This is a genomic window from Chromatiales bacterium 21-64-14, from assembly GCA_002255365.1.
GTDB lineage: Bacteria > Pseudomonadota > Gammaproteobacteria > 21-64-14 > 21-64-14 > 21-64-14.
The window spans coordinates 1-57,671 of the sequence record NCBI01000018.1 but is presented as its reverse complement, the minus strand read 5'-3'; the positions used below and the strand labels follow the sequence as shown (position 1 = coordinate 57,671).

The window sequence follows — 57,671 nt, the reverse complement described above, 5'->3', positions numbered from 1 at the left end:
CATCGAAGACCGCGCCGCCGACATTCTCGAAATACACGTCGATGCCATCGGGGCAGGCGGCCGCCAGCTCGGCGGCGAAGTTCGCGCTGCGATGATCGATGCAGGCATCAAAGCCCAGTTGCTCGACCACATAGCGACATTTTTCCGGACCGCCGGCGATGCCCACACTGCGGCAGCCCTTGAGCTTGGCGATCTGGCCCACCACCGAACCCACCGCGCCGCTGGCTGCCGCGACGACTACGGTTTCACCGGCCTTCGGCTGGCCGATGTCGAGCAGGCCCATGTAGGCGGTGAAACCGGGCATGCCCTGCACGCCAAGCGCCAGCGACGAGGTTTCCATTTGCGGGTCCAGCTTGCTCAGGCCGATGCCGTCGGACAGTGCGTAGTCCTGCCAGCCGCTGAAGCCGAGCACGAGATCGCCTTCCTTGAAGTCCGGATGTTTCGAGGCCTGCACCCGCGACACGGTACCGCCGACCATCACGTCGCCAATGGCGACGGGTGCGGCATAGGACTTGGCGTCGCTCATGCGCCCGCGCATGTACGGATCGAGGGAGAGATACAGCGTGCGCAGCAGCAGCTCGCCGTGGGCGGGCGTGGGCAGTGGTGTTTCTCGAAGACGGAAGTTGTCAGGCGTGGGCGCACCGACCGGGCGGGAGTTCAGCACGATGGCACGTTGCATGGTTGCGTTGGAAGTCATGAGAGTGACCTCTTGTGACTGTGAAAGACCGGCCCGAAGGCCGGCGTCATCGTTCAGAGTGCGGCTTCCAGAATGTGCCGGCTGGTGGCCGGGGTGACATCGCGGTGTTCACCGAGCTGAGTCATGCCGTGTGCTTCGAGCTGGGCAATGACGGTGTCGATCGCCTCAGCGCCCAGCTCGTAATCCGGCAGGCGGGTGGCGATGCCCATGCGCTCGAAGAATGCGCGGGTCTTTTCAATCGCCTGGTCGATGCGCTCGTCTTCGCTGCCTTCGTGGATCTGCCAGACCCGCTCGGCGTACTGCAGCAGCTTGGCGTGCTTGGTTTCGCGGCGTACGTGCAAGCTGGCCGGCAACACGATGGCCAGCGTCTGGGCGTGATCGATGCCGTGCAGCGCGGTCAGTTCATGGCCGATCATGTGGGTGCTCCAGTCCTGCGGTACGCCGGCACCGATCAGGCCATTCAGGGCCAGCGTGGCGATCCACATCAAGTTGGCGCGGGTGGCGTAATCCTGCGGGTTGGCCAGTGCCTCCGGGCCGGTTTCGATCAGGCTCTGCAACAAACCTTCGGCGAAGCGATCCTGCACCTTGGCCTGCACCGGGTAGGTCAGGTACTGCTCAACGATATGCACGAAGGCATCCACTACGCCGTTGGCAATCTGTCGCGGCGGCAGGGTGTAGGTCTTGGTCGGGTCGAGGATCGAGAACTGCGGGAACGTATGCGTGCTGGAGAACGCCAGCTTGGCGTGGATCGCCCTCTTCGTCACCACGCCGCCGTTGTTCATTTCCGAACCGGTGGCCGGCAGGGTGAGCACGCTGCCAAACGGCAGCGCCGTGGTGATATTGCGGCCGTGCTTTTCCAGGATGCTCCACGGGTCACCATCGAACGGCACCGCGGCGGCGACGAACTTGGTGCCGTCGATCACCGAACCGCCGCCGACAGCCAGCAGGTAGTCCAGCTTTTCCTGGCGAACCAGTTCAACTGCGCGCATCAGCGTCTCGAACGTGGGGTTCGGTTCGATGCCGGAAAACTCCTGAACGTGGCGATCACCGAGCGCGGCCTTCACCTCGTCCAGCGTGCCATTTGCCTTCGCGCTGGCGCCGCCGTAGAGGATCAATACCCTGGCCGAGGCGGGCAGCAAGGTATTCAGCTTGCCGATCGTTTCCGTGCCGAACACGATGCGGGTGGGGTTATGGAATTCGAAATTCTGCATGGAAATGTCCTTGGATTAGACTGGTCGTGTAGAGTGGGTGGGCAATAAGGTGGGATTGCGTGCCCGATGGGGTAGAAATCTATGCGGGAAGAGTGGTGTCGGGGGGGGGGAGTTGGAGCCATTGCCGGGTAGCCGCCATGGCACCATCCAGACTGCTGCGGTCGTGCCTGAACTTGCTCAGCAAGGTGGCACCCAGCCAGGTTTCATACAACGTCTGGGCGGTTTGTTGCGCATCGAGGGTCGAGCGCAGCGAGCCGTCAGCGATGCCTTCACGGATGCAGCGGGCCAGCCGATCGATGACCCGGTTGGTGCCGCGGTGCAGGGCGATCCGCATCGCTTCGGAAAGATCGGAGACCTCACCGCCCAGCTTCACCGCCAGGCATCTGCCATCGACACATTCGCCGACCTGGCTTTCCTGCCATTGCTGCCAGTACGCCATCAAACACTCGGCCGCAGAGTGGCCGGGGCGCGTGAGCAGTGCATCCAGCTGGTTCAGGTAGTCGTCGAAATAACTGTCCAGCAGGGCTTCGCCGAACATCTCCTTCGATTTGAAGTAGTGGTAGAACGAGCCCTTGGGCACAGCGGCCGCGCTCAATACCTCGTTCAAGCCCACCGCCGAGAAGCCCTTGCCAAGAATGATCGGCTTGGCGGTGTCGATGATGTATTGGCGTACGCTGCTGCGTTCGGTGTCCATAAGCGGGAATGATAGACGAAATTAGACCGGTCGTCTAGTGGTTGTGTTTATCGATGTTGCAAAGAGCAATTTCGGGCCATTCGTGTGCTGTGGAGCTACCTGATCAGGTGGTCAGGCACTTCGAATTGCTTGTAGTACTTGTCGCCCGCGTCGCTGGCAGGTATGGGCTTTGGTCGAGCATGTTCATCGTGGCATAGCGTTCGTAAACCTTGTCCGCACGCTGTGCGTGGAAGCAGCACGTAACCTTCGTCGTGGTTCACGATCACCAACGTACCGGTGACCAACTGGACGTGTAATGGTTTGGCCACTTGTTCGTCAACCGATTGTGCGTTGGCCCCGGTAACCCTGCGGCGGAGGCCGCTGGCGAGCCTGCGCGCGCGGCGGTCAGACGAATCCCGCCAAGGTGCAAACTGGCCAGCCCAAAAGCCGCCGTTCGTCACCGGCAGTAAAGGGCCGGAAGTACGCGTTCGCCGCCTTGGAAAGCAGCCGTTCGGCATGAATTTCTGCCCAGTGAGTGCTCAAGACCGCATTGCGGACCAAATAAGTTCAGAACCCGCTGGCCGCAATGGCCGAGGAAACGACGGTTGGGCCTACAATGCTGGTCGGCGGGACGTACCGGGACGCGTACAATCGGCCATGATCGGTCTTTCGCGGCGCCCAACTCCGGACATTGACGAAGCACGAATACCTTTATGCCAATCGCGGTTGGCGTCCCAAAGGTGTCTTCTTGCCGTGGCGGTTCAAGGTCGGTAGCTCCTTGATCGCCCTGCCGGATTTTTGTTCTGCTAGGCGTAGCTCATAGATGGCTTGCAAGTTCAGCCAGAATGCCGGACTGGTATGGAAAAAATGGCCGAGTCGTAGTGCTGTATCCCCGGTAATGGCACGCTGGCCATTGAGTATTCCTGTGATGCGGTTCGCAGGCACTTTAAGCCTGCGGCCAAGCTCTGCTGCGCTTAAGTCGAGCGCCTCGAGTTGCTCGGCAAGGTGTTCGCCGGGATGAATAGCGCTACGGCCCATGATGTACCTCCTTAATGATAATCTACGATTTCGACATTGCACGGGCCGCATTCGCCCTTCGGCCATTCAAAACATATTCGCCACTGATCGTTCATGCGGACGCTGTATTGACCCTTACGATCGCCTTTCAGTGGCTCGAGTCGGTTCCCTGGTAAATCAAGATCGAGAAGTGATGTTGCCGCATCGAGTTGATCGAGACGCTGTTCCGCTTTCCGTGCAAAACCGCTGAAAGCCTTGACTCGCTTCCCTTCCGCAAACGCCCGAGTCGGCTTGTCCCGATAACTCTGGATCATTCCGATACACTTTATAGAATGATACGCGATACGTCAAGCGTATCTATGATGGGAACTACGTGCAGCGGGGGGGGCTGGGCCTATCAACCGCGACAGTTTGACACCATTTTTTACCAGCCTTACCGTTCATCCAGCCGAGAGTGTCTGGTTTTGGGAAAATTGACCCTCGATAGAGAATGACCGTTCAGGGTCGGAAGTACGCGTTCGCCGCCTTGGAAAGCAGCGGTTCTGCATGAATTTCTGCAAACGACGGTGTGGCAGGTTCACTTTGTCAACCGTTCTTGCGCAGACATTTCTCCCATGGCCGTTTCATTAGGCCGGGTCAACTCGTTGTTGCATATAACACTTTCAGATAGGTGGTGGTGCTCGGGTTGAAGCGTGGCAACGTCATGAACCCACTCGGGGGTAGGCGCGTTATAGGAATTTAAGTCGGCAAAAATAACGAAATATAAGCTATTAGTTGTTTAATACGTCATAAAAGACGAATTGACATAAATAGAGATATAGTATATAACTCGCTATATATGTCGAGTTAAAATACATAAATCTATTTATTCGTCAAATATGACGCTATATGAAAATCTCCAAACTTCTCACCGACGATGCCATTCTTGCCGAAATCGGTGCGCGGGTGGCGCGCCGCCGGCTCGATCTTCAACTTACCCAGGGCGGGGTAGCGGAGCAGGCGGGGATCGCCAAGCGGACCGTCGAGCGGATCGAGGCCGGAGCCTCCGCGCAGGTCGCGAGCATCATCCGGATCCTGCGGGTGCTGGATCTCCTGCCGGGGCTGGATCGCGTCGTCCCCGAGGCCGGGCCGACACCGATGGACTTGCTCAAACGCAAGGGCAAGGTGCGCCAGCGTGCTTCCACTCACCGCCATGCGGATGCGTCCGATCCGCCGTGGCACTGGGATGATGACGCGTGAACAGCGTTGCCGAGGTCCGGCTGTGGGGGCGTACCATCGGCGCCGTTTCCCTGGGCGATGACGAGGAGGTCGCCGCGTTCGAGTACGACCCGGCGTTTGCGCGCAGCGGCATCGAGATTGCGCCGCTCACGATGCCGCTGTCCAACCGGGTTTATACCTTCCCCGAGTTGGCCCGCAAGACCTTCTACGGGTTGCCCGGATTGTTGGCGGATTCGCTCCCCGACAAGTTTGGCCATGTGTTGATCGATGCCTGGCTCGCCACTCAGGGCCGGCGGCCGGAATCCTTCGATGTGATCGAGCGCCTTTGTTATACCGGCGAGCGCGGGATGGGGGCCTTGGAATTTGCACCCGCGACCGGACCGAAGGCCCGGCAGGCCGGGCAGATCCACATCGACAAACTGGTCGAACTCGCATCGCAGGTGCTCACCCATCGCAATGACCTGCGGGCTTCTTTTGCCGATGAAGGCCGGGAACAGGCCTTGACCGATATCCTGCGGGTGGGCACATCGGCCGGTGGCGCGCGCGCGAAGGCGGTGATCGCCTGGAATCCGGTCACCAACGAGGTCCGTTCCGGCCAGATTCCGGCGCGTGAGGGCTTCGAATACTGGTTGCTGAAATTCGACGGTGTCGCGGCGAACCGCGACAAGGAACTCGAACACCCGCAAGGGTACGGTGTCATCGAATACGCCTATGCCCAGATGGCCCGGGACTGCGGTATCGATATCGAAGAGTGCCGGCTGTTCGAGGAAAACGGCCGGCGCCATTTCATGACGCGGCGTTTTGACCGGCTTGCCAGCGGTGAGAAACTCCACATGCAGTCGCTATGCGCCCTGGCGCATTATGATTTCAACATGGCGGGCGTCTATGCCTATGAACAGGCGTTGCTGGTGATCCGCCAGTTGGGCCTGCCTATGGGCGCGCTTGAGGAACAGTTCCGCCGCATGGCGTTCAACATCGTCGCTCGCAATCAGGACGACCACGTCAAAAACATCGCTTTTCTGATGGACAAATCCGGGAAATGGTCGCTGTCACCCGCCTTCGACATGACTTACAGCTTTAATCCGTCCGGCGCATGGACGGCGAGTCACCAGATGACCATGAACGGCAAACGTGACGATTTCACGATGGATGATTTCAAGTCCTGCGCGAAGGCCGCTTCGATGAAGCGCGGGCGCGCCCAAGCCATCGTCAACGAGGTTCTGGAAACGGTTTCGCATTGGAAGGACTACGCCGAAGCAGCGGAGGTTCCGGTTGCTACGCGCGAGCAGATTCACCAGACCCTGCAGTTACAGGGGCTCAGTTGAGCCTCAGAGTACCCTTGGGGTCTTGAAGCGCGCTTACCGTGCGTTGTCGTGTGCTTGCGGTGCGAGCCGGATCACCCGATGGTAGAGGCTGTAGCCGAGAGGTTCCGCGGAGTGGTAGCCGACGCGCCGAGCATATTCGGGGGGTGCGAGATGATAACGCACCTGGATCTCCAGCTCCGCCGGGCGCGGGGTGCGGTCCATGGAGAACCCGAATCGATAGGTGCGCGGTTTCCGATATGCCAGGCGCGTATCCCACAGATCGACGATGAATGGGCGCCACAACACGTGGCGTTCGAGGAGCTTGCGCTGGGTCCGCAGCACAACGCCGTGAGCGTCGAGCAGGCGCCAATCGACGCTCAGGTAGCGGTTTGGGACACCGGTCGGCACATCGTGGAGGGCGCCCACGTTCGTCAGCGTGATCGCGTACTCGTGGCGCCTGGCACCGCCGGTGACGGCCCGCACCTGAATTTCCAGCGCTTTGCGCACCTCCTGCGGATCGTGGCCGCCGCGCCAGAGGTGACGGCGCGCGGCGCGCGGCGGTCCCCACGGCACCAGGGGACGCGTTACCGCCGGCATGTGACACTCCACGCAGCCCAGCTCGGACACGTTGCGCACGATGTACTCGCCGCTGCGTCCGTGCCAGCGGCCTTCGGCGGAAGCGATCTCGGCGGCGGTGCCACACGGCGGGAAGCGGTAGAAGTTGTCCCAGCGCCCGCCCGGGACTACGTGGCAGCGCACACACAGCGCGTTGGCGTTGGCAAACTTTGCCACCGGGTGCGGGGCGCGGACCTGTTCCGGAGCGTAGGGACCGAGGATTTTCCCGTCGCGCAGGTGGCAGGCCGCACAGGTGACACCCTGTCCCTCCAATACCAGATCGAAGTGCGGATTAGGTGCCAGGATAGGATCCCACTTGTCACCGCCGTGAAAGCCCAGCACCCGTTGGGGCTGCTGGCGATCGAGCGGCGTGTGACAATTGCGGCAGATCTGCTCGCGGCCCTCGTAGCGCCAGTCGGCCCGAAAATAGGGGTCGGTCCAGGCTTGTGCGTGCATGGTGGTCTGCCATTCCCGGTAGTTGGCCGGATGGCAGGCGCCGCACTCCCGGGCGCTGAGCGCTCCGAGTACGGGCGGGGCCGCGTTGGTGGGGATCGGACGTTCGAAGCGTTTGCCGATGTCAAAGGTGTGCAGCGGCCGAAGCAAGCGCCAAGCGAGAAACGCGGCCAACGCCGCGAGCAGGACGCCGATAACCAAGGTGCGTGGGCGCAGGCGGGTCATATCGCGTTACCCGGTCAGCGCCGATTGCGGCCCTACCGGGACCCGGAAACCGGGGTCGCGTGTAGGGGAAAAACGACCGGAGAAAAAGACCCTTAACGATCTGATATTATGAGTGCCAGCCGGGCTGGTCTCGAATGTATGGTGGACCGTATCCGTGGGTGACGGAACATGAATCAGAGGGTTGGCGTTCTCTTCGTCTGCATGGGCAACATTTGCCGTTCGCCCACTGCCGAAGGGGTGTTCACTGCGCGGGTGGAAGCGGCAGGTCTCGCGGATGTCTTCATGATCGATTCCGCGGGCACGCATGCCTATCACGTGGGTCATGCGCCGGACCGCCGCGCCCAAGAGGTCGCGCTGCGGCGTGGCATCGACATTCGGTCCCAGCGCGCGCGGCGCATCACCGGCGAGGATTTCAGCCGGTTCGACTACGTCGTGGCCATGGATCGGGACAATCTCCTGGAGTTGGAGGCGATCTGCCCCGCCGAGTACCGGGAGCGCTTGCACCTGTTCCTCTCCTTTGCTCCGGAACTGGGGATCGACGAGGTTCCGGATCCCTATTACGGAGGCGCCGACGGCTTCGAACGCGTGTTCAGCATGGTGGAAGAGGCCGCCGCGGGATTCTTGCGGGACTTACGCCGCCGCCACGGGTTGAAGGCGGAGCGCTCCTCGGTTCCTTGACCCTCGGTCGTAAAGCAAACCCGTCAAGAGCTGTACCCGCATGATTCCTGGAGGCGGCTGACCGCCCCGGTGATCGGGTGGGACCCGCCTAGCGAAATCCGTCCGGCGCGCCTCACGCCCGTGGTGCCGAATGCAGTCCGCCGGTTCCGTGCGTTCCGCTGATCGACTCAACGGTCCGGTCCGGCGTCGACGGTCGCCACTTCAGTAAACACGGTTCAGGTTAAGCGATGCCGGGGCGGGCAGGGATGCGTTGCATCATTTTTTAGACCGATAACGGGGTCTGCAAAATGGCGCAAGATGCACGCGTTCATGCTGCCGGGTAGCGGCCAGGCAAAGGTCGGGGACGGCCCGGCCGGGCCGTCTTGGCCGGGAGCCGGCCAAGACGGGTGGGGATCCCGCCCAGGTGGGCGGGGAGTACCGGTCATTCCTTGGTTTCGGGTTCCACTACCCGGGTGGGCGGCGGGCCTTCCCCGCCCCGTTCCGGCGCGGGGGCCGGGGGGCTTTCACGTTGCGGGGCGACCTGAGCCGGCGGGCCACCTGAGCCTGAGGACTGGTCCCCGGAGCTACCGGAGGCTGGGGCGTGCGCGTCCGAGGTGGGGGCAGGAGGCCGCGCCGGGGCGTAGTCACTGCGTTCCGGCGCGGTGGTCATCGGGCCGTCCCGCTGCGGGGATACCGGGGCCGGCAGCACACTGGTGTCCGGGGACCGTTCCCCCGTGCCGCCGCGGCTTCCGGAGGCTGGGCCTGGGCCGTGCCCGTTCGAAGCGGGAGCGGCGGACCGTGCCAAGGTCTCGGGTGGCGTGCTCGGAACTGGCTGGCCCTCGGCAGCGGGCGTCGGTACCGCCGCCGGATCCGCCGCTGCGTCGCCTCGGGACTCCGGGTTTGGTCCGGATCCCTGGGGGTGGTTGGGCCCTGTGTTCTCCCGGCGGCGACGGCGTCCACCGCGGCGGCCGCGACGGCTGGGACGCGTCACAGACCCGTCCGCGCCTGCCGTAACGTCGGCCGGGGGAGACGTTCCTGGGCCAGCTGTGGGCTGGGGGGGCGTGCTCGCCGGTGGTTCCGGTGCCCGTTGCTGGGGTAGGGTGTCCCTATTTCGATCCGGTCCGGGACTGCGATCCGGCCCCGAACTGCGATCCATCCCGGGGCTGCGATCCGGCCCGGAAGCTGCGGGGCTGCGGGGTTGACCCCGGCCCCCGGAACCGGAGGCGGGGCGCCGTGGCCGGCGGCGCGCCTCTCCCCGGCCGCTGGGGCCCGGGCGGGGAGAGGAAGGACGCACGGGGGCCGCGCCGGAGCTGGCTGGAGCGGGGGACGCGGTGGCGCTGGGCGTGCCGGCTGCGCCGGTCCCGGCACCAGTCCCGGCACCAGTCCCGGCACCAGTCCCACTATTACGCCCGGGGCTGAACAGACTCGACCACAGGCGCTGCAGAAAGCCGCTGTCGCGCTGAGCGGGGACGGGGGCGGGGGCGGATGCCGCTACGCTCGATGGGGGTGCCGGCGCTCGGGGTGCTACCGCCGTTACCGCGGGTGCCTCTGGCAGTTCCCGGGGAGCGCCCGGGAACGACGGTGCCGCCGCCGATTCCGCTGCCGGTACCATCTCATAGCTCAGCCGCGGGCTGGACTCCGCCGCCACTTCGTCCGCCCGGGCGCGCTGGACTTCGAAGCGCGGAGTTTGCAGAGCGGGGTCTGGCACCACCACGATCACGACTGGGTGGCGATGTTCGATACTCGCGAGGGCGTCGCGCTTCTCGTTCAACAGGTAGGTCGCCACGCTCACCGGGACGGTGACTACCACCCGGCCGGTACGTTCCTTGATGCTTTCCTCTTCCAGCAGACGGAGGATGGACAGCGCCAGGGACTCCACGCCGCGGACCGTGCCCTGGCCGTTGCAGCGCGGGCATACCTCAAGGCTGGTTTCTCCAAGGGATGTGCGCAGCCGCTGGCGCGACATCTCCAGCAGGCCAAAGCGGGAAATCCGTCCCACCTGGACCCGAGCGCGGTCCATTTTCAGGGCCTCGCGCAGGCGATTCTCCACCTCGCGCTGGTTGCGCACCGGCGTCATGTCGATGAAGTCGATAACGATCAGTCCGCCCATATCCCGCAGCCGCAGTTGGCGGGCGATTTCGTCCGCCGCCTCCAGATTGGTCTGCAGGGCGGTTTCCTCGATGTCACTGCCTTTGGTGGCGCGCGCGGAGTTGATATCGATGGAAATCAGTGCTTCGGTGTGGTCGATGACCACCGCGCCGCCGGAGGGTAGCTGCACCATGCGCTGGAACGCGGACTCGATCTGGGATTCTATCTGGAAGCGGGTGAAGAGCGGGATCGGATCCTGATACTGTTTGAGCTTGCCCAGCGTTTGGGGCATCACCTGTTCCATGAAGTCCCGCGCCTGCTGGTAGACCTCCGGCTGGTCGATCAGCACCTCACCGATGTCGCTGGAGAGGTAGTCGCGCAGGGCGCGGATCATCAGGTTGCTTTCCTGGAACACCAGGAACGGCGCGACACGTTGGTCAGCGGCGTTCTGGATGACTCCCCACAGGTGCAGCAGGTAATCGAGGTCCCACTGGAGCTCTTCCGCGGCGCGCCCGACGCCCGCGGTGCGTACGATGAGGCCCATGTCCTCGGGGATGTTGAGGACGCTCACCGCGTCGCGCAACAACTGGCGGTCTTCGCCCTCGATGCGCCGCGACACACCCCCGGCGCGGGGATTGTTGGGCATCAGGACCAGATAACGGCCGGCGAGGCTGATAAAGGTGGTGAGTGCCGCGCCCTTGGTCCCGCGCTCTTCCTTGTCCACTTGGACCAGGAGTTCCTGGCCCTCGTGGAGCGCGTCGCGGATCTGGACACGGCCGCCGTTCTTGCCGGCGGCGGGATCAAAGTAGCTGCGCGCTACCTCTTTGAAGGGCAGGAAGCCATGGCGTTCGGAGCCGTAGTCGACGAACGCCGCCTCCAGGCTCGGTTCCACTCGGGTGATTTTGCCCTTGTAGATGTTGGATTTTTTCTGTTCCCGGGCGACCGCTTCGATATCCAGGTCGTACAGGCGTTGGCCGTCCACCATGGCCACGCGCAACTCCTCCGAATGAGTTGCGTTTACCAGCATTCGCCTCATAGCATTGATCTCTCAGGCGCTCGACCCTCGCCGTTCGGCACGGTCGCAGCGGCACGTGCGGTCCCACGGCACCACGCAACGCGGCGCGCAAGGCCTGCGAAGGCCGGTTGCGCGCCGCGTTGCGTGGGACGTGAGGTATCGATCCGCCGGACCTAGCCTCGGTCCGGGGAACGCGGTTGTCCAATCGGTAAAGCCTTGTTGCGAAAAACCAGATCCACATCACGATGCGTGTGCCCGGGCGCGGTCCGGCAACGGCCGAAGGCGATAGCCCCTCGACGTCCAGATTCCGCTGTCGTTCCATTCCGGTTCCTTGTTCACCCCGGCCCTGTGGCCCGCGGGCGGTGCGTCGTGTTTCGGCCCGGGAGTTGGACCGGGAGATGCGCTGATTGCGCCTCCCCGGGTCACCCCCACCGGTCCGGATACAGGAAATCGGCTCTGCGTTACCGCGATCCATTGCCGCCGGTCGTTAAGACCGGTGGCCGCGACCACGGTCGCCTGACTATATCAGTGTTCCCCAATCCCAGCAATTCACCCACCTAAACTGGTATGATCGCCGACCGATGGGTGCCGATTTACACAAGCCGCGGAATGCCCCCCGGATCGTGGTAGTGCTTGCCGACGATGCGGGACAACGCATCGATAATTTCTTGGCACGGCACATGAAAGGCGTGCCTCGCAGCCATGTCTACCAAGTATTGCGTACCGGGCAGGTGCGGGTGAACCGTGGACGGATCCGGGCGCACTACCGGGTGCGGACCGGGGATGAAGTACGGATACCGCCCTACACGCAAAGCGCGCCCACGGCGGCAGCCGGCCCAGAGCCGGAGCGCGTTGCGTGGCTTGCGCAACGGATCCTGCATCGGGGTCCGGACCTGCTGGTGATCGACAAGCCGTCCGGGATGCCGGTGCATGCCGGTTCCGGGGTACCCTACGGCATCATCGAGAGCCTGCGTGCCTTATACCCGGATGAACCCGCGCTGGAACTGGTCCATCGGCTGGACCGGGAGACTTCCGGTTGCCTCGTGGTGGCGCGTTCCCGCCAAGCGTTGCGGGCCCTGCATGATGCCCTGCGCGGAGGCCGCATGGAGAAGCGCTATCTGGCCCTGGTGGCGGGACAGTGGGACGGGGGCAAACGCGAGGTCTCCATGCCCCTGCGGCGCAATGTGCTGCAAGGGGGGGAGCGGATGGTACAGGTCGAGGCCGCTGGCAAGCCGGCGCTCAGCCGGTTCCGGCCGGTGGCGCGGTACGCGGACAGCACCCTGATGGAGGTGTCCATCGTTACCGGGCGTACCCACCAGATCCGGGTCCACGGCGCGCATATCGGTCATCCGCTGGCGGGAGACGAGAAGTACGGCGACCCGGCGTTTAACCGCCGGATGCGCGCCCTGGGGTTGCGGCGGATGTTTCTGCATGCCCAGTTCGTGAGTTTGGAGCCGGCACCCGGGGTCCGCGAGTTGAGCGTCAGCGCGCCGCTGGACCCGGAACTCAAGGCGCTGCTGGAAACCCTGGAAACGCGCCATGCCGACTAAGCGGTACCGACTGTTGGTGTTCGATTGGGACGGCACGCTGATGGATTCGGTCGGCCACATCGTGGCGAGCATGCACGCAGCCATGGCAGACCTCAACGTCCCGCGGTTGCCGGAAGCGCAGGTACAGGACGTCATCGGGCTCGGCCTGCGGGAGGCCCTGGATACCCTGTTTCCGGATCGCGACGGAGAGTTCAAGGACCGGTTCACGGCGCGCTACCGGGCGCATTTCGTCACCCCGGGACGGGTCCCGCCGTTGTTTCCGGATGCCGAACTGGTCCTGGAGGCACTGGACGCCGCCGGTTACCTGCTGGCGGTCGCTACGGGCAAGAGTCGCCAGGGCCTGCTGCGGGAGTTGCATGGCACGGGACTGGAACGGCGGTTTCACGCCAGCCGCTGCGCCGAGGAGACCTGCTCCAAGCCGGATCCCCGAATGCTGCTGGAGATCATGGCGGAACTCGGCGTGGATCCGGGCGCGACCCTGATGATCGGCGATACCGAGTACGATATGGCGATGGCGCGCAACGCAGGCGCCCACGGGCTCGGGATCACCCATGGTGTGCACAGTGCGGAGCGCCTGCTGCGTCACGGTCCGACGGGATGTATCGACGCCCTGAGCCAATTTCCAAAATGGCTAGCGCAGGCCGGATCAGTGGCGGATACCGGTGCGCGTTCAGGACCGGCCCAACGCGGAGGGTGAACACATGTCGGATGAAGAACAGCAATCCGGCGCGCAGCCGCCGTCATCCCCCGCCCCGGTGGCGTCTCCACCGTCCGCGGCCCCCGGCCAGGACTTGTTGCAGCGCCTCGCATTCGCCGCACTGATCGAACAGCGTCGTTCCCGCCGCTGGGGGATCTTTTTCAAATCGCTTTTGTTCCTGTACCTGTTCGTAGTGCTGGCAGTGGTGGTAACGCCTGCCCGCTGGCGCGCGGAGGGTCTGCCCGGCGGGCGCCATACTGCGCTGGTGGACCTCACGGGGATCATCGCTGCGGGCGCCCCCGCCAGTGCGGACAACGTGATCCGCGGTCTGCGGGCGGCGTTCGATGACAAGGACACCGCCGGGGTAATTCTGCGTATCAACAGCCCCGGCGGCAGCCCTGTTCAGGCGGGGGAGATCAATCATGCGATCCGCGACCTGCGCACGGCCCATCCGGATATTCCGATCTACGCGGTGATCACCGACATCTGCGCGTCCGGGGGCTACTACGTGGCAGTGGCCACCGACCAGATCTATGCCGATCAAGCCAGTATCGTGGGTTCCATCGGGGTCTTGATGGACGGCTTTGGTTTTGTGGAAACCCTGAAGAAACTCGGTGTGGAACGGCGCTTGATTACCTCCGGCGCGCACAAGGGATTCATGGATCCGTTTTCCCCGGAGAACCCGGTGGACGTGCAACATCTCCAGCAGATGCTGGATGACATTCACCGCCAGTTCATCCAGGCGGTGGAACAGGGGCGCGGGAGCCGACTCAAGCCGACCCCGGATTTGTTCAGCGGTCTGGTATGGACCGGAGACCAGAGCGTCAAGCTCGGGCTGGTGGACGGGATCGGCAGCGCGCGCTACGTGGCTCGCAGGATCATCGGCGCGCCGCGCATCGTGAACTACACGCGGCGGCAGAACCTGTTCGACCGTTTGAGCGACCGGGTGGGTACCACCATGGCGCACGCCGTGATGACCTGGTTGTCCGCGCCGCAACTGCGCTGACGGCCCCCTGGGGACGCGGATCGGGCAGCGGGCCTACAGAACCGCGACGCCTTCGTTTTCCAGCATGCGCACCAAGCGGATCAGGGGCAGCCCCATGAGCGCCGTGGGATCGTCCCCCTCCAGGCGTTCGAACAAGGTGATGCCGAGTCCCTCGGAGCGGAAGCTGCCGGCGCAGTTATAGGGTTCATCCCGTGCCACGTAGTGTTCGATCTGCTCGTGGGTCAGGCGGCGGAACACCACCTGGAACGGAACCACCTCCGCCCGCATGCGGTCGTGGACGGTGTTCAGCAAGGCCAAGCCGATGGCGAAGCGCATCGTGCGTCCGTTGGCGTGGAGAAGTTGGGTGCAGGCGTTGTCGTGAGTCCCCGGCTTGCCGAGGATCCTGCCGTCAAGGATCGCCACTTGATCGGAACCGATGATCAGCGCGCCGGGGCAGGCCGCGGCCGCGGCGCGCGCCTTGGCCTGCGCAAGACGCTTCACCAGGGCCTCTGGCGCCTCATCGGGGTGCGGTGTCTCATCCACGTCCGGCGCATAGGTGCGAAACGCGAGGCCCAGACGCGTGAGCAGTTCGCGACGGTAGGGTGATGTCGAAGCGAGGACCAAGTCCACCGGACCGGCCATGGGTGCGCTAGGCTCAGACATCATCGGATCTCAATCAGAGTCTCGTCGGGATTGACCTTGTCACCTTTGCTCACGTGGACCGCAGTTACGGTGCCTGCGAGGGGGGCCTGGATCTCGGTCTCCATCTTCATGGCCTCGGTGATCAGCAGCGGGTCCCCGGCGTGCACCGTGTCGCCCACTTTGACGCGCACCTCCACAATGGTGCCGGGCATCGAGGTGACCACGTCACCGGCAGTACTGGCGCGTGGCCGGCGGCTGCCCTGCACCGCGCCGCGGCCCGCGGACACGTTGCCCGGCGGCAGTGTTCCCAGGGTGTCGAGGGTCTCCACCAGGATCTCCTCGGGCATCCCGTCCACATAGACATAGAACGGCCGCTGATCGCGGGTTTTGTGGCCGCTCCCGGTCACTTTAATGTGGTAGCTCTCGCCATGGAGCGTGATGTTGAACTCCGTGGGGACCGGTGCGCTCTGCGCCGGTATCTCCCCTGCGGGCACCTCCAGCGATTCCGGTTCCAGGGTGCCCGCCGCGCGCCGCTCCAGGAACTCCCGGCCCAGATCTGGAAACATCGCGAAGGTCAGTACGTCCTCTTCGCTGTGGGCCAACCCCGCTACCGCCGCGCGCAGGGTGTCCATCTCCGGGGCCAGGGTGTCTGCCGGGCGCCCATCCACGATCTCCGCATTGCCGATCGCCTGCTGGCGCACCAAGGCATTGACGGGGCCCGGCGCGCGGCCGTAACGCCCTTGCAGGTAGAGCTTGACCTCGTTGGTGATGGTCTTATAGCGGGCGCCGGTCAGGACGTTGAGCAGTGCCTGGGTGCCGACGATCTGCGAGGTGGGGGTCACCAGGGGCGGATACCCCAGATCCTCACGCACCTTCGGGATTTCCGCCAGCACATCATCGAGGCGCGCCAACGCGTCTTGTTCACGCAACTGTTGATAGAGGTTACTGATCATGCCCCCGGGAACTTGGTTGACCTGAACGCGGGTATCCACGGTGTTGTAGTCGCTCTCGAAGCGGCGGTATTTCCTGCGCACCTTCAGAAAGTAGTCACCGATGGACTGCAACAGGGCAAGGTCGAGTCCGGTGTCGTATTCGGTGCCATGCAACGCCGCGACCAGACTCTCGGTGGCGGGGTGGCTCGGTCCGTCGGCAAATGCCGAGATCGCCGTGTCGATGTACTCGCAGCCGTTCTCCACCGCCTTGAGATGGCACATATAGGCGAGCCCGGCGCTGTTGTGACTATGCAGGTGGAGCGGAACCCCCACCGCTTGGCGCAGCTCCCGAAACAGGCCGGCAGCCACCATCGGGGTGAGCAGCCCCGCCATGTCCTTGACCACGACGCTGTCGCAACCCATGGCCTCCAGGCCGCGGGCCAGTTCCACGAACTGCGGGATCCCGTGCACTGGGCTGGTCGTGTAGCAGATGGTTCCCTGGGCGTGCTTGCCCGCGGCTTTAACCGCCCGTACCGGAACTTCGAGGTTGCGCAGATCGTTGAGGGCATCGAAGATGCGGAACACATCGATGCCGTTGTTTGCCGCGTGATCGACGAAGTAGCCCACCACGTCGTCCGGGTAGTGGCGGTATCCCAGCAGATTCTGGCCCCGGAGCAACATCTGCAAGCGCGTGTTGGGCAGCGCCTTGCGCAGCGTCCGCAGCCGTTCCCAGGGATCCTCCTTCAGGTAGCGCAAGCACGCGTCGAAGGTTGCTCCACCCCACACCTCCAATGACCAATATCCCACCTGATCGAGACGCGCGCACACCGGGACCATATCGGCGGTGCGCATACGGGTGGCAATCAGGGACTGGTGCGCGTCCCGTAATATCACGTCGGTGATTTTGACCCTGGGCATTGCCACCACCGTTGCGGGTTGAATGTTCGGGGCGTCCTGGGGCGCTGCCGGCCGGGATCAGAGACCCGCCTGGGCGGCTACTGCGGCGGCGATCGCCGCGGCCAGCTCGCGGCGCGGGCGCTGGGCGGTATAGTCGGTCAGTTCCGGATGTTGTTCCACAAAGCCGGTATCGAAGTGCCCGGCACGGAATTCGGGGTTCCCGAGGATCTGTAAATGGTAGGGGATCGTGGTCTTCACCCCGAACACGCCGATGTCACGCAACGCCCTACCGGCCCGCGCCAGCAGCCCTTCCCAATCCCGCGCCCAGACCGTGAGCTTCACACACATGGAGTCATAATAGGGCGGAATCTCGTACCCCGTATAGATGGCGCCGTCGGTGCGCACGCCAGGTCCGCCTGGGGCGAAGTACCGGGTGATGCGCCCGAAGCTCGGCAGGAAGTCGTTCTTGGGATCCTCGGCGTTGATCCTGAATTCCATGGCGTAACCGCTGTGCCGGATTTCCTCCTGGCGGAAGCCGAGCGGCAGCCCGGCCGCGATACGGATCTGCGCCTGCACGATGTCGAGCCCGGTGATTTCCTCGGTGACGGTGTGTTCCACCTGCAGACGGGTATTCATCTCCATGAAATAGCACGCGCCCGAGCCGTCCACCAGGAACTCGACGGTACCGGCGTTCTCGTATCCCGCCGCCCGCGCGACGCGCAACGCCAGCCCGCTCAGGTGCTCACGCTGGGCGTCGTCGAGCTGTGGGGAGGGCGCCACTTCCAGCAGCTTCTGATGGCGGCGCTGGATGGAGCAGTCCCGTTCATACAGATGCACCAGGTTCCCGTGCCGGTCCGCGAGGATCTGAACCTCGATGTGACGCGGGCGCTCGATGCACTTCTCCAGGAAGATATCGGCGTTCCCAAACGCCTTGCGTGCTTCGGAGAGCACCCGCTGGTACTGGCGCCGGAGTTCCTCCGGTGACGCGCAACGCCGAATGCCCCGGCCGCCTCCGCCGGTGGTCGCCTTGAGCATCACCGGATATCCGATGGACTGCGCCAGCACCAGCGCCTCCTCCAGGCTGGTCAGGTTGTCGTCGCTGCCGGGGATCACTGGGATCCCGGCCGCGCGCATGGTTCGGCGCGCCTCGGTCTTATCCCCCATGCGCCGGATGACCTCCGCAGATGGTCCGACGAAGCAGATCCCGCGGCGGGCGCAGGTCTCCGCAAACAGCGGGTTTTCGGACAGGAAGCCGTAACCGGGATGGATGGCGTCGCAACCGGTGGCACGGGCCAGATTCACGATCCGGTGCACGTTGAGGTAGCCGGCTACGGAATCGGGCCCGATGCCGTAGGCCTGGTCCGCTTTTTTGACATGGAGCCCATGGCGATCAGCGTCGGTATAGATGGCCACGGAGGTAATGCCCATCTCCGCGCAGGCGCGTACGACCCGTACCGCCACTTCGCCGCGGTTGGCGATGAGAAGTTTTTTGATCACGGGTGGCCCCCGTCTCCGGTTCCGGACCCGAGCGGGACCCGGAAATCGCGCGTGCTAACCCGCATTATTCATGAAGGCGGCGGACCGCTCCAGTGATGCGCTGGGGGGTCGTCCCGTGGGATCAATCCGGCGCCGCTCGGGTCCGCGGGACCGGGCTGGGAACCGCGCGATCCCCCTGGGATCCGTCGCGATCAGACCGGCTACGCGTCCCGCCGCTGGCGTCTTCATGGGTTTCTACGCAAAACGCTCCGGCCTGTCAAGCACAAGGGGCCCGGAAACAACAACCTAGTAGCCCGTTTCTAAAGGGATTTTACTTTGACAACTGAATACTTCAGGGTCTATATTGACGGGCTTGATGTTTAAGTCGCTTCCGCAACACTTCGAACCCCTGCGTCGGGTGGAGCAGGGGCAGGCCTATCGTGGACAGGTGGCGCTGTCGCGGATGGACCGTCTCGGGCGGACGCTGGCCAGCACCGAGGGTGCCGTCCAGGTGGAATTGTACTTGGATCGGGACGAGCAGCGGATCGCGTATCTGCACGGACGGATCGAGGCGCGGCTGAGCTTGGTTTGCCAGCGCTGCCTGGAGCCCATGGGTCTGGAAGTGGACCGCGAGATCCTGCTGGGGCTGGTGCGCAGTGATGAGGAGGCGGATCGGCTGCCGATGCAGTATGAACCACTGCTGGTGACCCCAGGGCCGATGGCGGTTTCCGAGATCATCGAGGATGAGTTGATCCTGGCGCTGCCGATCGTGGCACTGCACGGCGATGGGGAACCGTGTATGGCATACACCCCGGCGCGTGCCGAGGAGGAGCAGGATGCGACGGGGAGCACCGAGGACCCGTTCGCGATGCTCAAAGAACTGAAACGACGTGACTGAGCCCAAATCGGAGTAGACGACCATGGCGGTACAGAAATCCCGCAAGACCCCGTCCAAGCGCGGCATGCGCCGCGCTCACGACGCGCTCAAGCCGATGACCCTGTCCATTGAGCCGACCACCGGTGAGACACATATTCGCCACCATGTGAGCCCAAGCGGGTATTACCGCGGCCGCAAAGTGGTCTCCAGCAGCGACGAATAGGATCGGCCACGGAAACCCAGGTCTCCATGAAATCGCCTGAGGCACCGCCCGGCGCGATTGTTGGCCGTGGCCCACGGTCATGAACGAACCGCGCGCCATCGCACTGGACGCCCTTGGGGGTGACCACGGTTCGGACGTGGTTATCCCCGCGGCTTTGCAGGTGCTGCGGGAGTTTCCGCAGTTGCGTCTGATTCTGGTTGGTGACCGGAGCGTCATCGACGCATCCCTGGCCAAGGTCGGCGGGCGTGCCGGGGATCGCCTGGAGATCCACCATGCCTCTGAGCGGGTGGAGATGGATGATCCACCCTCCCACGCCCTGCGCATGAAAAAGGACTCGTCCATGCGCGTGGCGATCAACTTGGTGAAAGAAGGGCGCGCAGATGCCTGTGTCAGCGCCGGCAATACCGGCGCGCTGATGGCCATTTCGCGTTTCGTGTTGAAGACCCTGCCTGGAGTGGATCGCCCTGCGATCATATCCGCATTGCCTTCCATCACCGGACATACCTACGTCCTCGACCTCGGGGCCAACGTGGATTGCACCGCTCAACAGTTGTTCCAGTTCGCGGTCATGGGCTCGGTCCTGGTCAGCGCGGTGGACAACAACACTCTCCCACGGGTAGGTCTGCTCAATGTGGGCGAGGAGGAGATCAAGGGCAACGAACAGGTTAAGGAAGCCGCGGCCCTGCTGTCCATGAGCCCGCTGAATTACATCGGTTTCGTCGAGGGGGACGACGTCTATACCGGCGGCGTGGACGTAGTGGTGTGTGACGGGTTCGTGGGCAATGTCGCGCTCAAGACCAGCGAAGGTGTCGCCAAGTTCATCGCGCATCACGTCAAGCGGGAGTTCTCGCGCAATCTCCTGACCCGTGTCGCTGCCCTTGCCGCTTTTCCAGTGCTGCGTGCGCTGCGGGCGAAGATTGACGCACGGCGTTACAACGGGGCGAGTCTGTTGGGCCTTCAGGGAATCGTCATCAAGAGCCACGGCGGCGCGGACGCCTTTGCTTTCGCCAACGCTATCCGGATCGCGGTCCTCGAGGTCGAGAAGGCGGTGCCTGAGAAGATCCGGGACCGGCTCGAAACCCTCCTGGCGGAAAGGCGGGCAGGTTGACCTACACGCGCATCACGGGCACCGGCGGGTACCTGCCGGAAAAAGTTCTGACCAATCTCGACCTGGAAAAGATGGTCGACACCTCGGATGCGTGGATTCAGGACCGCACCGGCATACGCGAACGTCATATCGCGGCAGAAACCGAAACCACCTGCGACCTGGCGGAGGCCGCGGCGCGGCGTGCGCTGCAGGCGGCGGGGCTCGAACCCGGGGCCGTCGACCTGATAATCGTCGCGACCACCACGCCGAACCGGGTGTTTCCGAGCACCGCCTGTCTGCTCCAGCAGCGTCTCGGCATCCACGGTTGTCCGGCCTTCGACGTACAGGCGGTATGCACCGGTTTTGTCTATGCACTGGCGGTGGCGGACAAATTCATCCGCACCGGGAGCGCGCGCTGCGCCCTGGTGGTGGGGGCGGAAACGCTGTCGCGGATTCTCGATTGGAAGGACCGCTCGACCTGTGTGCTGTTCGGCGACGGGGCCGGTGCCGTGGTGTTGCAATCCAGCGATACGCCGGGTGTCCTATCCACGCATCTGCACGCCGATGGCCACTATGAACACCTGTTGACGGTCCCCGCCGGGGTCTCGGAGAACCGGGCGCAGTTCTGGGACGGGAGCGCGAACATTCAGATGAAGGGCAACGAAGTGTTCCGCATGGCTGTCAATACCCTGGGACGCATCGTTACCGAGGTGCTGCACGCCAACCATCTGCGCAAGTCCGATGTGGACTGGCTCATCCCGCACCAAGCCAATATCCGGATCATCGCAGCCACCGCCCGCAAGCTCAACTTGCCCATGGAACGGGTGGTGGTCACCGTGGACACCCATGGCAATACCTCGGCGGCGTCGATCCCGCTCGCCCTGGACGTGGCGGTGCGCGACGGCCGCATCCAGCCCGGGGCCACCATCCTGATGGAGGCCTTCGGGGGCGGGTTTACCTGGGGTGCCGCGCTGATGCGCTACTGAGTGCATAGCCGGCGGACGAATCTATAACATAGATAATTAAATTCATTTATTACACGCGCTTATTGATGCTTCAAATGGAAATGACGACGTCGATTACCCTGGCTATGGTATTCCCCGGGCAGGGTTCCCAATCGGTGGGCATGCTGGCGTCGCTGGCGATGGCCGATCCGCACGTGCGAGCGACCTTTGCGGAGGCATCCGAGGCCTTGGGCGAGGACCTCTGGGCCCTGGTAAGCAGCGGACCCGAAGCGCGTCTGAACCAGACCGAATGCACACAGCCTGCCATGCTCACGGCCGGTGTGGCGGTATGGCGGGCGTGGCGCGCCGCTGGGGGCCCGGCACCGGCGCGGCTGGCGGGCCACAGTCTGGGAGAATACACGGCGCTGGTGTGCGCCGGCGCCCTGGATTTCGCGCCAGCGGTCCGGATCACCCGTTTGCGCGGTCAGTTGATGCAGGCGGCGGTTGCCCCGGGCGCGGGCGCAATGGCCGCGATCCTTGGGCTGGAGGATGACGCGGTGCGCGCCTTGTGCACGGCGGCAGCCGCCGGCCAAGTGGTCGCGGCGGCGAACTTCAACGCGCCCGGCCAGGTGGTGATCGCGGGGCACGCCGAGGCGGTGGCGCGCGCCGTGGAATTGGCGCGCGGTGCCGGCGCGCGCCGGGTGGTACCGTTGCCGGTCAGCGTACCATCGCATTGCGCCCTCATGGGACCCGCAGCCGAGCGCTTGGCGGCGGAGCTGGAGCGCGCCGACGTGCGGAGCCCGAGCATCCCCGTGGTGCAAAACGCCGATGCCGCCACCCATGACACGCCCGCGGAGATTCGGGCGGCACTGGTGCGCCAGCTGGACCATCCGGTACGTTGGGTGGAGACGGTGCGCGACTTGGCGCAGCGCGGATGCACCACATTGCTGGAATGTGGGCCGGGCAAGGTACTGTCGGGCCTGAATCGGCGTATCGACAAGCGCTTGGACGTGCGTTGTATCGAGGATCCGGAGGGCCTCTCTGAGGCGCTGCGGTCCTTGGGCGCGGGGTAGCCGTGCGGGCTGCCCGTGCGCCGGGTGCGGCCACACCACTACGTAGCGGGGGAGGACAATCGGATGGGATCCTTGGAAGGCGAGATCGCGTTGGTCACCGGCGCGAGCCGCGGGATCGGTCAGGCGATCGCCCTGGAGCTGGCGCGCGCGGGCGCGCGGGTCATCGGCACCGCCACTACCGAGGCGGGCGCCGCGGGTATTGCCGCGTGGCTCCAGACCCAGGGGTTCGCCGGGGAGGGCAGGGTGTTGGACGCCGCGGATCCGGCTTCCATCGAAGCCCTGATGGGCGGACTGTCCAGCGAGATGGGCGGCCCAACGATCCTGGTGAACAACGCGGGCATCACGCGCGACAATCTGCTGATGCGTATGAAAGACGCGGAGTGGGCGAGCGTTATCGACGTGAATCTCGGCGCCGTGTTCCGGCTGAGCAAGGCCTGTCTGCGCGGGATGATGAAGGCCCGCAAGGGCCGGGTCATCAACATCACCTCGGTGGTGGCCTTGACCGGAAACCCAGGCCAAGCCAATTACGCGGCCGCCAAGGCCGGGATCATCGGGTTCACCAAATCCCTGGCGCGGGAGGTGGGATCTCGGGGCATTACGATAAACGCGGTAGCTCCGGGCTTCATCGATACCGATATGACCCGCGCACTACCCGAGGCGCAGCGCGATGTACTGTTGGAGCGCATCCCCCTCCAGCGGCTGGGCACCGCCACGGAAGTGGCGCAGGCGGTGGCATTCCTGGCCTCCCCTGCGGCGGCCTACATCACCGGGGAGACCCTGCACGTGAACGGAGGCATGTATATGTCGTGACCGGGGTGCGGTCCGTGGCCGCTGGCCGGCAGTATGACGCTTCAGTTAACTAGCTACCGCATATAGCTTTTCGTTGGATTTTTTCCGGCGCGGTGATTACTGGCTTGACAGCAGCCGTTTTGTCTTTACATTTGTGGAACACGCGGTATGAATTCACTACAATACCGCACGCATTTCCATTTCAGTGTGGGAGGTTAGATCGCTCATGAGCAGTGTCGCAGAACGCGTCCAGAAGATCGTTATAGAGCAATTGGGCGTCAAAGATGAAGAGGTGACGCCCGACGCGTCGTTCGTCGACGATCTCGGTGCCGACTCCTTGGATACCGTGGAGTTGGTGATGGCACTGGAGGAGGAGTTCGAGTGCGAGATCCCCGACGAAGAGGCGGAGAAGATCACCACCGTCCAGCAGGCTGTCGAGTACATCAATACGCATATCGGCTGATCCGCTGGATCGACCGACCGGGCCGCGTGATCCACTGTAGGGGTGGCTGCGGCCTGTTGTTTTTTTGGCCCCAGGCGAGAACCGGATCGCACCGGCGCGAGAGGATGGCTTCTTGATCGGCAGACGTGTGGTGATTACCGGGCTTGGTATCGTTTCGCCCGTGGGCAACAGCGTGCCGCAGGCCTGGGATAACATCCTCGCCGGGCGCAGCGGTATCGGCCCGATCACCCACTTCGACGTTACCGATTTCCCGGTCCGGTTCGGGGGATCGGTGCGTGACTTCGATCCGGCCCGCTACCTCTCTCCGAAGGAGGTCAAGAAGTCCGACCCCTTTATCCACTATGGCATCGCCGCCGCCATGCAGGCCGTTGAGGATGCCGGTCTGACCGTGACGGAGGCCAACGCCGAGCGCATCGGGGTCGCGATCGGGTCTGGAATCGGCGGCCTAAGCTGGATCGAGCGGGGCTATAGATCCTACCTGGATGGCGGGCCGCGCAAGATTTCCCCGTTCTTCGTTCCCGGCAGCATCATCAACATGGTCGCTGGCGACCTGTCGATTCTGCTGGGGATCCAGGGCCCCAATCTCTCCATCGTGTCCGCGTGCACGACGGGGACCCATAACATCGGTGAAGCGGCCCGTATCATCGCCTATGGCGACGCTGATGTGATGGTCGCGGGCGGCACCGAGATGGCCACCACACCCACTGGCCTGGGCGGTTTCGCCGCCTCCCGCGCACTGTCCACCCGCAATGACGACCCCGCCACCGCGAGCCGTCCCTGGGACAAGGATCGCGACGGGTTTGTTCTGAGTGACGGGGCCGGAGTCCTGGTCTTGGAGGAATACGAATTCGCGCGGCGGCGCGGCGCACGCATCTACGCGGAGGTGGCCGGCTATGGTATGAGTGGCGACGCCTACCATATGACCCAACCCTGCGAGGGCGGGGCGGGTGCGCGCCGTTGCATGCGCAACGCGTTGCGCGACGCCGGCCTGGAGCCGGACGCGGTGGACTACGTCAATGCCCACGGCACCTCCACTCCAGTCGGCGATAAGGCGGAGTGCGACGCCATCAAAGGCGCGTTCGGAGATCACGCTTACCGTCTCGCGGTGAGTTCCACCAAATCCATGACCGGTCACCCGCTGGGCGCCGCCGGGGGCATCGAGGCGGTGTTCATCGCGCTCGCCATCCGTGACCAAGTGGCTCCTCCTACCATCAACCAGTTCACGCCGGATCCGGAGTGCGACCTGGACTTCGTTCCGGGTAGCGCCCGCGCGATGAAGATCGATGTGGCCCTGTCGAACTCCTTCGGGTTCGGCGGTACCAACGCCACGCTGCTGCTGCGCGCCTTGCGTTAGTGTAGGGTCTTACGCTTGGAGGCCGATCCGGCGTTCGCCCAACGTGTCTGGTCAAGGCCCACGGAGCTGGCGTCAGGCCGGGGACGGCCACGACCAGGGGCGATGACGTGATTTTGGTTAACGGGCGTGAAACCGACCAGCTGCCGGTGGCGGACCGGGGCCTGCAGTACGGAGACGGGCTGTTTGAGACCCTCATGGTCCGGGATGCCCGCCCACTGCATTGGGAACGGCATCTGGCCCGCCTGACGGCCGATTGCACGCGCCTCGCCATTCCCGCGCCGGACCCCGATCGCCTGCGCCGGGAAGCGGCCCAGGTCTGCCAGGACGCGGCTGCGGGCACCCTCAAGATCCTCGTGACCCGGGGGGCCGGGGAGCGCGGCTACCGGCCGCCGCCCCCATCCGCCGGGGTGCAAGCCACCCGGATCCTGGCGCTGTATCCGGCACCGGCGTATCCGGAGGCCCATCGACGGGAGGGAGTGGTGACGCGGATCTGCGCGACCCGGCTCGGGATCAACCCCGCCCTGGCCGGGATCAAGCATCTCAACCGGTTGGAACAGGTGTTGGCGCGGGCCGAGTGGGACGACCCCGCGATCCCGGAAGGGCTGATGCTGGACCTGCACGGGCGCGTGGTCGAGGGGACCATGAGCAATCTGTTCCTGGTGCGCGACGGGACGCTGATCACGCCGGATCTCGCGCGCTGCGGAGTGGCGGGGGTGGTGCGAGCGATAATCCTGGAGCAGGCCGCCGCGCGGGGGATCCCGTGTCAGGTCCGGGACGTGGCAGCAGAGGAACTTACCGGCGCCGAGGAGATCTTTCTGTGTAACAGCCTGATTGGGATCTGGCCGGTGTGCCGGATCGACCGCCACACCTATACCAGCAGGAGCCTGACCTTGCGCCTAGCCGAGTGGCTGACCCTCGTGTAGTGTTTCACGCTTGGAGCCTGACCCTGCGTACTCTGCTCTACAAGTTGCTCGGACTCACCATCCTGCTAGGCAGCTTTGTCTTCGGATGGACCTACCTGGGGTACCAGGAGTTCGTGGACTCGCCTCTCCACTTGGAAGGACGGCCGCTGCCCTACGTATTGGACAAGGGAACGTCGCTGCACCAGTTGGCCGACGATTTGACACGGCGCGGGGTTATCCACCATCCGTCCTATCTGGTCTGGCTGGGGCGGCGCATGGGAATTTCCCAGCGGCTGCAGGCCGGGCAATACGAATTCCAGGCCGACACCACGCCCCGGGAACTGCTGTCCCGGATCGCCGCGGGCAAGGTACTGCAATATACGCTGACGCTGGTGGAAGGATGGACGTTCCGGGAGGTCATGGAGGCCATTGAGGCCCATGATAGCTTGGTCCACACGCTTGCGGGCCTCAGCGACGCGCAGATCATGGCACGGCTCGGACATCCGGGACAAAATCCGGAAGGAAGGTTCTTCCCGGACACCTATTTCTATCCGCGCGGGACCACCGATCTGCAATTTCTCCAGCGCGCGTATCAGACCATGACGCTCCGCCTGGATACAGAGTGGCGCCGCCGCGCACCGGGTCTGCCTCTGAACACGCCGTATCAGGCCCTGATCCTGGCCTCCATCGTGGAGAAGGAGACCGCGGTCCCCGCCGAACGTGCCGAGATCGCCGGGGTCTATGAACGCCGCTTGGCGCTAGGCATGCGGCTGCAGGCGGATCCAACCGTCATCTATGGCCTGGGATCCGCCTTCGACGGGAACTTGCGCGTCCGCGACCTGCGTCACGAGACCCCGTACAATACCTACCGCAACAAGGGACTGCCGCCCACCCCCATCGCCACGCCGGGACTGGCCTCGATCCATGCGGTGCTGCACCCGGACCCGGGCAAGGCCTTGTACTTCGTGGCGCGGGGCGACGGCACCCATGTATTCTCGGAGACCCTGGCGGAGCAGGACCGGGCGGTGGACCGTTTTCAACTCCATCGCGCCCCGAAGCGCCCGAGCCCTCGATCCGCCGCCACTTCGGAGCACTGATGCAGGGCAGATTCATTACCGTGGAAGGCACGGAGGGTGTGGGTAAATCCACCCACATGCCCTTCCTGGAGTCCGGATTGCGGGACCGGGGCATCGACGTGGTGGTGACCCGGGAGCCCGGGGGAACGCCGCTGGGGGAGGCCGTCCGGGCCCTGGTGCTGGATCAGCGTCACCAGGAAATGGCGCCCGATACGGAACTGCTGCTGATGTTCGCGGCGCGGGCCCAACACTTGGCCCAGGTCGTCCTTCCGGCCCTGGAGGCGGGCAGTTGGGTGCTGTGCGACCGATTTACCGATGCCACCTATGCCTACCAGGGCGGGGGGCGGGGAGTGGACCCGGCGCGTATCGTGGAACTGGAGCGGTTCGTGCAGGGGGATCTGCGCCCAGATCTCACTCTGCTCCTGGACGCCCCGGTGGAGATCGGTCTGGAACGCGCTGGGCGCCGTGGGCCCGCGGATCGGTTCGAGCGGGAGACGCTGGATTTCTTCCAGCGGGTCCGGGCGGCCTACCGCCAACGGGCGGCGACGCTGGGCCGTTACCGGGTGATCGACGCGGCGCGGCCGCTGGAGGCGGTACGGGAGGCACTGGCTCAAGTTCTCGAGGCATACTGTCGAAGCAATGGCCGCTAGCATTGATTGCAGCGGAGTAACGTGGTTGTTGGAGCAGCAGCCCGTGGCATGCTACTGGAACTCAGATCGGAAGCCGATGCCATGCTGCCCTGGTTGAATGCACCCTGGCGCGAGCTGCAACGACGCCGCGCGAACGCAACCTTGCCGCACGCACTGTTGTTGGGTGGACCGCGCGGCCTCGGCAAGGCGCGCTTTGCTGAAGCATGGGCCCGCAGTCTGTTGTGTGGTCACCCGGATAGCGAAGGAAACGCCTGTGGCGTCTGCGCTGCCTGTCGGCAGGCGGCGGCAGGGACCCACCCCGACCTGCGCCAGCTTGCGCCGGAAGGGGGCAAGTCCATCGCGGTGGATGCGGTGCGCGGGTTGGCGGAATTCCTGTCCCTGATGAGCCAATATGGGGGTGCGAAGGTGGCCCTGATCGCGCCCGCGGACCGCATGACCATGGGGGCGGCGAATGCCTTGCTGAAGACGCTGGAGGAGCCCCCAGCGGGCAGCTTGCTGCTGCTGAGCAGCGACCGCGCGGGGCTGCTGCCTGCCACGGTACGCAGCCGTTGCCAGCGCATTACCTTCACGGTACCGCCACGGGATCAGGCCCTGGCGTGGCTCGCCCCACAAGTCCCGGCCGGCGACGCTGAGTTGCTGCTTGCGCTTGCGGCGGGTGCGCCACTGACCGCGCTGGAGTTGGCAGCCCCGGGCGTCTCGGAGAGCCGCGCGGACCTGTGGGCCGAGTTCGAGGCGGTGGCGGCGGGGCGCATGGACCCGGTATTGGCGGCGGAGCGATGCAAGGAGCGCGGCGGCAACGGCTGCCTGCAGTGGATGTCGACGTGGGTGATGGATATGATACGCTTGCAATGGGGAGTGCAGGCGCGCAACACCGACCTGCGCGGGGGGCTCGAACGGCTTGCGCGGGCCTGTGGACGGCGTCGCCTATTCGGTTATCTGGACCGGTTGACCGGCGGTCTGCGGAATCTGGAGGGATCGGCCAACCCCCAGCTGGTGCTGGAGGATCTGCTGATCGGTTGGGCGGAGTTGACCGCGACCCGGCGCGGATCCTGAATCAGAGCGACACGTCGTCATGGCTGAACCCAAGCCTCAACGGACCCATCAGCGTCAGGGCATCCTGTCTCTTACCATCAAGGACAAGAGCGCCCTGTACGCGGCCTATATGCCCTATGTAAAGGGCGGCGGCCTGTTCATCCCGACCGGTAAACAGTATCAGCTCGGCGACGAGTTGTTCATTCTGTTGTCCCTGATGGACGAGCCGGAAAAGATTCCCATCGTGGGCCGTGTGGTGTGGATCACACCCAAGGGCGCCCAGGGCAACCGGCCGGCGGGCATCGGTATCCAGTTCAGCGACAAGGATGCCGGGGTCGCGCGCAAGAAGATCGAGACCTACTTGGCCGGCGCTCTGGAGTCGGAGCGCCCCACCCATACCATGTGAGCCTGGGAGTGCGCCGCCGCGGCGGTGGTCCTGCGCATTCCGGAACGCCCTTCATGCTCGTCGATTCCCACTGCCATCTGGACTTGCTGGATCTGCAGCAGTACGGCGGCACCCTGCAATCGGTCCTGGATTTCGCCCGTGAATCGGGGGTGACGCACATGCTGTGTGTCGCTGTGAGTCTGGAGACCTACCCGCGCATGCGCGCCCTGGTGGATCCCTTGCCCCAGGTCAGTGTATCCGTCGGTCTGCATCCGAACGAAACGGTGTCCCAGGAGCCGGACATCGATACCCTGGCAACCCTCGCCGCGGACCCACGGGTGGTGGCGGTGGGGGAGACCGGGCTCGATTACTATCGCAGTGACGGCGACCTGGAATGGCAACGGGAGCGGTTCCGGCGCCACATCGCCGCGGCGCGCCGGGTGGGCAAACCGGTGATCGTCCATAGTCGTGCGGCGCGCGCCGATACGCTGCGCATCCTGCGCGAGGAAGCCGTAGGGGATGTGGGTGGGGTCATGCATTGTTTCGCGGAGGACTGGGAAACGGCGCGCGGCGCGCTGGACCTGAACCTCCACATTTCCTTCTCTGGGATCGTCACCTTCAAGAACGCGATCCCGCTCAAGGAGGTGGCCCGGCAGGTTCCGCTGGACCGGATGCTGGTGGAGACCGATTGTCCGTACCTGGCCCCGGTGCCGTTTCGGGGACGGCCCAATCAACCCGGATACGTACGGCACGTTGCCGAGCACATCGCGGAGCTGCGGGGTGTCTCTTTGACCACCATTGCCGAATCTACCACCAGGAATTTCCAGCGACTGATCGGACGGCCCTGAGCGGGCGCGGCCCGATCACCGATAACCCTACTTTTGGCGTGAAACTTGCTTCCTATCTCGTTGGTTCCATGGGATAGGGAGGGGGACCTGGGTTGGCGGCACCGCCATCTCTGGTTCTGGCGTACGTATGGGGCGCGAACGACACTCGATTCAGCACATCCTGCACGCTGGCATCCCGTTAATGGTACTCGTTGCGGGCGCTGCCGCCGGTGGGCAATGGCTAGCCGCCGTGCGCCAATCGTTGCCGCTCGGGGTGCCGAATCTCACCACGTTTCTGGCGTTTACCGCCGCGCTTTTGGCGCTTGCAGCCTACCGGGTATGGCGTGACCCCCTGCGGCTCTGGGCCGCGCTGGGGTTGTTGATGGCCGCTGCCCTCCACGGTCTGGGCGGGGTGGGGCTCGCATGGCTGGGGGACCTTCTTAAGACCCTAGACGTTCCCCCTGTGGTCGCGCTGGCGGCTGCCCTCGCGATCGGATTCCTGCCGGCGTCCGGTTATCGAATACGCAGCGGGTGGTCCCTCCTGATAGTGGCCACTGCCATTGGTACCGCGCTGCTGGTCCTGGGGCGCTGGAGTGCCGGAACTGCGGGCGCTTCGGCGTCGTGGATAGCGGCACTACCCTTCGGGGGGATCTTGTGGATGGGGTTTCGCCGGAGGGGCTGGCGGGCCGACCGATTTCGGTATTGGTTACTGAACGCCAGCGCGTGGGCTACTGGCATCACCTTCGCAGGGTTCGCGCCCTGGCGTCCCGCGGCGGGGGTGGTGAGCACATTTCCTCCGGGGGCAGTGGATGTGATCTATGGATGCCTCATCTGGGGTGCTTGGTCGGCACTCTCGGAGGGGTCGCGCCAGCGCCGCGCTGCTACTCCGGGGGCATCCGCTGGCCCCCTGTCGGACACCATTGCCCGGCTGGTGGCGGCGTATCGGGAGGATACCCCGGCGGACGCCTTGTTTCAGGTGTGTCTCACGGCGCTCCTGGAGGCGGTGGGGGGTGGTTACGGCTTGATTGGCGAGGTACGCCACGAGCGCCAGGGACGGCCATTCTTCGCGCTGCGCGTCGTCGGAACTGGGCCGGAGATCCGTTGCGCTGAGATGGAGGTCCACGATCCGGATACTCCGATCGGCACCGTGGTCCATAGCGGGCATACCTTCATCTGCAATGATTCTTCGGCGGCTGATACCCAACCCAACGGATTGCCACCGGGGCATCCTTCGGTCCACGCCTTGCTGGTGGTCCCCCTCTACGTCGGAGATACCTTGATCGCTATTGCCGCGTTGGCCAACCGCCCGGGTGGCTACGCGCCGGAGCGCGTGGAACAGCTCCAACCTCTGTTGCAAACCTGCGCCATGTTGCTGCGGGCGTGGCAAGACGCCCACGGCCGGCGCACGGCGGAGGAGGCGGTACGCAGCAACCTAGCGGCTATGGAGGCATCCATCGACGGAATGTCCATTGTCGCGCCCGACGGGCGTTACACCTATGCGAATCGTGCGCACTGTGAACTGCACGGATACCAGACCGCCGCGGAACTCATCGGCGAATCCTGGCAGATCCTGTATGACGAGCGGGAGTTGGACCGCTTCCGGCGCGAGATCATCCCGCAGTTCATGAAACGCGACCGATGGAGAGGCGAGTGCATCGGCCGTCGTGTCGACGGTAGCACCTTCCCCCAGGAACTGTCCCTCACCGCCATGGGCCAGGGCGGAATGGTATGCGTGGTGCGTGACATTACCGAACGCAAGATCGCCGAAGGACGTATCCACCACCTTGCTCACTACGACGCCCTCACCGGACTTCCCAATCGTCGTTTGCTTCAGGAACGGCTCGGGCAGGCCGTGGCGCAGACCCGCAGGGCCGGGCGCATGCTTGCTGTATTGTTCGTCGATTTGGACCATTTCAAACCCATCAACGATTCTTTGGGCCACGATGCGGGAGACGAATTGCTGAAGATCGTCTCTGGACGTCTGACGGAAGCGGTGCGCGAAAGCGACATCGTCGCGCGTCTAGGCGGGGACGAATTCATCGTGGCACTGACCAACCTCGCCCGGGAACAGGACGCGGTGATGGTTGCCGAAAAGGTGCGCGGTATATTGAGGCAGCCGGTAGCCTTGGGTCAAGCCCAGGAGGGTGTGGAGGTTTCCTGCAGTATCGGCATCAGCATGTATCCCACGGATGGGACGGAGATCGATGTGCTGCTGCGCAAGTCCGATGCTGCCATGTACCGTGCCAAGGCCCGGGGGCGCGACGGCTACATCTTCCACGGCCAGGCCGTGAACGCGCGCATGAGCGAACGCCTGCACCTGGAACGGGCGCTGCGCCGCGCCCTGGATCAAGATGAGTTCATCCTGCATTTTCAGCCGGTCATGGATTTGGTCCATGATCGGGTCATGTGCGTGGAGGCACTGCTGCGTTGGCGCAATCCGGACCTCGGTGTCGTATTCCCGTCAAATTTCATTCCCTATGCCGAAGAGTGTGGTCTGATCGTACCCATCGGTCGGTGGGTGCTGGAACAGGCCTGCGTCCATGCACGCGCCCTCGCGGCGCTCGGGTCCGGCGACCGGTATCTGTCCATCAACTTGTCGCAGCGCCAATTTCGTGACCCGGCACTGGTCGAGACCCTGATTGAAACCTTGAAGCAAGCGGATACGGATCCACGATCGTTGGCGCTGGAGTTCGCCGAACTGACCCTTACGGACCGGGTAGATCCAAACCTGGGCGATACCTTGAAGTCCCTGAGCGAACTCGGTATACGGATCTGCGTGGACAATTACGGGATCAGCGGTGTCTCGCCGCTGCAACTCAAGCGCTATCCTCTGCACGCACTGAAGATCGACCGTTCCCTGGTCCAGGAACTGCCGACAAACCTGGATTGCGCACAGCTAACGGCAGCCATCATTGCCATGTCCCGGACTCTGGGCATACGCGTCATGGCGGGGGGTGTGGAAACCGCGGAACAACTGTCATTTTTGCGCGCGCAGCGTTGTGACGCGGCGCAGGGTATCCACGTGAGCGGGCCAATGCCCTGGGAGGAGTGCCTGACATGGTTGGAGAAACACCAATGCCCATCCGCCGCCGCGCGGGTTGGCTAGGGCACTCCGGGGACACGCCGACACCCGCCGCAATCGAACGCTGCCACGCTGCGCGCATCGCCGGACGACATGTCGGCCGTGACGCGGTCTGTGTTACATGACAACGGACCGCGGCATCGGTCCGCCCGATTCATCCCGTGCCTTGCCCCACGCAGCGGAGACGGGGAGCGTGCCAGTGCTGACGCCGGGCGGGCTGTATGGCCGCTTACTGGTCCACCTCCAGCAGGGAACCTTGGCGATCCACACTCTACCGGGCGTGGCCCTGGAAGTCCTCCAGGCCTTGCACGGCGGGGAAGACAGCGTGACCAAGATCGCCAGACTGGTGGGGCTCGACGTGGCTCTTACCGCTCACCTGATCCGGGTTGCCAACAGCCCCCGGTACCGCCCAATGACTCCGGTGACGACCGTCCGCGGGGCCGTCACACGACTGGGCAGTGGCGTCGTACGCAATTTGGTCAATACTTTTTCGCTACGCCAGCTCTTTCGGGCCCGGGGCTCGGTACTGAACCGGTTGATGCAGGTCTACTGGGTTCACAGTACCCGGGTCGCCGCCGCGAGCTACTGGTTGGCTAAGGAATGTTCGCGGCTCGCCCCGGACCAAGCGCTCTTCGATGGCCTCGGCCACAACATCGGGGTGGTTCCGTTGCTGTCCGAATTGGAATCCCAGCCGGGAATCGAACGTCATCCGGAGTGGGTTTCGACACTGATCCAGCGTCTCTACACCCATGCCGGTGCAAAGGTCCTGGCCACCTGGGGCTTCGAACAGGAGCGGGTCAGCGTGGCCCGTGATCACTTGGATTTTTCCCGTGATACCGGGCCGCGACCGGACTATACCGATGTGGTGATGATTGCGAATCTGCATGTAAATCTGGAGCGCGGCTGCACTCTCAAAGCGCCGCACTGGAGCCGGATTCCTGCATTTGCAAAATTCGGTTTGGAGCCCGCGAAGCTGGTGAAACGCTTGGTCGAGGCCGGCGCGGCGATAGACGAAATCGAGGCGCTGTTCTTTCCCGCGGCATCCACATCACCGCCATGACCCCTGACGCCATAGTGCCGGCTGGCGCGAAGGGACCCCACGTGCATTGGTTCTATATTAAACCACGCTATCCGGCGATCATCCGTTCGTTCGTAAACAGGGAGTATTCATAAATCACAAATTTAGCCGAAACACTCCGTCGCATTAGGAGTGCGCGTACTTGTCGGAACGCCAGGGACGCACTGCCCGACGCGTCCGAGGGGAGAGCGGAATCACGCCCGGGCGCAATCCGACCGCTGGCGATCAGTGCCGTGTTGGAGGAATGTGCGTGGGTAAACTTTCCGTTCGGCGCCGCGCCCAAACCCCCGCACGATCCACCAGTTTACCCAGCAGCGCCAGATTCGCCTATTGGATGAATATTGCGTGTCGGAAACGTTGACACTAGAACCGATCTCAAAATCGCAGATCGGGCGTTCAGGCAAGGCGTGGGCTCCGCGAGGAGCGTCGTTTACACCCAGTAAATGAGCACCGCAGCAGGGTCCGCAACGCCGCATGGGCGACCGAGATGCATTTTGAGATAGGTTCTATTAATCGAACGGGTGCGTCACAGGTATTGACATGTCGGTACGATGGGCTTTCCATTCTTTTGTGATAGCGCCGTTCTCCGTCGCTATGGATGGAAGAGGGCAGGGCTCGTGGATCGCATATCCCTGTCCGTAGTGCACGCCTATTCTGGACAGCACATCATGGATGTCGGGGTTCTCGACATATTCGGCAATGGTACTAATGCCCATGTCCCGCGCTATCTCCTGAATTGCGCATACGATGGATTTATCAACAGAGTTGACGGCAATACCCCTGATCAATGATCCGTCGATCTTCAAGTAGTCAACCGGGAGAGATTTCAAGTAGGAAAGGGATGACATCCCGCTACCGAAATCATCAAGCGCAAACCGGCACCCTTGTTCCTTTAATTGATGTACCACATGTGACGCGCGCTTGAGATTCTGTATGGCGACCGTTTCGGTAATTTCAAAACACAGTCTTTCCGGTGGCACCCCATGGGCATCGATCTTCCGTTGTAGAAAGTGCGGGAACTGCCGGTCGTTCAAGCTCGCCCCGGACAGATTCACGAAGCATAGGGGTTCCAGATCGTTCCCCGTGCGCGTATGTCCAAAACCGATATCGTCAGCCACAGAACGCAAAACTTGCTCTACCACCCAGCGGTCTACCGCAGGCATCAAGTTGTAACGTTCAGCCGCTGGCATAAAAATATTGGGTCGGATGATCGAGCCATTCTGACCACGTAGGCGCAAAAGGATCTCATGGAACGGACCCAGGTTTGGGTCCGCGCCAATCGGGACGATCCGTTGGTGGTAGAGTAGAAACCGATCTTCCGAAAGGGCGCTGCAGATTCGTTCGACCCAGCGCATCTCAGTTCGTCTGCGATGACATAGTCCATGGCCCGTGTAGATTTGGATGCGCGCGCGCCCCTTGTCCTTGGCAACGTAACAGGCGGCATCAGCAGCGCCCAATATGTCTGGCACATTTGATAAACCCGGAGAGATGTGCACAACGCCGATACTGCAGCTTACCTTGAATGTTGCGCCGTTCCATCGGAATGGGCGAGTACCTATGGCGCGGAGAATGCGTCTTGCAATTCGCATGGTGTCCGTCGCGTCGTTGGACTCCAGTAGAACGCCGAATTCGTCGCCGCCTAACCGACCAAGCAGCGCCGATTGTGGAACTATGCTGAGCAATGTTTCTGCAGTGTCCCGGAGTAGAGCGTCTCCAGCGATATGCCCGCAAGTCTCGTTGACCAGCTTGAGCTGATCGAGATCCACATACAGAAGCCCGCTTTTGACTCCAACGTCCTTAGGCTGATCGACTGCACGTTTTAGTCCGCCCCAGAACTCGCTGCGGTTTGCCAATCCCGTCAGGTCATCGGTACGGGCGCGGCGCTCCAGCTCAGCCGCGACTTCGCGTTGTTTTCCGACGTCCCGCACCAGGCCGATCACCAGATCTCCGATCTCCAGCGCAACTCGGTTCATGCTGATTTCGACCCAGCGAGCAGCGCCGTTTATAGGCGCGAGCTTGCAGTCGAAGCGCGCGGGAGTTCCGGCGAGGGTTTCCTGGAGAGAGCGCAGAAATAAGTTGTGGTCCAGGACTTCGGGGAGAAACGTGGTGAAGGGGATCCGGTGACAATGGTCGGTTAGCACGTGCTCCGGAGTTGCTAGCCAATGTGACAGGCGCTGGTTTGCCACGTGAAACTTCATTTCATCACAAACGACAAAAATTCCATCATTTGCGCTGTCGATATATGCCCGCAACAGTTGCAGGTTAAGGTCATTTTCCGCCGGCTGATCCATTCGTTCCTCAATCCGGTCGGGGTTGACGAAAACCACCGGAGAGCGCATGGGCATTTGCGACGGCTAGCAAGGATCGCCGCTCAAACATGACCATTCGTATGAGCCTACCCTTTGCGCCCGCAATAAGGAAAGGCTGCGATGCGCACAGAGCGACGTGACTGGGTTATCGGCGGTGACCAGAACTACTTTAGCGCCACGGTAATCGGCGCGGGATAGGCGTTAGTTACAACATGAGGTATAACTAATTGTATATTGATTTAACGGTAGTTTATTTATAACAGCTGCACAAGAGATTCGAGAATTTGCTGCGGTGGTGGCGCAGTCGCCAATCGCGGTCATGGTATCAACGATGCCGCGCTATCCCGCGTGTGGGACGGATCGGTAATTCCGGGGACATTGCCTAACCGCCTAGGAGCGGGTTGCGCGGGACCGCCGGTGCGGCCGTCCCGCGCAACGCCAGCTCCAAGGGGTGGGTCAATGGGGGCGCGCTGGATTCGGGGGCACCTTCGTTTGTTCCGTAGAGATTTTAACGCCACTGCGTTTCAGCATATATACGATAGCGGCTCGCAGCTCGCCGTCGGTACAGCTCAGGCACCCTCCACGCGGCGGCATGAACTCCTTGCGGTAGCCGTGGATGGCATGGTCCAACAGGACATCCATACCTTGCTGTGCCCGCTGGCCCCAGTCCCGCCGGTCTCCTGGAACCGGGGCGCCAAAGGAGTTCTTTGCATGACAACCGGCGCAACGATATTCGTAGACCGACTCTCCACTGCGCGGCGATCCTGCGTGTGGTGCCGGTTTCCGGTAAACTTCACTCGAGAATCCCGTAGTCCCTTCCGATGCGTAGCCGACGAATGTCGCCGACAGCAGTGTGCCGGTCAGTATCCAACGTAGCGCGCCCACCGGATCAGCACCAGGGCTTTCCGGGCTTATCGCCCGGGGGACGTCCCAACCCCTTCTGTTTAAGGGCGTCAGCAAGACTACCTTGCTCCGTAAAGATGGGAGCAACCGCATTTTTGGACGCGGTGTCTTCCATCTGAATGTCACGTAGCTGCACATTAGTGGCATTGGAAAGAAATTTCTGAGTAAATTCCAGAGCTTTAGCTGCGAGCGTCCGCTGGCACACGGGTGCTGCGGGTGTATCTTGAGGCACCTCGACGTCACGTAGTGTAACGCGGAAGGTCTTCGAGTATCCGGTCCAGACATTGGTACTCAACACGACAATGTTCGCGGACTCCACAGATACCACCTTCGCGGGATACACACCAGGATAGGCTAGGAAGAGTGCCGCGCTCGCATCAGAAAACAGCAGGAGCAGCGCCGCTGCTGTAATCAGTTTTCTCATCGCCGTAATACGGTTCTTTAACATGCCTTATCTCCGATTTAGAATATTTGTTGAGTCTGCCCTTCAAACTGATCCGCGTCAGATAAATTTCCCATGGAAATTCCAATTTCTATCGCGTTAGCCCCAAGCTGCGCTACATACCGAGATACGTCCTGCAATTTCTATGCGGCCTACAAGCGTGAACTCTGCACTTTCGTAGCATTTTCGTAGGATTTGTGACTATCGGCGCGTCGATTTCGTGGACGGTCGATATCTTCTTCTCTGCCAGAGATAATACATCGACGGAATCAATGCCATCGATACCAGCGGCGCAGTGACCATTCCGCCTACCATGGGCGCAGCGATGCGGCGCATGACTTCCGATCCGGTACCCCCGCCAAACATGATAGGCATTAATCCTGCGATGATGACCGCTGCGGTCATCGCCTTGGGCCGTACTCGGAGTAGGGCGCCCTCCATAATCGCCCCGCGCAGCTCCGCCTCCGTTGTTGGAGCGCGTCGCCTGACCGCATCGCGTAGATAGATCATCATCACTACCCCGAATTCAGCGGCGACGCCTGCCAACGCGATAAATCCTACGGCGACCGCTACCGATAGATGGTAACCCAACAACCACAGCAACCATGTGCCTCCGACCAACGCGAACGGCACAGAGAACATAATCATGGACGTTTCAATCAGGCTTCCGGAACTGATATAGAGCAGTATGAAAATTATGAACAAGGTCAACGGGATGATATATGCCAAGCGATGTTCGGCGCGTTCGAGGTACTGATACTGCCCGACCCAGGATATCGTATAGCCTGGCGGCAATCTTAATTGCTTCTCAAGAACACGCCTGGCCTTTTGAACATAAGAGCCAATGTCGCGGTCGTCCGTGGTGACGTATACCCAGCCATTGAGTCGGGCGTCTTCGCTTTTTATCATAGGAGGCCCAGCTGCGACCCGGACATCCGCAACATCCTGTAGCTGAATATGTGTATCCTCAGTCGCGATCAAGGGAAGTTCCCGGATTTTCGTGATCGAGTCACGCAGTTCCCGTGGATAACGCAGGTTAATGGGGTATCGCTCACGTCCCTCAACGGTATTCGTCACATCGACGCCACCGATTGCGATGTTGGCTGAATCTTCGATATCGCCGACGCTTAGACCAAAATGTGCGGCGGCGTACCGGTCAATATCCACATTAATATAACGCGCGCCAGTCGACCGATCTGCGAACGCGGAACGAGTGCCTGGGACTTCATACAGGATCGATTCAATGCGTTTTCCGAGTTTCTCTATACCCGCAAGGGCCGGTCCCGATATCTTGATCCCTACTGGCGTGTTGATTCCGGTGGACTGCATATCGATCCGAGTCCGAATCGGCATCAGCCAAGCGTTGTGCAGGCTCGGAATTTGGATCCGACGATCGAGTTCCTGTGCCAGTTTCGCCATGGTCATCCCAGGTCGCCAAGTCGACTTTGGCTTAAACTGGATAACGGTTTCGATCATGGTCAACGGTGATGGGTCTGTCGCGGTTTCCGCGCGGCCAATCTTCCCGAAAGCACTCTTCACCTCTGGAACGGTCTTGATCAGACGGTCGGTCTGCTGGAGTAGCCGGCGCGCCTCGCCGATCGAAATTCCCGGCAAAGTCGTTGGCATATAGAGCAGATCTCCCTCATCCATTTCTGGCATGAATTCGGTTCCTAGCCGGTTGAGTGGCCAGAATAAGGTCACGATCAATACTCCGCCCAAGGCCAGTACCTGCCAAGGATGGCACAAAGCCCGCCGGAGCCAGGGCCTATAGAACGCGATCAACCAACGATTTAGCGGGTTGGCCTCCTCGCCACGAAAACGCCCACAGATCAAATACGCCATGAGTGCAGGTACCAAGGTGACTGACAAAATTGCGGCGGCAGCCATTGCATAGGTCTTTGTGAACGCAAGTGGAGCGAACAGCCGCTCTTCCTGTCCCTCCAAGGTGAATACGGGGACGAAGCTCAGGGTGATGATTAAGAGCGAAAAAAACAGGGGGCGACCCACTTGGGTCGCAGCCTCTTGAATCGCGCGGATACGGCCTTCGGCGGAACCATCTGTGTGCTCCAGGTGCTTGTGCGCGTTTTCGATCATAACGATGGCGGCGTCCACCATAGCGCCTATCGCGATCGCAATACCTCCAAGTGACATGATATTTGCGTTGATCCCCTGGATACGCATCACTATGAAAGCCATGAGTATGCCGACTGGCAAGCTGAAAAGCATGACCAGAGAGGAGCGGGTGTGCAGCAGGAATAGGGCACAGACAATGATTACTACCAGGAACTCTTCGACCAAGTGGCGGGTGAGGGTGTTTATTCCGCTTTTTATCAAGGACGAACGATCATAGGTTTCGACAATCTGCACGCCCGGGGGAAGACTCCTTTTAAGCTCCCGCAGCTTGTTCTTGACGGCTGCGATCGTTGCGAGAGCGTTCTCGCCGGTGCGCATTACGACGATTCCCCCGACGACCTCACCTTGCCCATCGAGGTCGGCGACACCACGACGCGCCGCGGGACCGATCCGTATGCTGCGTGCCACATCGTCCAATAGCACCGAGGATATTGAGATTCTGCGGCGTAGGGTTGGTACGCTAATAAGACCAATGTCGCGAATATTCTTCGCGTAACCGTTGAATTGGACCATATATTCGGATTCTGCAAGTTCCAGCGTTGATCCGCCCATCGATTGACTCGCATCTCCGATCGCCCGCTTTACGTTCGACAAGGTCAGGTCATAGCCGCGCAATTTGTCTGGATCAACGACGACCTGATATTGTTTTACCATTCCACCAACGGTGGCAACCTCGGCGACTCCGGGTACAGTCCGAAGTTCATACTTCATGAACCAATTTTGCAGGGATGTAAGTTGGGAAATATCGCGATTCCCGGTGCGATCCACCAGTGCATATTCATATATCCAGCCTACCCCGGTGGCGTCCGGACCGAGTTTCGGCCGAATGCCTTTTGGTAATTGCCCAGATGCCTGACTCAGGTATTCCAAAACACGTGAACGTGCCCAGTACAGGTTTGTCTTATCGGAAAATATCACATAGACGTACGAGTCTCCGAAGAACGAATAGCCACGTACGCTGGTAGCCCCCGGGACTGATAACATGGCCGTTGATAAGGGGTATGTAACCTGGTCTTCGACCACTTGCGGTGCTTGCCCTGGAAAGCTCGTACGAATGATCACCTGCACATCGGACAGGTCCGGAATTGCGTCGAGGGGTATAGTCTTGACGGCATAGACACCCCAGGCGCTGATGAGGATTGCGCCAAGGAGTACCAGCAGGCGATTGCGCACAGACCAGCGGATTAGCCCGGAGATCACGCCAGCGCCCTCTAACTACGATCTGCTTGTGGGCGTTGTGTTGTCGCTGGGATCGAATTCTGATCGGTGGTCCCCAAGACCTTTGCGTCAGGAATAGCTCCCGGATGTGCCGCCTGTATGGTGGGGCCGTGGAAGGGTAGGTGGCGCGCGGATCGGCGCATACGCCGAAGATCCGCCAGAACGCTGCTTTCGGAATCGATCAGGAACTGCCCGGAAACTACAACGGGTACCCCGGCCTGAATGCCCGATAGGATTTCCACCGTCCCCGCGGATTCCTCGCCGGTGGAAACCGTCAGTGGCTGAAACGAGCCGTCCGGGCGGACCGCGATGATGCGGTCCCCTTCGCTGGTGCGGATAACGGCATCTGCGGGAACCATCAGGACATTGTGCCTTGGTTGGCCATGTATCACCACGTGCGCGAACATGGCTTGGTTAAACCCAGAGTTATTGCTTCTGAATTCGATATGAGCTTCCAGGGATCGCGTGGTATAGCCGACGGGAGGCTCGACCCGCGTGACCTTCCCGTGGAAGGTGGTTCCAGGCAAATCGCGGACCTCGACGGTTGCGTCTTGCCCCTGCTGGATCCAACTCCATTGCCGTTCGAATATCTCCGCAGTCACATCGATGACTTGCCCCTGACCACTGAGATTGAATACGGTGAACCCGGAGGGAATCTCGTCACCCACTTTTCCGCGTTGGGCAAACACGATGCCATCTTCTACAGAATATACTTCCACGGGGAGCGCGGAGGCCTTTCCGGTCTGCAACTGGGCGATCTGCTCAGGACTTAGCCCCATGTCACGTAGCCTGGGAATCATGGACGTTGCCATCGCGCGGCCGCCAAGCCGCGCAGCCTGCTGGAATTCGTTCTCCACTCTCAACAATTCCGGCGAAGAAACCGAAAACAGCAGTTCTCCTTGGACTACCGGATCTCCCTCGATTTTTTTCGCCACATAGATGAGTTGGCCACTGATTGGTGGGGACAAGATACGTCTAGCGGTTGGATCGACCCGGGTGATCTTGCCGATTGTTTCGATATTGCGAAACATTTCTCCGAATTGGGCCTTCGCGGTCCGCACGCCCAACTCTTCCACCACATTAGGCGTGATGCGAACCACCGGCGATCCTGATTGTCCTATGTCCGTGTCCGCGATCGTTTCCGCCTTCACCAGCGCCATCCCGCAAATCGGGCAATGGTCCGGCGAATCCGACGTGATTTCATGGTGCATTGGGCAAACGTAAAGCTGTTTTGTGGCATCGCGCGCCAGGCTAATCTTAGCTGCGTTGTGGACGTGCGCGGGTGCTGGGTTGGCCACGGGGACATTGGGAATCTGGCGGCCTAGGAGGTATCCGCCTAACGCCGCGATAGCCGCAGTTGCTAGTAACCTTCTCAACATTTCCATCTACACCTGCCTAGTAGCGCAAAAAAGGGTGTCCCTCTCCGTCATCCGGAGAAGGACATTCCCTAAGCGTGCACAGATTCGATGGGCTTAGTGCAGTGAATAAACAGCCTCATCGTGGTGCAACGGATCGAATTGGTAGATACGCAGCCGCGGGCTGGGCTCGAAATTGAACGTGATTTGCACCTTGTGCAACCCCGGCGTCCCGTCGGCGGACACGGGGGGCACGATGATTCCGCCCCAGGGGCCCCCGGCATTCGGCCAAGCGAAATTGCGACCGAATGTGAAGTAACACCCAGATCCAAGCTGTGGATCCGCGTTGATATCGGGATTACGGATGTGCGCCGGGAGGTTGTTACCGTTGGGGTAGGTTGGGAACGGGAAATATCCGCCCCGCTCCTTGGTTTGGAAGGGTTGACCGGTGGCAGGATCGATGACAGTGACCGGATCTGAGTACTGGAACTCGTTCTCCCATCCGCGGGATCCGCCGAAGTCCACACTCATATATCCATGTGGGAAGTGGTCGCCATTGTAAATGGTGGCCCTATAAATATAGGGCCGGACGTGCCAGCCCAAGGCACGTCCATTGGCGATACCCTTATAGCTGGCGCTCCCCAAGTGGCTGCCAACACCCGTCAGGCCCTGCCGGTTACCGTAAATTGTATTGTTAACAAAAAACAACGTAATGGTTGCATTAGGGTCGGCAGTAACACCTGTAGGCAGCTTGGTGCGGTCCGTCCAATCCAGGAACGCTTCGTAGAGCTCGCGGACCTTCGCTCTCGGGCTTCCGGGCGTGCGTGCGGAATCTTCGCCGTCGTGCGCAGATTCTCCACGTGCCTTAAGCGAACGGAAGATATTCCACATGCGTTTCGCCGGTGAAAGATCGCCGATCATCGCGATCGCCTTCAGCTTGTTGGCATCGCTGCCCATAGGATCCGTACCAAACGTATCCTGTTCCCACTGCAGCAAGGTCTTTCCGCCCGCCACCTTGTTGGCGTTTTCCATCACCTGGACGCGCGGTGGATGGATCCGCCAACCCCAGGTGTATACGAGATTGAAGTATTTCCCCCTAGTCTCCTTGATTTTCAGAGTGTATCGGGTTCCCTCCTTCAGCATCGGAAAAAAAGTCTGATCCATGGACGCGTGAAACGGGCCCGGAGTGCCATCCGGCTTGACGTCAAAATTCATCATCATTGGCGAGAAGTCCTCTGCGCCACGGCGAAGGATATTGACGTGGTAGGTGACCGTCCACGGGACATCATGGACTGCGCTGTTGTCGAGCAGCGAAGTATCGGACTCGATATGCTGTCCGAAATAGATCATATTTACGTCAACGTTCCCGCCTATCACATTCCCGGTGCTGTCGTAGACCGGCGTGACCTTCTTGAACTTGTTTGGTCCGTTGTAATGCAACATCGCGAAACCGCTATAGGCCTTTCCGGGAATCGGATTTCCCTCCAGGATATCGATGCCGCGCTGTACCAGTTCCTGGTCGATCTCTCCCTTGTTCGCGGTTATCTTCAGCTTCTCGATGATCTTCCTGAGATCGCTCTGCGGGGAGTCCGGGTTGATAGCCGTCGCGGAAACCGGGCCGTCCACAAGATTGTATTTCCCATCCGGCGTTGACGGGAGCGTATTTGGCATTTCGTCCCCGTTTGAATCATACAGGTTCGAATATATCGTCATCAGGAAGTTGCTGCCCGGAGGATGCTCAAATGGATCCTGGCTTGGGAAATGTCCCTGCGGTGTTACCACAAACGTAGTTACACCGTCGGGCGAGGTCGTCTGTGCAGACGGTCCAGGCAGGGGCTGCGGCCCCGGATCGCCGGCAAATGCGACGGTTGCCAGACTAAGCCCGGCCCATAGCCCGAGCATTCCGGCTACTTGCGTTCTAAAAAATGATCCTTGCGGTTTCATCAACGCTTTACCTCCCCCTTTGCCGCACAGGATCTTCAGATCCATCCGGCAAGGAATTTTGAGTGTTTCCCCGTGATACGGCCGCGGACTAGACGCTATGCATGTCCACCAGGAAGGGTTTGTAATGCTTGCCTGTGCTAAGGCGTGCGACAACCTCTGCTATGAAGAGGGGATGCTGTCGGCTCGGGATAGACGCCCAGCGACCGATCCTTTCGTTTCCAATCCACATTAGTCCATCGATAGTCCCACGCACATAGAATGCATCGAGGATCTGGCGGATCGAATCGGGATCGCCGGACAGAAACCGCCAATTGGCGCCGTGTTGGTCCGCCAATTTCTTTAGGGTTTCCGGCGTATCCTGATAGGGGTTAGTGGTTACCGTGTACATGAATACGTCTTTTCCAAGACGATCTTTAAGCATATCCTGGACTTTCACCAAGTTGGAGATGATCGGGTAGTACGCATCTCCCTTGGCTGATGCAAAGCTCACTAGCGCGATCTTGTTCTCGATCAGCTCCTGGTAGAACCAGGCTTGTTCCTTGAATTGATCTCTTACCAGTACCTGTGGGAAACGTTTGGCGTTGGGTCCGCCCGTGGCGCGGGGGCAGGTGCGGATCGCTGGACGGTCTTCCAGGGTCTTGGCTGCGGTTGCGGCGGTGGCGATTGCCGGGACCGCCGTCGCGCACGAAAGTAAAAAGGCTCTTCTGGTCTTCATAACGATTCTCCCTTGAATCAGCTGGTGTAATTCACAGTCGGCACGCAGTCGGCACGGTCTCAACTTGGAACGATATCCCAACGCAGCATCATGGCGTTGTCCTCGTGGACGTTGTTATGACAGTGGATAACGTAGCGGCCAAGGAAGTCATCGAAACGGTAGAACACCTTGATTTCGTCGTTCGGCCCGAGCATGTAGACATCTTTCCGGGAGTTGAGGACGCCTACCGGTTTCCTCCCGTTCCATTCCAGTACGCGGCCTTCCTCAAAATGGATGTGAGCAGGGTGCGCCCACCCGCTGCCGGCATTGCGGATGGTCCAGATCTCCGCGGTACCCTGCTTGGGTGCCGCGGATATGACTGTCGGGTCCATGAAGCTACCGTTTATCGTCCACAGTCCCATGTCATGGTCAAAGATCCACTCACGGTGCGCCACGACAGAGTCGAGATCGATACGTGGAAGCCGGCGCATGAAATCAGGAAGCTGGCTATTGTCTTCAACATTGCTGTCAATGACGTCAAAGCGCATCACACGCAGACCGGGGTCCAGGCGGCGCCCGGAAGGCCCCATCCCATTGATGTGCTCCATTACGTTCAGCAATTCGACCGACTGGCCTGGGCGATAGCGCGAGAAGTCGATGACGACGTCATATCGATTTGCAGGACCCATAACGATGCTGCTGACCTCTACCGGTTCCTCGAGCAAATTTCCATCGTTGGCAATGACAAACATGGTGCTGTTGTCGCCGAGCATCAGCTCGTAGAAGCGGGATGGACCACCGTCGTAAATACGGAATCGGTACTTGCGCCGTTCAACTTTCAGAAACGGCATGACCTTTCGGTTTATGGTCATGTAATCACCGAGGTGTCCATCGGTGTTGAAGAGGTTATAGTCCGGGTGTCCCTGGGTCGTGAAACGAACGTCATGCAAGATCATCGGGATGTCGTATTTTCCATAACCGCTGGGAAGACGCAGTGCCCCATGTCGTTTGTCGCGCTCGTCCCCGGAGTCCAGATCGTCATAGAAGATCGCCATCGCCGACAAGCCAGAGTACACATTGGTCGCCGTGAAATTGATCATGTGATCGTGGTACCAGAGGCTTGCGAGCGCCTCATCCGGGTTGTTGCGTGCGTAGATCATCGCATAGTGGTGATCCCAGAAATTGCCGGGTTCCACGAAATCCATTGGATAGCCGTCACTTTCCGTGGCGGTATGCGCATTGTGCAGATGCGTCGTGATTGCGGGATAGCCGAAGGGTAGTGGCGTATCGGCGGCCTGCGGTAGGTCGTTGTGGCGCCGCACGAACACGGCTTCACCATAGCGGGCAACCAGGGTAGGCCCCGGCAAGACACCGTCGTAACCCCATCCAATCGAGCCGTTGTTGGGGTTCAGGCTGGAGAGGTCCTGGTGGTAATTCCAATACACCTGTTTGAGGTGGGTCTCGTAGAACTTTACCGGCGGAAAGTCTTCAAAACGTTGATGACGATTTGGATCTGGCGGCGGGCTCAACGCAGCCGGGTTGACCCGGTGTAGTGTCGGTGGGATAAAGAGAGGTTCGATGTACGGCCGAACCGGCGGACTGTCGTGCTCCGTCTGCTGTGTTCTTAGACCTTCGGCCCGACACAATTGGGCACGCGCCACCTCAGGTAGCATGACCCCGCCGAAAATCGCCGGCGTGGTCAAGGCGGCCGCAGCGCCTGCTTTTAGCACGTCTCTTCTCTTCGCCATTCTTCTTGCCTCCGCTGATGATAGAGTTGCCAAGGGCCGGGCGCTTTTCCGACGTGGGCCAGACACCTGTTTTCACGAAGCGCCAACTTATGACGTCTTCGTCAGGATCTTTCCGACCGACCCGGTCTTGCCGGGTCGCGGCGATCCAATTTCGTGCGTGGCAACTGGTCCAGGCGTAAAGCCAGATGCCCGGCCCAGCGCCCACGCAACGCGGACTCCTGCATCAGGGCCATGCGCAGGCTAAACCATGCCGCACGCGGGCATCTGACGGATATTCAGCGGGGATTTATTGGAATCTGAAGGGATCTACTGGTGGAACGCGCATACGTTGGGCCGACACGTGTGGGTCGTCCAAAGTCTCGCTCCCCTGCGCTACAAAGGATTTCCCTTTGCGGCGCCCCCCCTTATCTAAATCGCCCCCCGACGATCTAACTTAAGGCCTTACCCTTATGCGCGATCCAAATACCGAAAATACCCCGGCTCATAGGCCACAAGTCGATATTTTTCACAACGGCTAACTACTGTAAATCCGCCTGATCCCCTCCCCGGGCTCCAAAACGAAACTGACGTTCGTTTTTGGACTGGAAATTTGCTGGTCTGCCCACCTGCAGCAATTGAGTCAGGCAAACAACAAATTTCGGCGAATTGCGGCGCGCATGTTTGCGTCTACCGTTGAGCGGTTGTAACTCAGCGTAGGAAGAAAGTCAATACTGGATTTACGGCAGTGTCTCTGCAAACGCTAAATGGGTTGCGCAACATGTATGGCGGGGGGCACCACTTTGGGGGCAAATCGCGGAGCCGGAAGATGCAGCGATACGCGAACACCGACGGGCGGCGGTACCCTGCGTTGGGTACGACCCACCCACGCAGCATCGTGACATAGATCGGTATGGCGATGCGAACGTCGCGTCCCTGTCATGTCACGATGACCGCATGGTTACGACGCGTCGGAGGAAGACGGTGGACACTGGACCGCACGGGGCCGCCGGTTTTCATCCAGGGCAACGTAGGTAATCCGCGCTTCTGCGACTTTCCCCTGGTAGGGGACCCCATCTTGGTCCCGCTCCACATAGATACGTACGTCCACGGTCATGGAGGTGTTCCCGATCCGTACCACTTCCGCGAAGAAACTCACCAGGTCAGCGACGAACACCGGTTGCAGAAAGAGGAACGAATTGACCGCAACGGTCACAACGCGCCCACGCGCACGCCGATAGGCCACGATACTGCCTGCGATATCGGCCTGCGCCATAAGCCATCCACCGAACACGTCACCGGAGCTGTTCGTGTCCCGGGGCATCGGTGCTACCCGCAGGGTGAGTTCGCCGGTTTCCGACACCTGATTTTGCTTGACGCTCATGTTCCTGATTTTCTCAATGACCTTCGTACAAGGCTTCGACCTGCGTGGCATGGTGGTCCAGGATTCGCGCCCGGCGCAGTTTCAATGTCGGGGTCAGCAAACCCCGTTCGATGGTCCACGGCTCCAGCGCGAGCGCAGCGCGGCGCACCTGCGCGTAGCCGGGAAAGCTTGCGAGCCGGTTTGCGACCTGTTGCAATACGATTTCCTGCAGTCGCTCGTCTGTCAGCGAATCCGGGGCTTGCGGATCCAGTTCCAGCTTCCTCGCCAGCCGGATCCAGGCCTCCTGGTTAAGCACCGCCAGAAGTCCAAGATATGGGCGTCCTTCGCCTATCACCATGACCTGATCGAACAACGGGTCCAATGCGATGGCCAGTTCCATGTCCGACGGCGGGACTTTCTCCCCGTTGGCCAACACGATGATTTCCTTGACCCGTCCAGTGATGTAAATGCGCCCGTTCTCGATCCGAGCCTTGTCGCCGGTATGGAGCCAACCCGCGGCGTCTATCATGTGACCGGTGGCCTCCGGATTGTTCCAGTAACCCATCATCACGTTGGGTCCTCGTGTCAGCAGCTCACCGCTCTCTGATATTTGCGCGTCCACACCTGGAAGTGGACTGCCGACGCTGGCGGGATCGTTGTCATCGGCGCGATTCACGCTGATCACGGGGCTGCTCTCCGTGAGCCCGTAGCCTTGCAGGATCTCCACCCCCAGGCCGATAAATACCCGCGCGATGGCCGGTGACAGGGGCGCGCCGCCGCAGATGGCATTGCGCAGGCGCCCGCCAAGCCGTGCGCGCACTTTGCGCGCCACCAGCCGGTCCAGCAACGGCCAGACAAGGAACGAGAACCGCCAAGGCGCACGCCCTTGCCGATGCAGAAAGCGGGCCCAGCCTACGGCGACCGTTACCGCGAACAGCCCCCGTGCCAGTGCCGGGCGCTCGCTCAGTTGAGCGTGCAAGCGGTTGTACACGCGTTCGTAGATTCTGGGCACGGAGAACAAGCCGGTGGGCCGGATGTCCTGCAGATCCTCGGCGAGTTGTGGAATAGAGCGGGCAAACGCAACAGTGGCTCCACTCATGATCGGAAGATAGTAGCCCGCTGTCCGCTCAAAGGTGTGAGAAAGGGGAAGAAACGAAAGGAACAGATCGTCCGGGTAGGCGGGTACGGCCTGCAGGCTGCCATACGCGTTAGTGACCAGATTGCGATGGCTGAGCATGACGCCTTTCGGTCGCCCGGTGGTGCCGGAAGTATAGACGATGGTGGCGAGCGCGCCGGGTTCGACGTTCGCCGCACCCGGCACATCAGCCTCGGCAGGCAACCAGCGTTCCAGTGTTACGAGCCGCGGGTCATCGCTGTTCACCGTCCCCAGGGTTACCACCCGCTGCAGTGCCGGCAACGCTTGTATCACGGGCCTGAGGCGGTCCCACTGGGCGTCGCCATCGGTCAACAGCACGCGGACACCGGCATCCTTCAGAATGTAGGCTGAATTCTCAGGCCGGTCGTCCACATACAAGGGGACCAGGACCAGCCCTGAACCGAGGGCGGCCTGATCGAAAGCGACCCACTCGTGGCAGTTGGGCAGCATCACCGCAACCCGGTCGCCCGGATTGAGCGCCTCCCGGGAGAGAGCGGTCTGATACCGTCGCACTTCCCCGGCCATTATCGCCCAGGTGTAGTCCCGCCAACATTGGGCCTGAGGATCGAATTGGCGATATGCGACGGTTGTCGGGGAACGACGCACCCGCTCGCTGAACTGGGCCGCCACCGTCGGGGCCTGTTCTGGGCTGATGAAATCCGCGGAGGCTTGACTCATACGCCCCTCAAGGTTTGAGATCGGACCACCCGATGTCGGGCGCGAAGCGGGCGCCGTAGGATTGTTCCAGACGTTGCATGCGCCGCAGGATCACGTCCGCTCCCTGATCCCGTATGTAATGCATGGGGCCGCCACGAAAAGGCGCGAAACCGGTACCGAATACCATCCCGGCATCCACCAGGTCGCCATTCTCCACCACCTGCTCACGCAGGCACGCTACCGCTTCGTCCAGCATCGGCAGAATCAATCGATCGGTGAGGTCTGCGGGCGGCGGGCGGGACTTGTCCGGCCGCGGCTTCACCGGCTTGTCCTTGGCGTATTTGTAGAAGCCGTGGCCGCTCTTGCGACCCAAGCGCCCGTTTGCCACCAGTTCCTTCAGGCGTGCGGGGACTGCGCCACCGAGGCGCTGCGCAAGGATCTCGGCTACCGAGAGACATACGTCCAGCCCTACGGAATCGGCCAATTCCACGGGTCCCATGGGCATCCCGAAACGCACCGCCGCGCGGTCGATCAAGACCGCGGGCACACCTTCCGCCTCGAGGGTGACGGCCTCCAGCAGATAAGGCATCAGAATGCGGTTTACCAGAAACCCTGGGGCGCTCTTCACCGGAAGTGGCAGGCGGTCGATACGCCGGGCAAATGCCGCGGCCCGCGCTGCGGTCTCCGGTGTGGTATTGGGTCCGGTCACTATTTCTACGAGGGGCATCTTGGCCACCGGGTTGAAGAAGTGCAGGCCTACCAGCCGCCCCGGGTCCGTCAGCACTTCGGCCAAGGTCTCCAGGGGAATGCTGGAGGTGTTGGTGGCCAGCAGCGCGTCGGGCTTCATGCGTGGCACTAGATCCCGCAACAGGGCCTGCTTCGCATCCACGTTCTCGAAGATGGCCTCAATCACCAGGTCGGCGTGCGCCGCCCCGGCTCCGGTCAGGTCCGGGATCAAGCGATCCATAGCCGCCTGTACCTCGCGCGGCTGTTTCAGGCGTTTTCGGTACAGGCCATAGGCGCGGTCCACGGCCCGGGCGAGACCCTCCGGCCGGGTATCCTGCACCGTGACCCGCAAGCCCTGCATAGCGCACCATGCGGCGATGTCACCACCCATCGTTCCAGCGCCCACCACGTGGACGTGGTTCACGTCGAAATTCTGCTCCCGTCCCGCTGATTTCAGCCGCTCGCGCAGGAAGAATACCCGCAGAAGGTTACGGGCGGTGGGCGAAATGATGAGCCGCGCACCGGACTCCGCCTCCGCCTCGAGCATGCGCTGCGGTTCATCCGCATACCGTTCCCAGAGTTCGATCAGGGCGTAGGGCGCCGGATACTGTTCCTTGGAGGCCTTGGCGCTGACCTTGCGGCGCAGGTACCGGGCAAACCAAGGTCGCAGCAGACTGTAGCCCGCGATGCGGGCGGCCGGCCCCGGGCGCTGCGGCGCGGGCGGGTTCAGGACCAGCGAACGGGCTGCGTTTTTTAGGTGCCGCTGAGACACGGCGTGATCCACCAGGCCCATGCGCCGAGCAGCCCGCGCGCTGACGGTGCGCCCAGTCAGCATGAGGTCCATCCCGTGGGGCGCGCCTACGGTGCGGATCATGCGCATGGTCCCGCCGAAGGCCGGGTGGATTCCCAGCATCACTTCCGGAAGGCCCAGTCGTGTCCGGGGCCCGTTCTCCGCGACCCGGTAGCGGCAGGCGAGCGCAAGTTCCAGGCCGCCGCCGACGCAGAAGCCGTGGATCATGGCGACGGTGGGAAAGGGCAGGGCATCGATGCGATCCATCACCGATTGGCCGGCACGGATCGCGCGGCGTGCGTCCGTGGTGTCGGTGAGTTTCGGGAATTCCGACACATCCGCGCCGGCGATAAACCCGTTTTTTTTGCTGGACAGGAACACAAGTCCTTTCGGGTTGTGTTTCCCGATCGCCCCCAGCATGGTGAGCAGTTCCTCCAGGACCTCCGACGAGAGGGTGTTGGTGGTACTGTCCGCCTTGTCCAAATGTAGCCAGACGATACTGTCATCGTCGGTTTCGGCACGCCAGTGTGTGCCCCTGATCTCGTCGGTCATCGCGGTCTACCCCCCGTCCCGTTCCACCAGCATGGCGCCGCCTTGGCCGCCGCCGATACACAAGGTCGCTATGCCCCGGCGTGCGCCTTCCCGTTCCAGGACATGGAGCAGATGCAGTACGATCCGCGCGCCTGTGGCGCCAATCGGATGTCCCAGTGCGATACCGCCGCCATCGACATTCAAGCGACTGCGGTCAATCGAGCCCAGGGCGTTTTTCTGGCCTAACTCCGCACGGCAGTAATCCTCATCCTCCCACGCGGCAAGGCAGGCCAGGACCTGGGCGGCGAATGCCTCGTTGAGTTCCCAATAATCGACATCTTGAAGCGCGAGCCCGTGACTCTCGAGGAGCGGAGTGCTGGCGTGCACCGGGCCCAGTCCCATCTGCGCCGGATCGAGCGCTGCCCAACTGCAATCGACGATCCGTCCCAGCACCGGAAGCTGATGGCGCTGAATGACCTCCTCGCACGCCAGGATCAGCCAAGCAGCCCCATCGGTGATCTGTGCGCTGTTGCCGGCGGTGACCAGACCAAACGGCCGGTCGAAGACCGGGCGCAAGCGGGCGAGCTTCGCCAAATCGGTATCGCGCCGCAGCCCGTCGTCGAAATCGTAGTGGTGACCGCGGGAATCGAAGATTACCTCGACCTCATTGGCCAGGCGTCCCTGATCCTGAGCCTCGGCAAGGCGCCGGTGGCTCTCCAGGGCCAGTTGATCCATGGTGTCCCGGGAGATCCCAAAGCGATATGCCACATTTTCCGCGGTCTGCCCCATGGAAAGGCCGACCACTGGATCGGTGAGACCGCGCAGCAAGCCGATAATGAGTTGAAAATGCCTAGGCCGCAGTTGGCTCAGGGCTTTTATCCGCTGACCGAAACTGCGCGCGCCGCGCCAAGCCCCGAGCCAGGCCACCATCGCCTCCCCGAGCAGCACCGGCGCATGACTCATGGCCTCCACGCCGCCGGCCAATACCAAGTCCGAACGCCCGTCGGCGATGTTGCGTGCCGCGCAATCCAGGGCTTGCATACCCGAAGCGCAGTTCCGCTGCACGGTCCACCCGGGCACGCGCTTGCCGCAACCAAGGCGCAGCGCGGCGATGCGTCCGATATTCGCCTCATCGGCGTTGGGCATCACGCAGCCCAGAATCACTTCATCGAGGTCCGGGGGTTCGAACGGTTGTCGCGCGAGCAGCGGCCGGCCCGCAGCCACCGCCAAGTCCGCCGCCGCGAAGGCACCAGGCCGGTCCTTCGCCTTGAGCTGGGGCGTACGGCTGCCGTCCACCACGTACACCGCACGCCCCGGGTAACCGCTGTGCTTGCGTTGTGTCATGCTCCAGACTCCTCAGGCATTCCGGTGTGCCCCCACCGCCAGGATGCGCACGGTCACGCCGCGAAGCCATGATACACCGCCGCGCGGATGCTTGCGGGCAAGCCTCCGCCCGGATTGTTGACGATAACGTCAGGGGGCACTGACAACAAGCCCGGCGCAGTAGGACCGGGGAATCGCCACCCGGGCGCAGAAGAGCGGGCCATACACCGGGGCGTAGCGGGAATCCTGGTGAATATCCCCGGAATTTCCCGCCCGGGCGAAGCTGCGGGGTGGTTTTTTTATAAGGTCCGCAGCATTCACGGGGCGTCCGTACCACCCGGTGCACCGCACACCTGGGGCGCGTCCGCGGTCTGTTGTCCCGGCGCTAGTGGGTGCTCGCTCGCCCCCTGGTCATGGCGATGGGGTTTACTCCAGGGCGGCGCGATCCGAGCTGTGCACCGCGCCATCCTCCACAGCCCTTGACGAATGGCGCGGGCAAGATTTAGGCGTCCAACGTGCCCACCGGGTTCGGGCGCCCGAGACCGAGGTCCGGCGGGAAATCGTCCACGGCGATCGCTTCCCGGCGTGCCGCGTCCGCGTCCCGCAGACGCTCGGCTTCCGCCTCGGTGATAATCCGGTTCGCGAGTCCACCGGTGATCAGTTCCTCCAGGGTACCGGCGGGGAGGATCCCTTGTTTAACCGCCTCCAGGAGCCGTCGTTCCATGGGTTCCGCCTCCAGGACGCGCGCGAGTGCGTGTTCCAAACGCCCCACGTTTTGTCTCAGGTCGTCGGGGATAAACATCCCCGCGGTGAGTCGGTGACGGGCGGGGGAAGGTTCCAGCAGCAGATCCGCCACCTGATGATCGAGGGCGTCGCTGGGTACGGAATAGGGCAACCCGAGCGGGAATACCAGCACCCGCAACAGCCACGCCAGCGGGCGCACCGGGAAGTTGCGCAGCAACCCCATCAAGGCGTCCTGGGCGCGAGCCAGGGAGTCCTCGCAGGCCCAGCGCAGCAAGGGCAGGTCCTCCGCGGGGCGGCCCTGGTCCTCATAATGGCGCAGGCACGCGGATATCAGATACAAGTGGCTCAACACGTCGCCGAGCCGGGCCGACAGCCGCTCGCGACGCTTCAGGCTGCCACCGAGCGCCCCCATCGACACGTCGGCCGCCAACGCCAGGGCCGCGCTCATGCGCACCACCTGCCGATACCAGCGCTGCGTCGCACGCCCGCCGGGTACCGGCACCAGCCGGGCACCCGTGAATCCCAGAAAGACCGCGCGCACCGCATTGCTCACCACGAAACCCATATGGCCAAGCAAGACACCGTCGAAGGACTTAGCGCCGCGCTCCGCATCCGGATCCGCCACCGCTTCCATCTCGCGCAGCACGTAAGGATGGCAGCGGATCGCACCCTGGCCGAAGATGATCATGTTACGGGTCAGGATGTTCGCGCCTTCCACGGTGATGCTGATGGGCACACCCTGATACCCACGGCCCATGACGTTACGGGGCCCGAGGCAGATTCCGGCACCGCCTAGTACATCCATGGCGTTGTTGGTCACGGTGCGCATACGCTCGGTCAGGTGATATTTCGCGATCGCCGAGAGCACCGAGGGCTTGCAGCCGGAGTCCACGGCCCCGGCGGTAACCCGTCGTGTCGCATCCATCAGGTAGGCGTTGCCCGCGATCCGGGCCAGGGCCTCCTCGACGCCCTCGAAACGCCCGATGGGCAGTTTGAACTGGCGCCGCACGCGCGCATAGGCGCCCACCGCACGGGCGCTGAGCTTACCGGCAGCGGTACTCAGAGCCGGCAACGAGATGGAACGTCCGTCAGCGAGGCACTCCATCAGCATGCGCCACCCGGAGCCGGCACGGGCCGGACCGCCGATGATCCAGTCCACGGGAATGAACACATCCTTGCCCTGGGTGGGTCCGTTCTGGAACGGGATATTCAACGGCAAGTGGCGCCGGCCGGTGACCACTCCAGGGGTATCCGTCGGGATCAGCGCGAGCGTGATCCCCAGGTCCTCCCGCTTACCCAGCAGAGCTTCCGGATCGTAGAGTTTGAAGGCGAGTCCCAGGACCGTAGCTACCGGGGCCAGGGTGATGTAACGCTTGTCCCAGTTCAGTCGGATGCCAGTGATCTCCCGACCCCGAAAGCTGCCGCGGCAGACGATCCCGGTGTCTGGCATGGATGCGGCGTCGCTGCCGGCTTCCGGGCCGGTGAGGGCGAAACAGGGCACCTCCTCACCACGCGCCAAGCGCGGAAGATAGTATTCCTTCTGCTCGTCGGTACCATACTCCAGCAACAACTGCGCGGGCCCCAGGGAGTTGGGGACCATGACAGTAGTTGCCGCAGTAACACTGCGGGTCGCGACCTTCATCACCACTTCGGAGTGCGCGAGGGCGGAGAAGCCCAGCCCGCCAAAGGAACGCGGGATGATCATTCCGAAGAAGCCCTGCTGTTTAATGAAGCGCCACACCTCGGCGGGCAAATCATGGTCGTGGTGGGTGATCCGCCAGTCGTCCAACATCCGGCACAGTGTCTCCACCGGGCCGTCCAGGAAGGCCTGCTCCCGTTCCGTCAAGCCGGGCGCCGCGGATTCCAGCAGACGGCGCCACCGGGGACGACCGCTGAATAGTTCCGCGTCCCACCATACATTGCCCGCCTCCAGCGCTTCACGTTCGGTCCCGGACATGGTGGGTAACACCGTGCGGAACACCCTCAAAACCGGATCGCTGATCCAACGCCGCCGCAGAGGAGTCACGTTGAGCAAGGTTGCCAGTCCGATCCAGACCAGCCAAAAGGGAACAAGTGCCCACCACGTCGCACCCGACATGGTCAAGGTAGTCAGCCATGCAGTAACGAAAAGGCTTGATCCGATCAGCGGGACGCGCAAATAGGCGAGGGCGCCAAGCAGTATCAACAGGCTTAGAGTCCAGGCGGCCACGGTCATGACTATTCTTCCTGTTTCTTGCGCGGCGTGGCCCCGCGGGCGCGGGGGCCCATCGAACGAAACAACGTCGTTAAGGCTGAGCCGCGGCTGGTGGGTGGGCCAGGGGCGGCGGAGCACGCCGACGTTTTATTGGCCGCCACCGGCGGATTTCGTGCAAGCTGCGTCGTGTGATCAGTTTGACGCCCACCGCGTGCGTCCGCGACCCCATGGACAGACGCCGGCTCAGGCAGGTAGCAATCGTTCTCCGAATTGCATACCCGCCCGCTCTCGTCCCAGGGCAACTTGCGGTAGGAAGAAAGCTCGTTGAGGCCCAGGAACGGATATTTGATGATCTCGAAGTAAGGAGAATAGTCGAAATCGCGCGGAGTGAACAACCTCGCGTTGCGCTGAAACAGTCGGACCGTACCGTCGTCCCGGCGTTCGACGATCGGCAAGATTGGGAATTGCACAGCGTTGAACGCCTCGGCCAGCATGGACGAACACACGGTGCGCGTCGGCGCCCCAGCGTTGTGCTCAAACAGGCTGGAACGCCAACGCCGGGGCAAAACGCTGTAGGGAAATAGAAAGCGCGCCAGATCCAGCAATTGGCGCACGTCATAATCGTATCCGAGTTTTGCCACGGCCTGATTGATCACCTTTTGGGCGTCGGCAGGGGAGAGCGCGCCGGGACGGCAGATGCGCAGGTGCTCGGAGCGATATTTGGACAGCGGATTGACCACCGTGCCTTCACCAAGCAGGGCCTCGATCAGTAGTTGGTCGTTGGGATTGCCGTCATAGAATTCCAGCACCCGCTCGCGCACCGCGGGGTCTTCGATATCGTGTACCCGCCCGATGTACAGCGCAGAATGAGTCCAAGCGCTCTGGGTAATGACTTTGATGACTTCGCTAACGCGGCTGCGGCCTTCCACCAGCAGAACATCCCCAGGGCGGGTCTCGAAGCGCAGACGTTCAAAATCGCACAGGGTTGAAGCGTGGACCAAGCCGTGGTCGCGCGTCAGCCACTGGCTGATCCGCTTTCCCACCTTCCCTTTCACCCTGAAACCCATGTAATTCCTACCATTGCGTCGCTAAAACATTGAAATACACTCTGTTTTAAGCCTAAATCGCCGCACCTTGCGCGGATATATTCGCGGGAACCATGCTTGTGTACAGCTGTTGGGTCTGCGGCTGTTGCCAGTATCTAAGGTATCGGCGGGGCGAGTGCTTCTCCTAAGTCACATTATTTAATGTAATTTATAGATAATTATTTT

Annotated in this window: 45 protein-coding genes (1 of these 45 running past the window's edge); 22 read left to right on the top strand and 23 right to left on the bottom strand. The window is 62.2% G+C overall.

From position 1 onward, the window contains the following. From B7Z66_09740 to B7Z66_09720, 5 genes are all read right to left on the bottom strand, one after another. On the bottom strand, positions 1 to 697 hold the 5' portion of the coding sequence (locus B7Z66_09740; protein ID OYV76225.1) for an NADP-dependent oxidoreductase. 338 nt of this gene lie to the left of the window's left edge; 697 of the gene's 1,035 nt are visible here — the first part of the coding sequence; its start codon is at positions 695 to 697; the stop codon falls past the left edge of the window. 53 nt (positions 698 to 750) lie between these two features. Further along, complete coding sequence (locus B7Z66_09735; protein ID OYV76224.1) at positions 751 to 1,908, bottom strand: NADH-dependent alcohol dehydrogenase; 1,158 nt, start codon at positions 1,906 to 1,908, stop codon at positions 751 to 753. 79 nt (positions 1,909 to 1,987) lie between these two features. Next, positions 1,988 to 2,602 carry a TetR family transcriptional regulator gene (locus tag B7Z66_09730; GenBank protein OYV76223.1) on the bottom strand — a complete coding sequence of 205 codons (615 nt, stop codon included), beginning with the start codon at positions 2,600 to 2,602 and terminating at the stop codon, positions 1,988 to 1,990. 690 nt (positions 2,603 to 3,292) lie between these two features. Then, complete coding sequence (locus B7Z66_09725; GenBank protein ID OYV76222.1) at positions 3,293 to 3,619, bottom strand: addiction module antidote protein, HigA family; 327 nt, start codon at positions 3,617 to 3,619, stop codon at positions 3,293 to 3,295. Between the two features lie 11 nt (positions 3,620 to 3,630). Continuing rightward, the gene (locus tag B7Z66_09720) at positions 3,631 to 3,912 is read right to left on the bottom strand and encodes a plasmid maintenance system killer protein (protein ID OYV76221.1); all 282 of its coding nucleotides are present in this window, start codon (positions 3,910 to 3,912) and stop codon (positions 3,631 to 3,633) included. Between the two features lie 574 nt (positions 3,913 to 4,486). On the opposite strand from B7Z66_09720, the gene B7Z66_09715 reads away from it, so the two are divergent. Beyond that, positions 4,487 to 4,837: a transcriptional regulator gene (locus tag B7Z66_09715; protein OYV76220.1), complete on the top strand. Its 351-nt coding sequence runs from the start codon at positions 4,487 to 4,489 to the stop codon at positions 4,835 to 4,837. Further along, entirely contained in the window at positions 4,834 to 6,141 is a 1,308-nt protein-coding gene (locus B7Z66_09710; protein ID OYV76219.1) for a toxin HipA, read from the top strand. Before B7Z66_09715 ends, B7Z66_09710 begins: the two co-directional genes overlap by 4 nt. A 33-nt stretch (positions 6,142 to 6,174) precedes the next feature. Here B7Z66_09710 and B7Z66_09705 read toward each other — a convergent pair whose 3' ends face one another. Further along, complete coding sequence (locus tag B7Z66_09705; GenBank protein ID OYV76218.1) at positions 6,175 to 7,413, bottom strand: hypothetical protein; 1,239 nt, start codon at positions 7,411 to 7,413, stop codon at positions 6,175 to 6,177. Positions 7,414 to 7,581: 168 nt separating this feature from the next. Here B7Z66_09705 and B7Z66_09700 point away from each other — a divergent pair, with 168 nt between their 5' ends. Next, positions 7,582 to 8,091 (top strand): phosphotyrosine protein phosphatase, encoded by a 510-nt coding sequence (locus B7Z66_09700; GenBank protein OYV76217.1) that lies wholly within the window; start codon positions 7,582 to 7,584, stop codon positions 8,089 to 8,091. A 421-nt stretch (positions 8,092 to 8,512) separates the two neighbouring features. On the opposite strand, the gene B7Z66_09695 is transcribed toward B7Z66_09700, so the two are convergent. Continuing rightward, on the bottom strand, positions 8,513 to 11,194 hold the full coding sequence (locus tag B7Z66_09695; GenBank protein OYV76216.1) for a hypothetical protein: 2,682 nt from the start codon (positions 11,192 to 11,194) through the stop codon (positions 8,513 to 8,515). A gap of 560 nt (positions 11,195 to 11,754) precedes the next feature. On the opposite strand from B7Z66_09695, the gene B7Z66_09690 reads away from it, so the two are divergent. The 3 genes from B7Z66_09690 to B7Z66_09680 are packed head-to-tail and all read left to right on the top strand — an operon-like array spanning position 11,755 to position 14,426. Beyond that, a complete protein-coding gene (locus B7Z66_09690) occupies positions 11,755 to 12,723 on the top strand; it encodes a hypothetical protein (protein OYV76215.1) in 969 nt (322 codons plus the stop codon). Continuing rightward, positions 12,713 to 13,420 carry a hypothetical protein gene (locus tag B7Z66_09685; protein ID OYV76214.1) on the top strand — a complete coding sequence of 236 codons (708 nt, stop codon included), beginning with the start codon at positions 12,713 to 12,715 and terminating at the stop codon, positions 13,418 to 13,420. The genes B7Z66_09690 and B7Z66_09685 overlap by 11 nt, the downstream gene beginning before the upstream one ends. Positions 13,421 to 13,424: 4 nt before the next feature. Then, positions 13,425 to 14,426 carry a S49 family peptidase gene (locus B7Z66_09680; GenBank protein ID OYV76242.1) on the top strand — a complete coding sequence of 334 codons (1,002 nt, stop codon included), beginning with the start codon at positions 13,425 to 13,427 and terminating at the stop codon, positions 14,424 to 14,426. A gap of 33 nt (positions 14,427 to 14,459) precedes the next feature. Here B7Z66_09680 and B7Z66_09675 read toward each other — a convergent pair whose 3' ends face one another. Genes B7Z66_09675 through B7Z66_09665 form a run of 3 tightly spaced genes read right to left on the bottom strand, consistent with a single transcriptional unit; the run spans position 14,460 to position 18,373 of the window. Next, positions 14,460 to 15,047 carry a septum formation inhibitor Maf gene (locus tag B7Z66_09675; protein ID OYV76213.1) on the bottom strand — a complete coding sequence of 196 codons (588 nt, stop codon included), beginning with the start codon at positions 15,045 to 15,047 and terminating at the stop codon, positions 14,460 to 14,462. A gap of 20 nt (positions 15,048 to 15,067) precedes the next feature. Further along, positions 15,068 to 16,897 carry an oxaloacetate decarboxylase subunit alpha gene (locus B7Z66_09670; GenBank protein OYV76212.1) on the bottom strand — a complete coding sequence of 610 codons (1,830 nt, stop codon included), beginning with the start codon at positions 16,895 to 16,897 and terminating at the stop codon, positions 15,068 to 15,070. A gap of 57 nt (positions 16,898 to 16,954) precedes the next feature. Continuing rightward, complete coding sequence (locus B7Z66_09665) at positions 16,955 to 18,373, bottom strand: pyruvate carboxylase subunit A (GenBank protein ID OYV76211.1); 1,419 nt, start codon at positions 18,371 to 18,373, stop codon at positions 16,955 to 16,957. Between the two features lie 355 nt (positions 18,374 to 18,728). Here B7Z66_09665 and B7Z66_09660 point away from each other — a divergent pair, with 355 nt between their 5' ends. The 16 genes from B7Z66_09660 to B7Z66_09585 all read left to right on the top strand — a co-directional run bounded on the left by B7Z66_09660 (position 18,729) and on the right by B7Z66_09585 (position 34,176). Beyond that, complete coding sequence (locus B7Z66_09660) at positions 18,729 to 19,250, top strand: hypothetical protein (protein OYV76210.1); 522 nt, start codon at positions 18,729 to 18,731, stop codon at positions 19,248 to 19,250. Between the two features lie 22 nt (positions 19,251 to 19,272). Beyond that, positions 19,273 to 19,452 (top strand): 50S ribosomal protein L32, encoded by a 180-nt coding sequence (locus B7Z66_09655; GenBank protein ID OYV76209.1) that lies wholly within the window; start codon positions 19,273 to 19,275, stop codon positions 19,450 to 19,452. A gap of 79 nt (positions 19,453 to 19,531) precedes the next feature. Continuing rightward, positions 19,532 to 20,560: a phosphate acyltransferase gene (locus tag B7Z66_09650; GenBank protein OYV76208.1), complete on the top strand. Its 1,029-nt coding sequence runs from the start codon at positions 19,532 to 19,534 to the stop codon at positions 20,558 to 20,560. Continuing rightward, the gene (locus B7Z66_09645) at positions 20,557 to 21,525 is read left to right on the top strand and encodes a 3-oxoacyl-ACP synthase (protein ID OYV76207.1); all 969 of its coding nucleotides are present in this window, start codon (positions 20,557 to 20,559) and stop codon (positions 21,523 to 21,525) included. The genes B7Z66_09650 and B7Z66_09645 overlap by 4 nt, the downstream gene beginning before the upstream one ends. Positions 21,526 to 21,617: 92 nt before the next feature. Further along, positions 21,618 to 22,556, top strand: a complete 939-nt coding sequence (locus tag B7Z66_09640) for a [acyl-carrier-protein] S-malonyltransferase (GenBank protein ID OYV76241.1) — start codon at positions 21,618 to 21,620, stop codon at positions 22,554 to 22,556. Between the two features lie 63 nt (positions 22,557 to 22,619). Beyond that, entirely contained in the window at positions 22,620 to 23,366 is a 747-nt protein-coding gene (fabG, locus tag B7Z66_09635; GenBank protein ID OYV76206.1) for a 3-oxoacyl-ACP reductase, read from the top strand. Between the two features lie 205 nt (positions 23,367 to 23,571). Beyond that, entirely contained in the window at positions 23,572 to 23,808 is a 237-nt protein-coding gene (locus tag B7Z66_09630; GenBank protein ID OYV76205.1) for an acyl carrier protein, read from the top strand. A 112-nt stretch (positions 23,809 to 23,920) separates the two neighbouring features. Continuing rightward, complete coding sequence (locus tag B7Z66_09625) at positions 23,921 to 25,162, top strand: beta-ketoacyl-[acyl-carrier-protein] synthase II (protein ID OYV76204.1); 1,242 nt, start codon at positions 23,921 to 23,923, stop codon at positions 25,160 to 25,162. A 107-nt stretch (positions 25,163 to 25,269) separates the two neighbouring features. Beyond that, positions 25,270 to 26,085 (top strand): aminodeoxychorismate lyase, encoded by an 816-nt coding sequence (locus B7Z66_09620; protein OYV76203.1) that lies wholly within the window; start codon positions 25,270 to 25,272, stop codon positions 26,083 to 26,085. Between the two features lie 32 nt (positions 26,086 to 26,117). Next, positions 26,118 to 27,161 (top strand): aminodeoxychorismate lyase, encoded by a 1,044-nt coding sequence (locus tag B7Z66_09615; protein ID OYV76240.1) that lies wholly within the window; start codon positions 26,118 to 26,120, stop codon positions 27,159 to 27,161. Then, positions 27,161 to 27,790 carry a dTMP kinase gene (locus B7Z66_09610; GenBank protein OYV76202.1) on the top strand — a complete coding sequence of 210 codons (630 nt, stop codon included), beginning with the start codon at positions 27,161 to 27,163 and terminating at the stop codon, positions 27,788 to 27,790. Before B7Z66_09615 ends, B7Z66_09610 begins: the two co-directional genes overlap by 1 nt. A 48-nt stretch (positions 27,791 to 27,838) precedes the next feature. After that, positions 27,839 to 28,843, top strand: a complete 1,005-nt coding sequence (locus B7Z66_09605) for a DNA polymerase III subunit delta' (protein ID OYV76201.1) — start codon at positions 27,839 to 27,841, stop codon at positions 28,841 to 28,843. Between the two features lie 19 nt (positions 28,844 to 28,862). After that, the gene (locus B7Z66_09600) at positions 28,863 to 29,228 is read left to right on the top strand and encodes a pilus assembly protein PilZ (protein OYV76200.1); all 366 of its coding nucleotides are present in this window, start codon (positions 28,863 to 28,865) and stop codon (positions 29,226 to 29,228) included. Between the two features lie 53 nt (positions 29,229 to 29,281). Next, positions 29,282 to 30,055: a TatD family deoxyribonuclease gene (locus B7Z66_09595; GenBank protein OYV76199.1), complete on the top strand. Its 774-nt coding sequence runs from the start codon at positions 29,282 to 29,284 to the stop codon at positions 30,053 to 30,055. 127 nt (positions 30,056 to 30,182) lie between these two features. Beyond that, entirely contained in the window at positions 30,183 to 33,140 is a 2,958-nt protein-coding gene (locus B7Z66_09590; GenBank protein OYV76198.1) for a hypothetical protein, read from the top strand. A 97-nt stretch (positions 33,141 to 33,237) separates the two neighbouring features. Next, positions 33,238 to 34,176: a hypothetical protein gene (locus tag B7Z66_09585; protein ID OYV76197.1), complete on the top strand. Its 939-nt coding sequence runs from the start codon at positions 33,238 to 33,240 to the stop codon at positions 34,174 to 34,176. A 527-nt stretch (positions 34,177 to 34,703) separates the two neighbouring features. Here the strand turns inward: B7Z66_09585 and B7Z66_09580 are convergent. The 13 genes from B7Z66_09580 to B7Z66_09520 form a co-directional block, all read right to left on the bottom strand. Next, a complete protein-coding gene (locus B7Z66_09580) occupies positions 34,704 to 36,539 on the bottom strand; it encodes a hypothetical protein (GenBank protein ID OYV76196.1) in 1,836 nt (611 codons plus the stop codon). Between the two features lie 420 nt (positions 36,540 to 36,959). Then, entirely contained in the window at positions 36,960 to 37,691 is a 732-nt protein-coding gene (locus B7Z66_09575) for a hypothetical protein (protein ID OYV76195.1), read from the bottom strand. 358 nt (positions 37,692 to 38,049) lie between these two features. Further along, the gene (locus B7Z66_09570) at positions 38,050 to 41,181 is read right to left on the bottom strand and encodes a CusA/CzcA family heavy metal efflux RND transporter (GenBank protein ID OYV76194.1); all 3,132 of its coding nucleotides are present in this window, start codon (positions 41,179 to 41,181) and stop codon (positions 38,050 to 38,052) included. 11 nt (positions 41,182 to 41,192) lie between these two features. Then, positions 41,193 to 42,584: a hypothetical protein gene (locus B7Z66_09565; GenBank protein OYV76193.1), complete on the bottom strand. Its 1,392-nt coding sequence runs from the start codon at positions 42,582 to 42,584 to the stop codon at positions 41,193 to 41,195. 87 nt (positions 42,585 to 42,671) lie between these two features. Further along, positions 42,672 to 44,267 (bottom strand): hypothetical protein, encoded by a 1,596-nt coding sequence (locus B7Z66_09560; protein ID OYV76192.1) that lies wholly within the window; start codon positions 44,265 to 44,267, stop codon positions 42,672 to 42,674. A 319-nt stretch (positions 44,268 to 44,586) separates the two neighbouring features. Beyond that, positions 44,587 to 45,213: a hypothetical protein gene (locus B7Z66_09555; GenBank protein ID OYV76191.1), complete on the bottom strand. Its 627-nt coding sequence runs from the start codon at positions 45,211 to 45,213 to the stop codon at positions 44,587 to 44,589. 59 nt (positions 45,214 to 45,272) lie between these two features. Then, positions 45,273 to 46,940, bottom strand: a complete 1,668-nt coding sequence (locus B7Z66_09550) for a hypothetical protein (protein OYV76190.1) — start codon at positions 46,938 to 46,940, stop codon at positions 45,273 to 45,275. A gap of 937 nt (positions 46,941 to 47,877) precedes the next feature. Next, on the bottom strand, positions 47,878 to 48,300 hold the full coding sequence (locus tag B7Z66_09545) for an acyl-CoA thioesterase (protein ID OYV76189.1): 423 nt from the start codon (positions 48,298 to 48,300) through the stop codon (positions 47,878 to 47,880). A 13-nt stretch (positions 48,301 to 48,313) separates the two neighbouring features. Further along, positions 48,314 to 50,113, bottom strand: a complete 1,800-nt coding sequence (locus B7Z66_09540; protein OYV76188.1) for a long-chain fatty acid--CoA ligase — start codon at positions 50,111 to 50,113, stop codon at positions 48,314 to 48,316. Positions 50,114 to 50,120: 7 nt separating this feature from the next. After that, complete coding sequence (locus B7Z66_09535) at positions 50,121 to 52,160, bottom strand: crotonase (GenBank protein OYV76187.1); 2,040 nt, start codon at positions 52,158 to 52,160, stop codon at positions 50,121 to 50,123. A 6-nt stretch (positions 52,161 to 52,166) separates the two neighbouring features. Further along, positions 52,167 to 53,483, bottom strand: a complete 1,317-nt coding sequence (locus tag B7Z66_09530; GenBank protein OYV76186.1) for an acetyl-CoA acetyltransferase — start codon at positions 53,481 to 53,483, stop codon at positions 52,167 to 52,169. A gap of 481 nt (positions 53,484 to 53,964) precedes the next feature. Then, positions 53,965 to 56,421: an acyl-CoA dehydrogenase gene (fadE, locus tag B7Z66_09525; protein OYV76185.1), complete on the bottom strand. Its 2,457-nt coding sequence runs from the start codon at positions 56,419 to 56,421 to the stop codon at positions 53,965 to 53,967. A gap of 2 nt (positions 56,422 to 56,423) precedes the next feature. Continuing rightward, positions 56,424 to 57,467, bottom strand: a complete 1,044-nt coding sequence (locus tag B7Z66_09520) for a hypothetical protein (protein OYV76184.1) — start codon at positions 57,465 to 57,467, stop codon at positions 56,424 to 56,426. Positions 57,468 to 57,671: the final 204 nt, after the last annotated feature.

Coding starts and splice junctions, on each gene's coding strand:
- B7Z66_09735 (OYV76224.1), bottom strand. CDS start 1,908: ATGCAGAATTTCGAATTCCATAACCCCACCCGCATCGTGTTCGGCACG.
- B7Z66_09730 (OYV76223.1), bottom strand. CDS start 2,602: ATGGACACCGAACGCAGCAGCGTACGCCAATACATCATCGACACCGCC.
- B7Z66_09725 (OYV76222.1), bottom strand. CDS start 3,619: ATGGGCCGTAGCGCTATTCATCCCGGCGAACACCTTGCCGAGCAACTC.
- B7Z66_09720 (OYV76221.1), bottom strand. CDS start 3,912: ATGATCCAGAGTTATCGGGACAAGCCGACTCGGGCGTTTGCGGAAGGG.
- B7Z66_09715 (OYV76220.1), top strand. CDS start 4,487: ATGAAAATCTCCAAACTTCTCACCGACGATGCCATTCTTGCCGAAATC.
- B7Z66_09705 (OYV76218.1), bottom strand. CDS start 7,413: ATGACCCGCCTGCGCCCACGCACCTTGGTTATCGGCGTCCTGCTCGCG.
- B7Z66_09700 (OYV76217.1), top strand. CDS start 7,582: ATGAATCAGAGGGTTGGCGTTCTCTTCGTCTGCATGGGCAACATTTGC.
- B7Z66_09695 (OYV76216.1), bottom strand. CDS start 11,194: ATGAGGCGAATGCTGGTAAACGCAACTCATTCGGAGGAGTTGCGCGTG.
- B7Z66_09690 (OYV76215.1), top strand. CDS start 11,755: ATGGGTGCCGATTTACACAAGCCGCGGAATGCCCCCCGGATCGTGGTA.
- B7Z66_09685 (OYV76214.1), top strand. CDS start 12,713: ATGCCGACTAAGCGGTACCGACTGTTGGTGTTCGATTGGGACGGCACG.
- B7Z66_09680 (OYV76242.1), top strand. CDS start 13,425: ATGTCGGATGAAGAACAGCAATCCGGCGCGCAGCCGCCGTCATCCCCC.
- B7Z66_09675 (OYV76213.1), bottom strand. CDS start 15,047: ATGGCCGGTCCGGTGGACTTGGTCCTCGCTTCGACATCACCCTACCGT.
- B7Z66_09670 (OYV76212.1), bottom strand. CDS start 16,897: ATGCCCAGGGTCAAAATCACCGACGTGATATTACGGGACGCGCACCAG.
- B7Z66_09660 (OYV76210.1), top strand. CDS start 18,729: ATGTTTAAGTCGCTTCCGCAACACTTCGAACCCCTGCGTCGGGTGGAG.
- B7Z66_09655 (OYV76209.1), top strand. CDS start 19,273: ATGGCGGTACAGAAATCCCGCAAGACCCCGTCCAAGCGCGGCATGCGC.
- B7Z66_09650 (OYV76208.1), top strand. CDS start 19,532: ATGAACGAACCGCGCGCCATCGCACTGGACGCCCTTGGGGGTGACCAC.
- fabG (OYV76206.1), top strand. CDS start 22,620: ATGGGATCCTTGGAAGGCGAGATCGCGTTGGTCACCGGCGCGAGCCGC.
- B7Z66_09630 (OYV76205.1), top strand. CDS start 23,572: ATGAGCAGTGTCGCAGAACGCGTCCAGAAGATCGTTATAGAGCAATTG.
- B7Z66_09610 (OYV76202.1), top strand. CDS start 27,161: ATGCAGGGCAGATTCATTACCGTGGAAGGCACGGAGGGTGTGGGTAAA.
- B7Z66_09605 (OYV76201.1), top strand. CDS start 27,839: ATGCTACTGGAACTCAGATCGGAAGCCGATGCCATGCTGCCCTGGTTG.
- B7Z66_09600 (OYV76200.1), top strand. CDS start 28,863: ATGGCTGAACCCAAGCCTCAACGGACCCATCAGCGTCAGGGCATCCTG.
- B7Z66_09595 (OYV76199.1), top strand. CDS start 29,282: ATGCTCGTCGATTCCCACTGCCATCTGGACTTGCTGGATCTGCAGCAG.
- B7Z66_09590 (OYV76198.1), top strand. CDS start 30,183: ATGGGGCGCGAACGACACTCGATTCAGCACATCCTGCACGCTGGCATC.
- B7Z66_09585 (OYV76197.1), top strand. CDS start 33,238: ATGACAACGGACCGCGGCATCGGTCCGCCCGATTCATCCCGTGCCTTG.
- B7Z66_09580 (OYV76196.1), bottom strand. CDS start 36,539: ATGCCCATGCGCTCTCCGGTGGTTTTCGTCAACCCCGACCGGATTGAG.
- B7Z66_09575 (OYV76195.1), bottom strand. CDS start 37,691: ATGTCTGGACCGGATACTCGAAGACCTTCCGCGTTACACTACGTGACG.
- B7Z66_09565 (OYV76193.1), bottom strand. CDS start 42,584: ATGGAAATGTTGAGAAGGTTACTAGCAACTGCGGCTATCGCGGCGTTA.
- B7Z66_09560 (OYV76192.1), bottom strand. CDS start 44,267: ATGACGATATATTCGAACCTGTATGATTCAAACGGGGACGAAATGCCA.
- B7Z66_09555 (OYV76191.1), bottom strand. CDS start 45,213: ATGAAGACCAGAAGAGCCTTTTTACTTTCGTGCGCGACGGCGGTCCCG.
- B7Z66_09550 (OYV76190.1), bottom strand. CDS start 46,940: ATGGCGAAGAGAAGAGACGTGCTAAAAGCAGGCGCTGCGGCCGCCTTG.
- B7Z66_09545 (OYV76189.1), bottom strand. CDS start 48,300: ATGAGCGTCAAGCAAAATCAGGTGTCGGAAACCGGCGAACTCACCCTG.
- B7Z66_09540 (OYV76188.1), bottom strand. CDS start 50,113: ATGAGTCAAGCCTCCGCGGATTTCATCAGCCCAGAACAGGCCCCGACG.
- B7Z66_09535 (OYV76187.1), bottom strand. CDS start 52,160: ATGACCGACGAGATCAGGGGCACACACTGGCGTGCCGAAACCGACGAT.
- B7Z66_09530 (OYV76186.1), bottom strand. CDS start 53,483: ATGACACAACGCAAGCACAGCGGTTACCCGGGGCGTGCGGTGTACGTG.
- fadE (OYV76185.1), bottom strand. CDS start 56,421: ATGACCGTGGCCGCCTGGACTCTAAGCCTGTTGATACTGCTTGGCGCC.
- B7Z66_09520 (OYV76184.1), bottom strand. CDS start 57,467: ATGGGTTTCAGGGTGAAAGGGAAGGTGGGAAAGCGGATCAGCCAGTGG.